At 71.1% G+C, this 57,671-nt stretch carries 40 protein-coding genes and 2 pseudogenes (1 of these 42 running past the window's edge); 18 read left to right on the top strand and 24 right to left on the bottom strand.

The window, feature by feature from the left end:
* A protein-coding gene (gene lanKC, locus AB0H37_RS14415; RefSeq protein ID WP_360612951.1) for a class III lanthionine synthetase LanKC crosses the window boundary here: on the bottom strand, window positions 1-1,713 show its 5' portion. The gene continues 861 nt to the left of window position 1, outside the view; 1,713 of the gene's 2,574 nt are visible here — the first part of the coding sequence; it begins with the start codon at window positions 1,711-1,713; its stop codon lies off the left edge, out of view.
* A 225-nt stretch (window positions 1,714-1,938) separates the two neighbouring features.
* Here lanKC and AB0H37_RS14410 point away from each other — a divergent pair, with 225 nt between their 5' ends.
* Window positions 1,939-2,727, top strand: coding sequence for an SDR family oxidoreductase (locus AB0H37_RS14410; RefSeq protein WP_179836005.1), 789 nt, complete (start codon window positions 1,939-1,941; stop codon window positions 2,725-2,727).
* Complete coding sequence (locus AB0H37_RS14405) at window positions 2,724-3,788, top strand: dihydrodipicolinate reductase (protein WP_360612949.1); 1,065 nt, start codon at window positions 2,724-2,726, stop codon at window positions 3,786-3,788. Before AB0H37_RS14410 ends, AB0H37_RS14405 begins: the two co-directional genes overlap by 4 nt.
* A gap of 10 nt (window positions 3,789-3,798) precedes the next feature.
* Here the strand turns inward: AB0H37_RS14405 and AB0H37_RS14400 are convergent, their stop codons facing one another.
* The 3 genes from AB0H37_RS14400 to AB0H37_RS14390 form a co-directional block, all read right to left on the bottom strand.
* Window positions 3,799-4,626 (bottom strand): nitroreductase/quinone reductase family protein, encoded by an 828-nt coding sequence (locus AB0H37_RS14400; protein ID WP_360612947.1) that lies wholly within the window; start codon window positions 4,624-4,626, stop codon window positions 3,799-3,801.
* 298 nt (window positions 4,627-4,924) lie between these two features.
* Window positions 4,925-7,885 carry an AAA family ATPase gene (locus tag AB0H37_RS14395; protein WP_360612945.1) on the bottom strand — a complete coding sequence of 987 codons (2,961 nt, stop codon included), beginning with the start codon at window positions 7,883-7,885 and terminating at the stop codon, window positions 4,925-4,927.
* 99 nt (window positions 7,886-7,984) lie between these two features.
* A complete protein-coding gene (locus AB0H37_RS14390; RefSeq protein WP_360612943.1) occupies window positions 7,985-9,238 on the bottom strand; it encodes a glycosyltransferase in 1,254 nt (417 codons plus the stop codon).
* Between the two features lie 287 nt (window positions 9,239-9,525).
* Between AB0H37_RS14390 and AB0H37_RS14385 the strand changes: the two genes are divergently transcribed.
* Window positions 9,526-9,981: a peroxiredoxin gene (locus AB0H37_RS14385; RefSeq protein ID WP_360612941.1), complete on the top strand. Its 456-nt coding sequence runs from the start codon at window positions 9,526-9,528 to the stop codon at window positions 9,979-9,981.
* A gap of 17 nt (window positions 9,982-9,998) precedes the next feature.
* Here AB0H37_RS14385 and AB0H37_RS14380 read toward each other — a convergent pair whose 3' ends face one another.
* On the bottom strand, window positions 9,999-11,639 hold the full coding sequence (locus tag AB0H37_RS14380; protein WP_360612939.1) for a CocE/NonD family hydrolase: 1,641 nt from the start codon (window positions 11,637-11,639) through the stop codon (window positions 9,999-10,001).
* Window positions 11,640-11,806: 167 nt separating this feature from the next.
* Between AB0H37_RS14380 and AB0H37_RS14375 the strand changes: the two genes are divergently transcribed.
* A complete protein-coding gene (locus AB0H37_RS14375; protein ID WP_329088632.1) occupies window positions 11,807-12,868 on the top strand; it encodes a mechanosensitive ion channel family protein in 1,062 nt (353 codons plus the stop codon).
* Here AB0H37_RS14375 and AB0H37_RS14370 read toward each other — a convergent pair.
* Window positions 12,858-14,099, bottom strand: a complete 1,242-nt coding sequence (locus AB0H37_RS14370; RefSeq protein ID WP_360612937.1) for a lipase — start codon at window positions 14,097-14,099, stop codon at window positions 12,858-12,860. The genes AB0H37_RS14375 and AB0H37_RS14370 overlap by 11 nt on opposite strands.
* Window positions 14,100-14,168: 69 nt before the next feature.
* The gene (locus tag AB0H37_RS14365; protein ID WP_218935265.1) at window positions 14,169-14,801 is read right to left on the bottom strand and encodes a TetR/AcrR family transcriptional regulator; all 633 of its coding nucleotides are present in this window, start codon (window positions 14,799-14,801) and stop codon (window positions 14,169-14,171) included.
* 107 nt (window positions 14,802-14,908) lie between these two features.
* Between AB0H37_RS14365 and AB0H37_RS14360 the strand changes: the two genes are divergently transcribed.
* The gene (locus AB0H37_RS14360) at window positions 14,909-16,339 is read left to right on the top strand and encodes an MFS transporter (RefSeq protein ID WP_360612935.1); all 1,431 of its coding nucleotides are present in this window, start codon (window positions 14,909-14,911) and stop codon (window positions 16,337-16,339) included.
* Between the two features lie 4 nt (window positions 16,340-16,343).
* Here AB0H37_RS14360 and AB0H37_RS14355 read toward each other — a convergent pair whose 3' ends face one another.
* The 11 genes from AB0H37_RS14355 to AB0H37_RS14305 all read right to left on the bottom strand — a co-directional run bounded on the left by AB0H37_RS14355 (window position 16,344) and on the right by AB0H37_RS14305 (window position 29,479).
* The gene (locus AB0H37_RS14355; RefSeq protein WP_308427275.1) at window positions 16,344-17,192 is read right to left on the bottom strand and encodes an ATP-binding protein; all 849 of its coding nucleotides are present in this window, start codon (window positions 17,190-17,192) and stop codon (window positions 16,344-16,346) included.
* Between the two features lie 62 nt (window positions 17,193-17,254).
* Window positions 17,255-17,944 (bottom strand): lysophospholipid acyltransferase family protein, encoded by a 690-nt coding sequence (locus AB0H37_RS14350; RefSeq protein WP_179835997.1) that lies wholly within the window; start codon window positions 17,942-17,944, stop codon window positions 17,255-17,257.
* A gap of 106 nt (window positions 17,945-18,050) precedes the next feature.
* Window positions 18,051-18,677 (bottom strand): GPP34 family phosphoprotein, encoded by a 627-nt coding sequence (locus tag AB0H37_RS14345; protein WP_329088640.1) that lies wholly within the window; start codon window positions 18,675-18,677, stop codon window positions 18,051-18,053.
* A 2-nt stretch (window positions 18,678-18,679) separates the two neighbouring features.
* On the bottom strand, window positions 18,680-18,922 hold the full coding sequence (locus tag AB0H37_RS14340; RefSeq protein ID WP_329088642.1) for a hypothetical protein: 243 nt from the start codon (window positions 18,920-18,922) through the stop codon (window positions 18,680-18,682).
* A gap of 12 nt (window positions 18,923-18,934) precedes the next feature.
* Window positions 18,935-19,849, bottom strand: coding sequence for an SPFH domain-containing protein (locus AB0H37_RS14335; RefSeq protein ID WP_360612932.1), 915 nt, complete (start codon window positions 19,847-19,849; stop codon window positions 18,935-18,937).
* Between the two features lie 74 nt (window positions 19,850-19,923).
* The gene (locus AB0H37_RS14330; RefSeq protein ID WP_329088646.1) at window positions 19,924-20,697 is read right to left on the bottom strand and encodes a hypothetical protein; all 774 of its coding nucleotides are present in this window, start codon (window positions 20,695-20,697) and stop codon (window positions 19,924-19,926) included.
* A gap of 12 nt (window positions 20,698-20,709) precedes the next feature.
* On the bottom strand, window positions 20,710-22,551 hold the full coding sequence (locus AB0H37_RS14325) for a hypothetical protein (RefSeq protein ID WP_360612930.1): 1,842 nt from the start codon (window positions 22,549-22,551) through the stop codon (window positions 20,710-20,712).
* Window positions 22,552-22,937: 386 nt separating this feature from the next.
* On the bottom strand, window positions 22,938-23,774 hold the full coding sequence (locus tag AB0H37_RS14320) for a hypothetical protein (protein WP_329088650.1): 837 nt from the start codon (window positions 23,772-23,774) through the stop codon (window positions 22,938-22,940).
* A gap of 73 nt (window positions 23,775-23,847) precedes the next feature.
* Complete coding sequence (locus AB0H37_RS14315) at window positions 23,848-24,510, bottom strand: Crp/Fnr family transcriptional regulator (RefSeq protein WP_360612928.1); 663 nt, start codon at window positions 24,508-24,510, stop codon at window positions 23,848-23,850.
* A gap of 275 nt (window positions 24,511-24,785) precedes the next feature.
* A complete protein-coding gene (locus AB0H37_RS14310; protein ID WP_329088654.1) occupies window positions 24,786-26,324 on the bottom strand; it encodes an MFS transporter in 1,539 nt (512 codons plus the stop codon).
* A gap of 68 nt (window positions 26,325-26,392) precedes the next feature.
* Window positions 26,393-29,479 carry a BTAD domain-containing putative transcriptional regulator gene (locus tag AB0H37_RS14305; protein WP_360612925.1) on the bottom strand — a complete coding sequence of 1,029 codons (3,087 nt, stop codon included), beginning with the start codon at window positions 29,477-29,479 and terminating at the stop codon, window positions 26,393-26,395.
* A gap of 51 nt (window positions 29,480-29,530) precedes the next feature.
* On the opposite strand from AB0H37_RS14305, the gene AB0H37_RS14300 reads away from it, so the two are divergent.
* Complete coding sequence (locus AB0H37_RS14300) at window positions 29,531-29,938, top strand: limonene-1,2-epoxide hydrolase family protein (protein WP_179835992.1); 408 nt, start codon at window positions 29,531-29,533, stop codon at window positions 29,936-29,938.
* Between the two features lie 50 nt (window positions 29,939-29,988).
* On the opposite strand, the gene AB0H37_RS14295 is transcribed toward AB0H37_RS14300, so the two are convergent.
* Window positions 29,989-30,510: a hypothetical protein gene (locus AB0H37_RS14295; RefSeq protein WP_329088662.1), complete on the bottom strand. Its 522-nt coding sequence runs from the start codon at window positions 30,508-30,510 to the stop codon at window positions 29,989-29,991.
* A 239-nt stretch (window positions 30,511-30,749) separates the two neighbouring features.
* On the opposite strand from AB0H37_RS14295, the gene AB0H37_RS14290 reads away from it, so the two are divergent.
* The 4 genes and pseudogenes from AB0H37_RS14290 (at window position 30,750) to AB0H37_RS14275 (ending at window position 32,527) form a co-directional block, all read left to right on the top strand.
* A complete protein-coding gene (locus AB0H37_RS14290) occupies window positions 30,750-31,190 on the top strand; it encodes a hypothetical protein (RefSeq protein WP_360612923.1) in 441 nt (146 codons plus the stop codon).
* Window positions 31,191-31,325: 135 nt separating this feature from the next.
* Window positions 31,326-31,439: pseudogene (locus AB0H37_RS14285) on the top strand (FAD-dependent monooxygenase); the annotation flags it as partial.
* A gap of 103 nt (window positions 31,440-31,542) precedes the next feature.
* Window positions 31,543-31,917, top strand: a pseudogene (locus tag AB0H37_RS14280) (NAD(P)-binding domain-containing protein); the annotation flags it as partial.
* A gap of 91 nt (window positions 31,918-32,008) precedes the next feature.
* Window positions 32,009-32,527 (top strand): hypothetical protein, encoded by a 519-nt coding sequence (locus AB0H37_RS14275; protein WP_360612968.1) that lies wholly within the window; start codon window positions 32,009-32,011, stop codon window positions 32,525-32,527.
* A 251-nt stretch (window positions 32,528-32,778) separates the two neighbouring features.
* Here AB0H37_RS14275 and AB0H37_RS14270 read toward each other — a convergent pair whose 3' ends face one another.
* The gene (locus tag AB0H37_RS14270; protein ID WP_360612921.1) at window positions 32,779-38,229 is read right to left on the bottom strand and encodes a DUF3320 domain-containing protein; all 5,451 of its coding nucleotides are present in this window, start codon (window positions 38,227-38,229) and stop codon (window positions 32,779-32,781) included.
* A 587-nt stretch (window positions 38,230-38,816) separates the two neighbouring features.
* On the opposite strand from AB0H37_RS14270, the gene AB0H37_RS14265 reads away from it, so the two are divergent.
* The 3 genes from AB0H37_RS14265 to AB0H37_RS14255 are packed head-to-tail and all read left to right on the top strand — an operon-like array spanning window position 38,817 to window position 47,782.
* The gene (locus AB0H37_RS14265) at window positions 38,817-39,878 is read left to right on the top strand and encodes a serine/threonine-protein kinase (protein ID WP_360612919.1); all 1,062 of its coding nucleotides are present in this window, start codon (window positions 38,817-38,819) and stop codon (window positions 39,876-39,878) included.
* Between the two features lie 48 nt (window positions 39,879-39,926).
* Window positions 39,927-42,704, top strand: a complete 2,778-nt coding sequence (locus AB0H37_RS14260) for a DEAD/DEAH box helicase (RefSeq protein WP_360612917.1) — start codon at window positions 39,927-39,929, stop codon at window positions 42,702-42,704.
* Window positions 42,701-47,782 carry a class I SAM-dependent DNA methyltransferase gene (locus tag AB0H37_RS14255; RefSeq protein WP_360612915.1) on the top strand — a complete coding sequence of 1,694 codons (5,082 nt, stop codon included), beginning with the start codon at window positions 42,701-42,703 and terminating at the stop codon, window positions 47,780-47,782. Before AB0H37_RS14260 ends, AB0H37_RS14255 begins: the two co-directional genes overlap by 4 nt.
* A 128-nt stretch (window positions 47,783-47,910) precedes the next feature.
* Here the strand turns inward: AB0H37_RS14255 and AB0H37_RS14250 are convergent, their stop codons facing one another.
* Entirely contained in the window at window positions 47,911-48,336 is a 426-nt protein-coding gene (locus tag AB0H37_RS14250) for an ATP-binding protein (protein ID WP_360612913.1), read from the bottom strand.
* Window positions 48,337-48,443: 107 nt separating this feature from the next.
* On the opposite strand from AB0H37_RS14250, the gene AB0H37_RS14245 reads away from it, so the two are divergent.
* From AB0H37_RS14245 to AB0H37_RS14235, 3 genes are all read left to right on the top strand, one after another.
* Window positions 48,444-49,298 (top strand): helix-turn-helix transcriptional regulator, encoded by an 855-nt coding sequence (locus AB0H37_RS14245; RefSeq protein ID WP_360612911.1) that lies wholly within the window; start codon window positions 48,444-48,446, stop codon window positions 49,296-49,298.
* Window positions 49,225-49,446: a DUF397 domain-containing protein gene (locus tag AB0H37_RS14240; protein WP_360612909.1), complete on the top strand. Its 222-nt coding sequence runs from the start codon at window positions 49,225-49,227 to the stop codon at window positions 49,444-49,446. Before AB0H37_RS14245 ends, AB0H37_RS14240 begins: the two co-directional genes overlap by 74 nt.
* 386 nt (window positions 49,447-49,832) lie before the next feature.
* Window positions 49,833-50,594 carry a methyltransferase domain-containing protein gene (locus AB0H37_RS14235; protein ID WP_360612907.1) on the top strand — a complete coding sequence of 254 codons (762 nt, stop codon included), beginning with the start codon at window positions 49,833-49,835 and terminating at the stop codon, window positions 50,592-50,594.
* Window positions 50,595-51,121: 527 nt separating this feature from the next.
* Here AB0H37_RS14235 and AB0H37_RS14230 read toward each other — a convergent pair.
* Window positions 51,122-51,922, bottom strand: coding sequence for a hypothetical protein (locus AB0H37_RS14230; protein ID WP_360612905.1), 801 nt, complete (start codon window positions 51,920-51,922; stop codon window positions 51,122-51,124).
* Window positions 51,923-52,036: 114 nt separating this feature from the next.
* Entirely contained in the window at window positions 52,037-52,684 is a 648-nt protein-coding gene (locus AB0H37_RS14225; RefSeq protein ID WP_360612903.1) for a hypothetical protein, read from the bottom strand.
* Window positions 52,685-52,922: 238 nt separating this feature from the next.
* Between AB0H37_RS14225 and AB0H37_RS14220 the strand changes: the two genes are divergently transcribed.
* Window positions 52,923-55,361: a hypothetical protein gene (locus AB0H37_RS14220; RefSeq protein WP_360612901.1), complete on the top strand. Its 2,439-nt coding sequence runs from the start codon at window positions 52,923-52,925 to the stop codon at window positions 55,359-55,361.
* Complete coding sequence (locus AB0H37_RS14215) at window positions 55,358-56,335, top strand: aminoglycoside phosphotransferase family protein (RefSeq protein ID WP_360612899.1); 978 nt, start codon at window positions 55,358-55,360, stop codon at window positions 56,333-56,335. The genes AB0H37_RS14220 and AB0H37_RS14215 overlap by 4 nt, the downstream gene beginning before the upstream one ends.
* A gap of 248 nt (window positions 56,336-56,583) precedes the next feature.
* Here the strand turns inward: AB0H37_RS14215 and AB0H37_RS14210 are convergent, their stop codons facing one another.
* On the bottom strand, window positions 56,584-57,501 hold the full coding sequence (locus AB0H37_RS14210) for a hypothetical protein (RefSeq protein ID WP_360612897.1): 918 nt from the start codon (window positions 57,499-57,501) through the stop codon (window positions 56,584-56,586).
* Between the last annotated feature and the right edge of the window lie 170 nt (window positions 57,502-57,671).

Genomic DNA, 57,671 nt, shown 5'->3' with positions numbered 1-57,671 from the left:
GTACGCGGCGCCCATCAGGCCGTCGTACAGCCCGATCCCGGTTCCGCGGCGCGGGTTCGCCGCCCGCTCCGCCAGCCACTCCTCGTGGGCCGGGACCCGGCCGGCGCCCGTCGCGTCCAGCGCGTACAGGACGCCGGCGGCGCCGTGCGCGAGCCCGAGCGACGCGCCGGAGAACTGCTCCACGTCGCCGGGGAAGAGCCGGTCGGCGCGCTCGGGGGTGGCGCTCTCGAGGATCGCCCGCGCGAGGGCGTCCCTGGCGCGCTCCCAGCCGGGGGCGTCCGGGGTGAACGCCGGCGCGGGGGCGGGCACGACGTCCCGGGCGATCTGCGCGACCGCCTCGTCCAGGAACGCCCGGGGGACGGGGAAGTTCTCGGCGATCAGGTCGGCGAGCTGCCGCGCCTTGCCCCGGTCGATCACGAACAGCGTGGTCAGCGGGACGAACAGGGCGAGCCGCAGGCAGGCGAGGCTGTAGCGGTCCACCTCGGCGCCGCGCCGGTCGGGCGGGGCGAGGAACGCGGGGTTGGCGAGGGTCTGCCGGCCGCCGTCGGCCGCGGGCGCCGCCGTCTCGAAGTCGATCAGCGCGACCGAGTCGTCCGGGCGCACCATCACGTTGAACATGTGCAGGTCGTTGAAGACCACGCCGCGCTCGTGGATGGCGGCGATGACGCGTTCCACCCCTGCGTGGACGTGCAGCGCCCATGTGGTGTACTCGGCGGTCTTCGCGGGATCCGGCTCGGGATCGAGCATCGGGTGCCGTTCGGCGAAGAAGGTGTTGAGCGTGCGCCCCTCGATGAACTCCTGGACCAGGAAATGGTGCTCGCCGAGCGTGAACCAGTCGAGAACGGCGGGCACGCCGTCGATGCCGTCGAGCTTTTCCAGAATGTCCCGCTCACGCCGGAGCCGGGTCACCGCGTCCGCGCCGTCGGCGGCGAGGCCCGCATAGGGGCGCCCTTCTTTCAGTACCACCTTCGTGCCGCTCCGGGTGTCGGTCGCCGCGTAGACACCGCCCCCGTTGGAAAAGTGGAGGGCCGTGTCGATCCGGTAGGGCAGATCGGTCGTCGTCGTGGCGCCGCGTGCCTTGAAATGCGCTTCCAGGCAGTCGGGAAGGCTCACCCAGCCGGGGACGGAGAAGACGGGATCGCGCCGGTCCGGCACCAGTTCCCCGGAGCCGTCGCGCAGCGCCGGCACGAGCCGCCCCTGCTCGTCCAGGCACCGGCGCTCCGCGAAGCCGCCGTACCGCACGTGCAGCGGGCCCTCACCGATGCGCAGGTCGCTGAGGATGTACGGGCCGGGGAGGCCGTCCAGCCGCGCGCCGAGCCCGGCGAGCACCTCCGCCAGTTCGCGCTCGTCCTCAGGGTAGATCGTGACGAGCTTCCCGCTCGCCCCGCGCGGCGCGTACTTGGCGTTGCGCCTCCGGAGCGTCCCCGGGCCGCGCAGGTGCTTGAACTCGATTCCCTGGGCGACGCAGTATTCCCACGTGCCGGCGAGCGACTCCTCCGCGCTTTCCGGGCACCCCGAGACGTGCACTTTCCAGCCCTGCTCGGGGGCGCGCTGCACCGGCGGAACATAGACGACCCACTCGTCGCCGAAGACCTTTTCCCAGCCCTCGGGGAGTTCCCGCCGAGTGATGTCGAAGTCGGTGCTACGGGCCACCGGCGGAGCATCGTAAAAGAGCTCGTCTGCGAGGCAGTAAAGCTCGTACCCCTTGTCCACGGCCGGTTTCCCCTTTCCCGTGCGCCGGTTGCCGGAACGCACAGGGGAAAGAATTGCAGGCATGTCGGAAATGGACTAGTAGCGGACATCACGAATGACCCGTGAAGATGTACCGTCCGCCGGCGTGCGCCCGTCACGCGCCGCCCGTCACACTGGTATTGAAACAGGTTCTAGTTCCTGCGTAGGCTGTGCGGGCGGCGAGGCGACGGACCGGAGGTGACACCGGTGATCTCGGAGCGGTTCCGAATCGACGGCAGGGTGGCGGTGGTGACCGGCGCGGGCCGGGGGATCGGAGCGGCCACCGCGGTCGCGCTCGCCCAGGCGGGCGCCGACGTGGTGATCTCCTCCCGGACGCGCGAGCAGCTCGACGAGGTCGCCGCCGGGATCGAGGCGGCCGGGCGGCGGGCCCTGGTCGTCCCCTCCGACCTGGCCGACCCCGAGACCGCCGCCGAGCTGGCGGACCTCGCCGCCGGCGAGTTCGGCCGCCTGGACATCGTGGTGAACAACATGGGCGGCGCCATGCCCGCCGCCTTCCTGGACACCTCGCCCCGGCACATGGAGAAGGCGTTCCGCTTCAACGTGGGCACCGCGCACGCGCTGACCCGCGCGGCCGTCCCGCACCTGCTGAAGGCGGACGGCGGCAGCGTCGTCAACATCTCCTCGGCCATGGGGCGCATCGCGGGCCGCGGTTACCTCGCCTACGGCAGCGCCAAGGCGGCCCTCGCCCACTACACCCGGCTCGCCGCGTTCGACCTGGCCCCGCGCGTGCGCGTCAACGCCGTGGCCGTCGGCTCCGTCGCGACGTCCGCGCTCGACGTCGTCATGACCAGCGACGAACTGCGCACCGAGATGGAGCGCAGGACGCCGCTGCGCCGCGTCGGCGAGCCCGAGGACGTCGCCGCCGCCGTCCTCTACCTCGCCGCGCCCGCCTCCGCCTACGTCACCGGCAGCGTGCTGCGCGTGGACGGCGGCATCGAGGCCCCCAACCTCGACCTCGGCCTGGAGGATCTGTGACCTACCGCGTCGTCCAGTGGAGCACCGGCAACGTCGGGCGGCACGCGATCGCCGGCATCGACGCCCGCCCCGACCTCGAACTCGCCGGGGTGTGGGTCTCCAACCCGGCCAAGGTCGGCCGGGACGCCGGCGACCTGGCGGGCCTCGGCCGCGACCTCGGCGTCACCGCCACCGGCGACGCCGAGGCGCTGCTGGCCCTGCGGCCCGACTGCGTCGTCTACACCTCGATGGCCGACGTCCGGCTGATGGAGGCGATCGACGACCTGTGCCGCATCCTGCGCGCCGGGGTGAACGTCGTCTCCAGCAGCCCGGTGTTCCTGCAGTTCCCGGACGGCGTCGTCCCGGCCGGGATGTCGGACCCGGTGCGGGAGGCGGCCGCGGCCGGCGGGGCGTCCGTCTTCGTCAACGGCATCGACCCCGGCTTCGCCAACGACGTGCTCCCGCTCGCCGTCACCGGCATCAGCGAGCGCATCGAGCAGGTCCGCTGCATGGAGATCCTGAACTACAACACCTACGACCAGGCCACGGTCCTGTTCGACATCATGGGCTTCGGGCGCCCGCTGGACGACGCGCCGATGCTGCTGCAGCCCGGCGTCCTCACCATGGCGTGGGGGAGCGTCGTCCGGCAGATCGCCGCCGGCCTCGGCGTGGAACTGGACGGGATCACCGAGGGGCACACCCGCCTCCCCGCGCCCGAGACCTTCGCCGTCTCCGCCGGGACCATCGAGAAGGGCACGGCCGCGGCGCTGCGGTTCGAGGTGCGGGGCATGCGCGGCGGCGAGGCCGTCGTCGTCCTGGAGCACGTCACCCGGCTCCGCGACGACCTCGCCCCCGACTGGCCGCAGCCCGCGGGCGCGGGCAGCTACCGGGTCGAGGTCCGCGGCGAGCCGAACTACACGGTGGACCTGCGGCTCCTCGGCACCGACGGCGACCACAGCACCGCGGGCCTGAAGGCCACCGCGATGCGCCTCGTCAACGCCGTCCCCGCCGTCGTCGAGGCGCCCCCCGGCCTGCTCACCGCCCTGGACCTGCCGCTGATCCCCGGCCGCGGCCTCCTCTAGGAGCCCGCTCCTAGAACTCCAGGGCGTCCAGGAGCGGGACGAGCCGCTCCTCCTCGCGGTCGAGATGCGCCCCCAGGGCGGCGGTGAGCCGGTCGACCTCGGCGAGCAGCGACGCGGAGTCGCCGGCGTCGAGGACGCGGCGCAGCTCCTCCAGCAGCGCGCTGACCGTCGCGTGCTCGTCCCTCAGCTCCGCCAGCGCCGGGGCCAGCTCGGGGTGGCGCCGCTCCAGCAAGGGGAACATCTGCTGGTCCTCACCCATGTGGTGGTGACCGAGCCCCTGGCACATCGTCAGGCAGTTGACCCTCAGCTGAGCGCCCACGGCGGCCCCGGAGGCGGCGACCTCCTTGCGGATCAGCTCCAGCTCCCCGCGGAACGCGTCGTGCACCGCGACCAGCATGGCGCTGGGCGACTCCGGCCCGGAGGGCGGCCCGGCGGCGACCTGGACCAGGGCGACGACGGGGAGCGTCCGTCCCGACTTCTCCTCGTACCCGGCCCAGCCGGGATCGGCCTCGGCGGCCCGGGCGAAGGCGCGGTCGCGCTCGTCCCCTTCCAGGACGACCGCGTCGGCCTCGTAGGTGAAGGCGCCGCTCTCGACCGTGACGCGCGGGTTCGCGACCAGGTTGTGGAACCAGGCCGGGTTCCTCGGCGCGCCACCGGCCGAGCCGATGACCAGGACGCGCCCGACGCCGTCGGGCAGGTAGCCGAGCGGCGTCGTGTGCGGGGCGCCGCTCCGCGCCCCGGTCGTGGTCAGCAGGAGCAGCCGCCCGCCCTCGAACGGGCCGCCGACCCGTCCGCCGTTCGCGCGGAACTCCTCGATGATCTGCTTGTTGAAATCCATGTGTCTCCTGTTTTCGGGCATGGCGAACAAGCCACGGAAAGAACGCGCGGCCGTGGCTTCGGAAAGGTGGTACAAGGGCATGCCGAAAGCGCGGGCATGCCCGATGACGTCGCGCTGCGCGCGCGAAGAACGGTGCGCAGCGCGCGCGGAAGATGAAGAGAAAGGGGGAGTGGAAGAGGCGGGCCTCGGGCCCGCCGCGGCCTCATTCGGAGGCCGGGAACCTCACTCGCTCGTGGCCCATGGCCGACCCGGCAGTCACGAAATGCACATTACCGGCGCCCGGTCCGGAATGGCAAGATCAGGTGCCCTCGCGGTGGGCGACGGCGGCGGCCTGGGTGCGGCTGGAGACGTTCAGCTTGCCGAGGATGTTCGACACGTGCACGCTCGCCGTCTTGGGGGAGATGAACAGCGCCGCCGCGATCTCCCGGTTGTTGCGGCCCTCGGCGACGAGCTTCAGCACCTCCCGCTCCCGTCCGGTGAGGGAGTCGAGCGGACCGGACACCGCGGTCCGGGGCGCCGCGCCCGCGCGGCCGGTCCCGAGCCGGGCGCGGACGCCGAGGTCGCGCAGCGCGGCCAGCAGCGGCCTGGCACCGAGCCGTTCGGCGGCCTGCACGGCCGCCCGCCACTGCACGGCGGCCTCGTCCCGGTCGCCGTTCTCGGCCAGCGCCTCCGCCAGCCGCCACCGCGACCGCGCCACCTCGTAGACGAACCCGCCGTCGGAGTCGCCGTAGGTGAACAGCTCGGCCGTCCTGCGCCACAACTCCACGTCGTGGACGCCGTCCAGGCGGCGGCGCTCGGCCTCGGCGCGCGCCAGCCAGCCCTGCCCCTCCCAGCCGAGCCAGGCGCGCGGCTGCCCGTCGACGTTGACCGCGACGACGCTGCGCGCGATCCGCAGGAGCATGTCGCCGGTCTCCCGCGCCGCCCGCAGCGCCTCCTCGTCCCCGGCGGCGCGGGCCCGGGCCGCCCGGTCGGCCTCCGCCCAGAGCCCGGTCGCCGCGATGCGGATGGCCCCGACCGTCTCGATGTAGACGGTGTCGAGCACGTCGCGGACGTGCTCGGCGGCCGTCTCGGGGTCGCCGTGCCACAGCGCCTGCTCGGCGGCGAGCCCCCGGGAGAGGTAGTTGACGAACCCGTCCTGCGCCCGCAGCGGAGCGATCCAGCGCAGCCGCTGCTCGACCGTCGGGGCGCCCTGCGCGACCTCCAGGAACAGGGCGTACGCCGACACCTGCGCCTCGGGCGTGCGGACGACCTGGACCGCGAACTCGTCGGCGAGCCGGCCCGCCTCCGCCCAGTCCCCCGACGTGTAGTGGACGAGGTAGCGCAGGGACCGCAGCACGATGCCGAACGTGCTCCACACGAGGCCGTTGTCCACGGCGAACTTCACGCCCGCGTCGGCCGCGCGGACCGCGCCCGCGAGATCGCCGCGGTCGAACTTCGTCCGGGCGAGGTGGAACGAGGCCCGCATCGCGATCATGGAGCTGTCGCCGGCCGCCGCGGCCAGCTCGTGGGCGCGGGCGAACACCTCCGCGACGCCGGTGTCGGCCTCCCGCGACTCGCGGTACAGGCCGAGCGTGACCAGCAGGCTGGCCTCGGCGCCGGTGGCGCCCGCCTCGCGCGCCGTCTCGATGGCGCGCTCGGCGAATTCGGGCATCTCCCCGGCCGCGTCCCGGTACATCAGCGTCCGGGCGTAGGTGGCGAGCGCGTCGGCGCGCTCGACGGTGGGCGGGTCGGCCGGCAGCATCGCCACCGCCTCCCGCGCCACCGCCTGCGACTCGGCGTCCTCGTCGATGTCGCCGAGGTAGCCGGCCAGGTGCTCGCGCAGCAGGCAGCCGAGCCGGACGTCGGCGGGGTCGGCCGCGGCCAGCACCCGGCGCAGCCGGTGCACCGCCCGCCGCAGCTCGCCGGCCCGCGCGGACGCCTGGGCGGCCGCCAGCGACAGGCGCATCCGGTCCGTGCCGGCGGCGGCCTCCGGGTCGGCGACGGCGTCCCACAGCTCCAGCGCCCGGTCGTAGTGCTCGTAGGCCTCGGCGGGCGCGGCGAGGCGGTCGGCCTCCCTGCCTGCCCGGACCGACGCGGCGAACGCGGCGGGCAGGTCGTGCGCGGCGAGGCTGTGGTGCGCCAGCTCGGCGGCCGACCCGCGCGTGCCGTCGGGGAGGCCGACCAGGAGCCGGGCGAAGTCGGCGTGCAGCCGGGTCCGCTCGCCGGGCAGCAGGTCGGCGTAGACGGCCTCGCGCAGCAGCGCGTGCCGGAACGTGTACCCGGCGCCGGACGGGACGAGCAGCTGGTGCGACACCACCTCGCGCAGCGCCTCGCCGACCGTCGCCTCGTCCAGCCCCGCCACGACGCGGACCAGTTCGTCGTCGACGCGGCGCCCCGCCACGGCCGCGACCCGCACCACCCGCTGGCCCGCGTCCGACAGCCGCTCGATCCGCGACAGCAGCAGGTCGGCGAGCGCGGACGGCAGCCCGGCCGCCCCGTCGTCCCCGGCGCCCCCGACGTCCAGGCCCGAGGAGTACAGCTCGGCGGCGTAGAAGGGGTTGCCCTCCGAGCGGCGGTGCACCCGCTCGACGGTCCGCGCCGTGACCGGGGCGGACCCGCGCGCCAGCTCGGCGAGGTACTGGGCCGTCTCGCCCCGGCCGAACGGGCGGACCTCGACGCCCGTCACGTTCGGCAGCCGCAGCAGCTCGGCGACCACGGGCCGCAGCGGGTGCCGCCGGTGCAGGTCGTCGGACCGGTACGTCCCGACGAGGCAGACCCGCTCGCGCTGCAGGACGCGGCTGAGGAACGTCAGCAGGTGCCGCGTCGACCGGTCGGCCCAGTGCAGGTCCTCCAGGACCAGCAGCACGGGCCGCTCGTCGCCCAGTTCCCCGAGCAGGCCGAGCACCGCGCCGAACAGCTGCTGCTGGCCGAGCTCGGATCCCGCGCCGGGGCCGCCCTCGCCGTCGGGCAGCAGGCGCGCGAGCGCGGGCCGGGCGTCGAGCGCGGAGCGGACCTCGTCCGACTCCGGCGTCCCGGCGTGCGCGGCGGCCCACAGGGCGTCGGTGAGCGGCAGGTAGGGCATGCTCTCGCCCAGCTCGGCGCACTGCCCGACGAGCACGGCGCAGCCGCGGTCGACGGCGGCGGCGGTGAGCGCGGACACCAGGTGCGTCTTGCCGACCCCCGCGTCCCCGCTGACCAGCACGACGCCCGCGCTGCCGGCGGCGGCGCGGTCCAGCGCGGCGGTCAGCTCCGCGAGCTCCGCCGCCCTGCCGATCAGCATGAACTGCCCTTTCTGGTCATCTCGGTCGAGTATTCCATCCGGGGGGACGTGAACGGGCCCCGGACCGGGAGGGTCCGGGGCCCGCAGGGACGGTGCGCGTCAGCCGACGAGGGCGGGGGCCTTGCCGGTCTCCTGCCCCGCCTCGTCCTCCTCCGCCGGCTCCGGCTCCGGGACGGGCAGCACCTTCAGGTACGCGCGGAGCGTCTCGGCGGCGACCCGCTCCAGGGAGTAGCGGGAGCGGGCGCGGTCGCCGGCGGCGATCGAGTAGCCGTGCAGGGTGGTGTCCTCCGACAGCAGCTGCCGGATCGCCCGCCCGATCACGACCGGCCGCCCCGCCGGGACGTGGATGCCGGTGATGTGGTCCAGGACCTCGTCGGCGTTGCCGCCGACCGGGGTCGCCACCACGGGGACGCCGCAGGCCATGGCCTCCAGCGGCATCGCCGGGGACGGCTGGTGCGGGGCCAGGCAGAGCGCGAGGCTCGCGGTCCGCAGCAGCTTCGGCAGGGTCTTGCGGGGCAGCCGCCCGAGGAAGATGACCCGGTCGGCGACGTGCAGCTCCTTGGCCAGCAGCCGCAGCCGGTGGACGGCCGAGTCGTGCTCCAGGTCCTCGCGCTCCGGGCCGCCGGCGACGGCCAGCTCGGCGTCGGGGACGTGCACCAGGGCGCGCAGCGCGGTCTCGGCGTCGGCGCCGAGGTCCTCGCTGACGATCACCAGGCGGGGCCGGTCGCCGTGCGGCATCGCCGGGCCGACCTGCGAGAAGTGCTCGGAGTCCACGCCGTAGGGGACGACCGAGACCGACGGCCGCGGGACGCCCGTCCGCACGACCGCGGTGGCCTCCTCGGCGTGCCCGGCCAGGACCAGGTCGGCGTCCCGCCCGATGGCCTTCTCCAGGCGGTCGCGGTGCGGGTGGACCTGGCGTCCGGCCTGCCGCTCGACGGCGGCCACGCCGTGGTAGCTCTGCACGAAGGGGATGCCGAGCTCGCGGGCGACGGCGCAGGCGGCCAGGCCGCCGATCCAGCCGTGCGCGTGCACGATGTCGGGGCGCGCCGAGCCGGACCAGCGGCGACGCAGCCCGTCGGCGAAGTCGCGCAGGTGCTGGAGCAGTTCGTCGTCCGACAGCGGGCGGGCGGGGCCGGCGTCCAGGTTCACCTGGGAGGCGCCCGGCGCGAGCCGGACGCGACCGCGGGCGGCCCTGTCCTGGCGGCGCGTGTAGACCGTGACCTGGTTCGGCTCACCGTCGGCGACCAGCGGACGGGTGAGGGAACGAGCGAGATCCCGGACGTGGACTGACTGCAGGTGCTCGCCGTCAAGGTCGGAGGCGGACACCAGAGCGATGTGAAGCGGGCGATGCATGACGGATCCTCCGGGACTACGCAGGGGAAGCTCGGAGGTATCTGCGTCGTAGACACCTGCTCGGTCAGTTTCCTATCCCTCCCCCCTCTCCGTCAAACCTGACGAAACGGAATACCTGCCCCCGGCGCCGGCGGGAGGCCGCTCACCCTGCGGCGATACTTTTTCCGACGGACGACGAACCGGTCCGGTTCATGGCGTACGGCGCGAACCCGTCCCGCGACGGGTTCCGCGCCCGCGGCCCCAGGGCCGCCGGGGAGGTCGCGGCCCTGCTCGGCTAGGTTCGACCCATGAAACCCGGTGATGTCGTCGACGACTTCGAACTCCCGGACGAGACGGGCGAACCGCGCACCCTGACCGGCCTGCTGGCCGGGGGCCCGGTGGTCCTGTTCTTCTACCCGGCGGCCATGACCCCCGGCTGCACCGCCGAGGCCTGCCACTTCCGCGACGTGGTCGCCGAGCTCGCCGAGGCGGGCGCCCACCCGGTGGGCATCAGCGCGGACCCGGTCGGCAAGCAGAAGGAGTTCGCCGACAAGCACTCGCTCGGCTACCCGCTGCTGTCCGACCCGTCCGGCGAGGTCCGCGCGCGCTTCGGCGTCAAGCGCTCCGTGGCCCTCATGCCGACCAAGCGCCAGACCTTCGTCATCGACACCGACCGCAGCGTCCTGGCGGTCGTCAAGAGCGAGGTCCGCATGAACACCCACGCCGACAAGGCGCTGGAGGCCCTCAGGGCCCGCCGCGGCTGACCCCGCCGCCCCGCCGTTCAGCGGACGATCGGCAGCATGATCGCGGACGGGTGGCCGGGGGCGTGGAAGATCTCCTGGTCGGCGGTGAGCATCTCGGTGGCGCTGCCGATGGGGGCGCCGGTGCCGGAGTTGCGGGCCACGCGGGGATAGGCGCCGCTGGCGACCTGCACGCGGACGCGGTGCCCCTGGCGGAAGCGGTGCCCGACCGGCCAGAGTTCGACGGCGACGCGGCGGACGCCGTCGGGTCCGGGCTCCGGGGTGCCGGGGACGAGGCGGCGCATGCCCTCGCACAGGTTGAGGGACTCGCCCTCGGGGGTGACGTCGCAGAGCCGCACGACGAAGTCGGTGTGGTCGCGGTTCGAGCGGACGTGCAGGTCGGCGGTGACCGGGCCGATGACCTCCAGGTCCTCGTCCAGGACGCCCGAGGTGAAGGTCAGCACGTCCCGGCGGCGCTCCAGGCGCTTCTGGTCGGTGGACGGGTGCGTCTCGCCGAGCAGGGTGGGGCCGCCGAGGAACGGCGTGGGGTGGTTCGGGTCGTAGCGGTAGACGTCGGGGTCGGACTCCGGCGGCTCGTCGGGGGACAGGGCGCCCGCCGGGTGCAGGTGCCAGCGCTCCTCGCGCATGCCGGGGACGGGCCAGTCGGGGAACTCGCGCCACTCGTCCGCGCCGGTGACGAAGATCCGGACGGGCTGCGCGCGCAGGCCGGACGGGTCGTCCAGCAGGTGGGCGCGGAACCACGCGATGGCGTCGGCGACCGAGCCGCGCATCATGCGCTGGTCGGCGTGGAACCAGGGGCCGATCGTCAGGTAGGGGCGCCGGCCGGCGGCGCGCAGGGCCGCGTAGTCCTTCATCTGCCAGGGCAGGAAGATGTCGTACCAGCCGCCCGTCATGTTCACCGGCGCGGTGACCTGTGACACGGTGGTGCTGAAGTCGCGCTTGTCCCAGAACGGGGTGTCGGGGCCGTTGACGAGCAGGTCCTGGAAGAAGCGCTGCTGCCCGCCGGTCGCGAGCCGGTCCAGCTCGGCCAGCGGGCGTCCCGACAGGGTGGCGCGGCGGGCGCGGCGCGGCGACATGATGCCGGTCGTGATGCCCGACAGGGAGCTCTTCATCCGCGCGGTCAGGTCGACCCAGATGAGCGCCGACTCCAGCGCGAAGGTGCCGCCGACGTTGACGGCCTCCCGGAAGGTGGACGCCGTGACCTGCATCGACAGCGCCTTCAGCTCGGGTCCGGCCTCGGCGGCGACGGCCCACTGGACGTAGCCGAGGTAGCTCGGCCCGTGCATGGCGAACGTGCCGCCGAACCACGGCTGTGACGTCAGCCACTCGATGGTGGCGAGCCCGTCCTCCCGCTCGTCCAGCGCCTCGAAGACGCCGCCGGACCCGAAGCCGCCGCGCACGCTCTGCACGACGGCCTGGAACCCGTGCGAGGCGAACCCCTGCCCGCACATGAGGCCGAACGGCCCGCGCCGCCCGTAGGGCGAGCGGACCAGGACCGTCGGCGCCCTCTCGACGTCGGCGGGCGAGTACCGGTCGGCCAGCAGCGTCACGCCGTCGGCGGCCGGCACCTCCAGGTCCCGCTCGACCGTCACCCGATGGGGGCCGTTCCGCAATCCCAGCGCCGTGACCCCGAGCCGGCGCATCATTCCCACGCCTACCACTTGATCGATCGTAACGGGCAGGTCCCCGGGCCCTGGAGCCAGATGTGCCGTGATGTGCCTCGCAGTGCCTCGGGTCTTCACTACGATCAGGGACTCGTAACACGCAAAACGGAAATTTCAACGGGGCGGCACCGTGCTCCCCGGACAGAGGGGGAATCTTCCACGTCATGGCTGACCTGGGCGATCTGAGCTGGCATCGGGTTGTGGGAGCCGCCGCCGTGCTGGTGGTCGCGGTCGGGATCGCGGTGATCCTGCGGCTTCTGACCGGCCGGCTGTTCCGGCGCGCGGGCGACACCCGGTGGGCGTGGGACGACCTGGCCGCCCGCCTGGTCAAGGACCTGGCGGTGCCCGTCTCGGTGCTGCTCGGCCTGTGGGGCGCGGCCCGGGTGCTGGACCTGCCGCGGGGCACGCTGGACGTGACCGCGAAGGTGCTCACGGCCGCCGCGATCCTCATCGTCTCGCTGGCGATGGCCCGGCTGATCGCGGGCTCGGTCACCTCGATCGCGCTGGCCCGGCAGGGCGTCGCGGCCAATGTGACGATCTTCGCGAACATCACCCGGGTCGTGGTGCTGTGCGTCGGCGTCCTGGTGATGCTGCAGAGCCTCGGGATCTCGATCTCGCCGCTGCTCGGCGCCCTGGGCGTGGGCGGTCTCGCGGTGGCGCTCGCCTTGCAGGACACGCTGGCCAACCTGTTCGCGGGCGTGCACGTCCTGGCGTCCAAGACGATCGAGCCCGGCGACTACATCAAGCTGAGCAGCGGCCAGGAGGGGTACGTCGTCGACATCAACTGGCGCAACACCTCCATCCGGACGCTGTCGGACAACATCGAGGTCATCCCGAACCAGCGGTTCTCCGACACGATCCTCACCAACTACCACCGCCCCGCCGAGGACATGTCGCTGCTGATCCAGGCCCGCGTGGCCTACGAGAGCGACCTGGAGCGCGTGGAGAGCGTGGTCGTCGAGGTCGGCCAGGAGGTCATGAACGAGGTGCAGGGCGGGGTGAAGGACAGCGAGACCCTGGTGCGCTTCCACACCTTCGGCGACTCGTCGATCGGCTTCACCGTGATCCTGCGGACCGACGAGTTCGGCGACCAGTTCCGCCTGAAGCACGAGTTCGTCAAGCGGCTGCACCGCCGCTTCGTCAAGGAGGGCATCGAGATGCCCTACCCCCGCCGCCAGCTCATCCTGCCCGACGGCGAGGGCGCGCACGGTCTGGTCAGCGGATGAACCGGACGTCGGGGTGGCGGGGCGACGGACGGTCGAGGATCGGGCGGTGCCGTCCGAGCAGCGCCCGGTCGAAGAACGCGGTGACGTAGGCCCGCACCGACGCGGTCATCCGTCCCGGGTCGACCGTCCCGATGAGGGCGGCGCGGTCCTCGGCGGGGATGTCGAGCTCGCCGTCCAGCGCCGGAAGGACGGACTGGACGTCGGTGTAGGAGTAGTGGCTCGCGGCGGGGACGTTCAGATCGCGCTTCCAGCCGGTCGAGCGGCTCCAGAACGATCCCCAGGACGGGGTCGTCCGGTGCGTCTGCGGAGAGCCGCCCGTGGCGGCCCCCATCAGCATGAACGCGCGGTCGAGCCCCGTCTCGGCGACCCGCACGAAGTCGTCGTCGGCGTACTGCATGGTGCCGTCCATGTCGATGCCCGCGTCCACCCGCCGGTCGGTGCGCATGGCCTCGGCCGCCTCGATGCCGCCCGCGGAGTGCCCGACCATGCCGACCCGGGACAGGTCGAGGGCCCGCCCGAGACCGCCGGGCAGGGCCCGTCCCTCGGCGTCGGGGTTGCGGCCGGCCCGCAGGGCGGCGAGCCGGTCGAGGACGAGGCGGGTGTCCTTCACGCGCGCGTCCAGCGCGGTCTTCAGCCGCTGCGGCCCCTGCGGGGGGAGGCGCTGCCCCTCGACCCGCCCGCCGGGGAACTCGACCGGGGCGGTCTCGTAGGTGTGGTCAACGGTCACCACGACGTAGCCGCGGGCGGCCAGCTCCTCGGCGATCGTGGTGCCGAGCGCGCGCGGGACGCCGAACCCGGGGGAGTACAGGACGACGGGCCGCGCGCGCCGCGCGTCCGCGGGGGCGCCCTCGGCGGCATGGGTCCGGGCGCCCGCCCAGTCGACCGTCCCGGCCTTGAACACGCCGAGCGCGTCGACCTCCGAGAGCGCCTTCGCGACTCCGGGGCGCAGGTACGGCGCGGTCGGCCCGGAGCCCCGGGCGGCCGGGTACCAGACGCTGACCATCAGCTCGCGTGTCCGGTCGGGCACCCACGGGTCGGCGCGGCCGGCGTCCACGAGGTGCAGCTCGGTCGTCCCGATGGCCTGGTGCGGGCCCGTGGGGCGGGGCAGCTCGAACCCGGCGGGCGCGGTGGCGGCGGTCTTGGTGGCGTGGGCGGAGGTGCCGCACGCGGACAGGGCGAGGGGCAGGACGGCCGCGGCCGCGAGCAGGCGGCGGGGTGCAGGTGATCGCATCGCCCCAGCCTTCCGGCCGCGGGCCGCTTCCGATCATGGTCGAACGTCCGCCGCGCACCCCGACCTTCGTCAGGGGCGCACGATCGGCATGAGGACCTCGTCGACGAGCGACGCCAGGTCGTCGTCGGTGATCGGGCCGCCCTCGGTGAGGTTGCGGTACACCATCACGGCCGGGCCCACGTTCGCGATCTGCCGGGTCGCGGCGGCCGGCCGGATCTCCCCGCGCGCGGCGGCCTCGCGGAGCGCCTCGTAGAGCAGGTCGCGGACGGGCTTGGACAGCCGGTCGCGCACGACCTCGTGGACGAGGCCGACGCCTTCCTCGCTGTCCTCCTTCAGCACCCGGAACGCCGCGCCGCGGCAGGCGTGCAGCGTGTCGCGCATGCACCGCAGGATCCGCAGCATGTCCTCGCGCACCGAACCGGTCGCGGGCGGGGTCGGCGGCTCGGGCAGGACGTGCTTGAGCGCGTCGGTGATCAGCTCGTTCTTGGACCGCCAGCGCCGGTAGAGGGCGGCCTTGCCGGTGCGGGCGCCGGCGGCGACGCCCTCCATGGTCAGCCCGCGGTAGCCGACGGCCTCCAGCTGGGCGAACACCGCGTCGAAGATCGCGGCCTCCAGGTCGCCGCCGCGGCGGCGGGTCGCCGGAGGACCCGCGTCGGCGGAGGTCTCCGTGTCGGGGGGAGGCCCGGAGTTCGCACGGGTCACGGCACGATCCCGAAAATAGTGAACGCTAGCGTTCTCTTTCGCGCGCATCGATGGTACGTTCCCCACATAGTGTACTTCGCCGTTCCTTATTTTTGGAAAGGTTCGCCTTGACCGCAGCCAGCGGGCGGACGGCCGAGCCCCGGGAGTCGACACCTCCCGGTTCGGCCGCGCCGCCCCTCCATCATCGTGCAGGAACCGTCCTCGCCGTCATCGTCGGCTGCCAGCTCATGATCGGCCTGGACACCTCCGTCGTCACCATCGCGCTCCCGGACGTCCGGGCGGGCCTCGGCCTGACCACCGGGGACCTCGCCTGGATCCAGAACTCCTACATGCTCGCATTCGGCGGCCTGCTCCTGCTCGGCGGGCGCGCCGGGGACGTGTTCGGGCGCCGCCGCGCCTTCACCGCCGGCATCGTGCTGTTCACCGCCGCGTCCCTGGCGGGCGGGTTCGCGGACGCGGGCTGGTGGCTGCTGGCCGCCCGCGCCGTCCAGGGCGTCGCCGCCGCCGTCGCGGCGCCGAGCGCGATGGCCCTGATCGCCACGAACTTCGCGGGCGCCGCCCGGGTCCGCGCGCTGAGCGTCTTCTCCGCCGTGACCGGCGCGGGCGCCGCCGTCGGCATGATCGTCGGCGGGGTGCTGACCGAGGCCGGGTCGTGGCGGTGGGTGTTCTTCGTCAACGTCCCGGTCGGGCTGGTCCTGGCGCTGGCCGCACCGCGCGTCCTCACCGAGACGCGGCGCCGCCCCGGCCGCTTCGACGTCCTCGGCGCCGTCGTCTCCACGGCCGGCATGACCGCCCTCGTCTACGCGCTGATCCGGGTCGGGTCGGGCGGCTGGGACGACGGCCGGGCCGTCGCGGCGTTCGGGGCGGCGGCCGCGCTGCTCGCCGCCTTCGTGGCCGTCGAGGCCCGCACCCGCCGACCGCTCATGCCGCTGTGGCTGCTGACCGGGCGCGACCGGGCCGCGTCCTACGTGACCCAGCTGTGCCTGGCGGCCGCCCTGTTCGGCGCCTTCTTCTTCCTGACCCAGTACCTGCAGCAGGTGCTCGGCTACGGGCCGCTGCGCGCCGGCGCGGCGTTCCTGCCGATGGTGGGGATGCAGTTCGTCGTCGTGCGGACCGCGCCGCGGCTGCTGGCGCGGGTCGGCGCCCGTCCGCTCGTCATTGCGGGGACGATCCTCATCGGCGCCGGACTGCTGTGGCTGTCGAGGCTCTCTCCGGGGGACGGCTACGCCGGCGCGCTGCTGGCGCCGTTCGTGCTCATGGGCGCGGGCGGCGGACTGTCGATGCTGCCGCTGAACGCGACGATCCTGGGCAGCGTCGAGCCGGAGCAGTCCGGTGCGGCGGCCGGGGTCGCCCAGACCATGCTGTGGTCGGGCGGGTCGCTCGGCTCGGCCGTCATGGTGACGGCCTACGGGTCCGCGGCGCCCGGCCACGGCCTCGCGGACGCCGTCGACGGCATGGACGCCGCGTTCGCGACCGGCGCGGGGTTCGCCGCCGCGGCGCTGCTGGTGGCGCTGCTCGTGCTGCGCGTCCGGCGCTGAGCGCTCACGCGGGCGGGGGAGCGGCCTCCTCGAACCACGCGAGGAGCTCGGCGTCGCCGACCAGCCGCGCCGTGTCGGCGGCCGACGGCGACCCCGCCCGCGGGTCGGCCCCCGCGTCCAGCAGGGCCCGCACGACCTCGGTCTCCCGCTTGAACACCGCGCCGGTGAGCGGGCGGTGGCCGCGGTCGTCGGCGCGGTCCGGGTCGGCGCCGCGCATCGTGAGCGCCCGGACGGTCTCCGGATGCCCGTGGCAGGCCGCGTGCATCAGCAGGGTCTCGCCCCTGTGGTCGGACAGGTTCACCGGCACCCCGTCGTCCACGTGGGAGAGGATCCCCTGGGTGTCCCCGGCCCGTGCCATCTCGAACAGCCGGGCCGCGAGCCCGTCCGACCCGGGCCGGAAGCCGTCCCGGAGCGGGACCTCGCTGTCGGCGGTGAGGAGCCCGCCGAGGCTGTCCTCCCCGTAGGACAGGCGCTTCTCCAGCGCGACCAGCGCCCCGTCCGCGGGGAACGAGGCGAACCGGACGTCGTCGGCCAGCGCCCTCATGATCATCAGGCCGCGCCCGTTCTCCGCGGACGGGTCGGGGTGCGGGACGCGCGCCGCGTCGAAGCCCGTGCCCGAGTCGATCACCTTGATCACGCAGCGCCGGCCCTGGATCATCGCCCGCACGGTGTAGTCCGCACCGTTCTCGGCGTGCTTGATCACGTTGGTGCACGCCTCGGTCAGCATCATCTCGATGTCGTCACGGATGTGGCCCTCGACACCGAGCGCGGCCAGGGCCGCGTCCAGGAGCTTGCGCGTCGCCGGGACGCTCGCCCCGTCGCGCGGAAGCACGAGGTCCATGGTGATTTCCACATCATCTCCATCCGTCCCCATGAATCGTGCCCAATCGGACCTCTTAAAACATGGGGGGACGGTCACTGCGGCTCGGCGGGCCTCGGCGCGTAGTCGTCCACGTACTCCTGGCCCGACAGCCGCTGGATGGCCTCCATGATCTCGTCGGTGACCTGCCGGGCCGCCCGGCCGCGCGGAACGCCCCTGTCCCGGCCCCGGAAGTCCAGCGGCGCGCCGATGCGCAGCCCGATCCGTCCCGGCCGCGGGACGGCCTGCCCCCGGGGCTGCACCCGGTCGGTGCCCTCGATCGCCACCGGGACGACGGGCGCCCCGGTCTGCATCGCCAGGCGCGCCACGCCCGTCCGGCCGCGGTAGAGGCGCCCGTCCGGCGACCGCGTCCCCTCGGGGTGGATCGCGAACACCCCGCCGCCCTCCAGCACCGCCGCCGAGGTGTCGAGCGCGTCGAGCGCGGCCCGCCCCCCGGACCGGTCGACCGCGATCGCGCCGACGCTGCGGAAGAACGTCGCCGTGGCGCGGCCCCTCATCCCCGCCCCGGTGAAGTACTCGTGCTTGCCGAGGAAGTGGACCCTGCGCGGCACCATCAGCGGCAGCACGAACGAGTCGAGGAACGCCAGGTGGTTCGCCGCGAGGATCACCGGCCCGATCCGCGGGAGGTGCCGCAGGCCGCTCACGCGCGGCAGGAAGGCCAGGCGCATCGCGGGTCCCATGACCACGTGCTTCATGAGGGGATAGATCAGGCGTTCGGGGTCCATGTCCGAGCAGGTTATGGGGCGGGCCGTCCCGCCGCCGTTGGCGCCCGATACAAGTTCGGTGCCCCGGATCTTGTAGGAACCCGCACTTGCCCTTCCGTCCCGCCCCTCAACCGCTCGCCGCGGCCGCCCTCTTCTGGCGGATCACCTTCTTGACCGCCGGCGCCGCCGGCCCCGTCCGCGCCGTCAGCTCCTCGATCCGCCGCCGGTGCCGCCGCCGGTCCCGCCCCGGCAGGACGGTCTTCAGCTCGCCCGCCGCCGCCAGCGCCACCGCCGCGGCGTCGTAGCTGTTCACATGGGCCACCGGACGCCCCCGCAGCGCCGACGACGCACCGCCCCACAGCGACTTCACCACCCGCGGGTCCTTCACGGCGACCTCCCTGCGGGGGACCAGCCCGAGCACCCGGCGCGAGCGGACCCGGATCCAGCCGCCGCGCACCAGCTCCTCGCGGACCGCCGCCACGATCGGCCGGGCGTCCTTGCGCACCCAGTGCCGCCACGACCGCGGCCGCGACTCCGCGATCTGCGCCAGCACCCCGTACGGGTCGTCGCCCGGCGTCCCCGGGACGGGCCCGCGCCGCTCCTCGCCGAGCCGCCCGTCCAGGTACAGCTCGGTCAGGGCCGCGGCGCGCAGCACGTAGCCGAGCCGCGCGCCGCCGCTGGTCATCCGCTGCTTGCGCAGGTCGTACGCCAGCAGGTACATCCGTGCCGGCAGCGACTCCGGAACCTCGACCATCGCTAGTCCTCGCCCCCGCCGCCCGGCGGGCTTTCCTCGTCCTCGTCGTCCCGGACCTTGCGCGGCCGCCCGGGTCCTCGCATCCGTCCCGCCGACCCCGGCATCCGCCCCGCGTCCGCGAGCGCCTTGCGCAGCAGGAACTCGATCTGCGCGTTGGTGCTGCGCAGCTCGTCCGCGGCCCACCGCGCCAGCGCGTCGTGCACGGCCGGGTCCAGCCGCAACAGGATCTTCTTGCGTTCCGCCACTGGTCGCGGCGGTCACTGGTAGAGCGAGCCGGTGTTGAGCACCGGCTGGGCGTCGCGGTCGGCGCACAGCACCACCAGCAGGTTGCTGACCATCGCCGCCTTGCGCTCCTCGTCCAGTTCGACCACGTTCTCCTCGTCCAGCCGGTCGAGCGCGAGCTGCACCATGCCGACCGCGCCCTCCACGATCCGCTGCCGCGCCGCCACCACCGCGCCCGCCTGCTGGCGGCGCAGCATCGCCTGTGCGATCTCCGGCGCGTACGCCAGCCCGGTGATCCGCGACTCGACGATCTTCACACCGGCGGACGCCACCCGCTGCGCCAGCTCGTCCGACAGCTGCCCGGTGATCTCGTCGGCGTTGTCGCGCAGCGACGTCCGGTCATGGGCGTCGTAGGGGAAACTGCCCGCGATGTGCCGGACGGCCGCCTCGGTCTGGAACGCCACGAACTCCACGAAGTCGTCCACCTCGAACACGGCCCGCGCGGTGTCGGCCACCTGCCACACCACCACCGCCGAGATCTCGATCGGGTTCCCGTCCAGGTCGTTGACCTTCGCCAGCCCGGTCTCGTGGTTGCGGATCCGCGTCGAGACCTTGCGTCGCTCCGTCAGCGGGTTCACCCACCGCAGCCCGTCGTCGCGGACGGTCCCCTTGTACCGCCCGAGAAGCTGCAGCACCCGCGCCTCGCCGGGCGCCACCGGCGTCAGCCCCGCCGAGACGACCAGCCCGGCCAGCGCCAGCAGCGACCCGACGACCACCCCCGCCGCGACGGCGGCGACCCCTCCCGCCGCCACCCCGCCGAGCGCCGCCGCCGCCCCGGCCGCGATCAGCGCCACCGCGACCCCGAGCATCCCCCACCCGCCCCGGTCCGCCGCCGCCCGCTCCGTGATCTTCGGTCGTGGCATGTCCACCTTCGCCGCCGCGTCCACCATCCCGTCCTCCCACTCCCCGTTATCACCGATATAGCAAAGTGATATCATATTGTCTGGAAAGTGGTGAATGCCCGCTAGACGGAGCTGTCGGCCGGCACGAGCGGCGAGTCGTCGTCGATCGGCGCCATCCGCACGCCCATCAGGGCGAGGGTCTTACGAAGGACGGTTTCACTGTTGACCACGAGGCCGAGGATGTCCGCCGACTCCAGCGCCTGAGCGAGCCTTGTCACGTGTTCGAGCAGTTCCTCGGCGCCCTCTCGCCGCTCCCGCTGAAGTGTGCCGAGGGTCTCCGCCGCCTGCTGCGGCTCCTCGGTGAGCCGCACGGCGTATCGGGCCGTGGGATTGCCGGCGCTCTCCTCCAGGAAGCGCTGCCATCGGAGTCGGAGGTCGTCGGTCTTCTTCAATCGCAGGGTGTCGGCCTCGGCCTTCGCCTCGATCCTGTACCTGTCGAGAGCGCTCTCGCGCATCGCGTTGCGTACTTCGTCAGGCGGCCGCAGCTCCACGCGGACCGTCCACGCCTGGATGCCATCCGGATCCAACGCCATCTCGGTGAGTCGGTCCGAGAGGTCCCGGTTCGCCGCCTCCTCAGCCCTCCCGGCCTCGAAGACCGTGAATCGGCGGGCGGCCTCGCGCACGACGATGCGGACCGTCTCGAGCAGACGCCCCACCTCTAGGGCGTTGTCCCGCCAGAGGCTCACCCGCCGCCACCCTATGGCCGTGTTGGTGCAGTAGGCGGTGACGGTGAAGTCGAACGCGCCGCCTTGCGCCGGCACGGTGAAGCGCGCGGGCTCGAACGCGGCCTCCGTCGGCGACTCGGGGTTATGGGAGGAGTACTGATGCTTGATCAACCACATTGCTTCTCAACTCCGTGTGTGACGCCGTGATGGGATGAGCCGGAGCAACCGGTGGTACTCGGTCGAGGTGATGGTCCCGCGGTAGTGCAGGAGCCGCGCGTGGAGGCGGAACGTGGCCCTCAGCCGGTCCGGCTCCGCCCCGCCGCCGGTGATGACCTGTTCGATCACCGGCCGGAGCGCGGGAGTGTTCCCGTAGGCGACCATCCAACGGGCGAACAACGCCCAGGCTTCCGGGGCCGCCGGCCGCTCGCGGCCGGACGGTTCGACAATGCGAAGCGCCAGCGCGTGCTGCCAGAGACGCGCTATGCGGCCTGCGGGATCGCCCCGTCGCGCGAGCTCGATGAACTCTGGACGTTCAGGGCGCGGTCTCAGCGCGGCGAGCCGAAGGAACACGGTCGCGGCGGTGCGGCGGCTCCCGGAATGTTCGCTCTCCGCCCAGTCCGCCAGCGCGCCGATGATCTCGAGTGCCGTTTCCGCCGAGTACAGGAATGAGAGGGAGGTCGCGACGGCATCGGCGGTGCCCCGGCTGAACCGCCGGGAAGCCGTCCCGAACACCCTCAGCGCGTCGGTGAGATCGGCTGCACCGAGATGGGAGCCGTGAGCCCGGATGGCGACCAAGACCTCACCACGAGTGCCGCGAGACAGAAGCCGCAAGTGTTCCCGAACCCGTGGTTCCAACGCGGGTTCCCGGGCGGCGGCCTCAAGGACCCAGGCTGCGAGGCGCTGATCCTGCCCTGAGTCGGACTTGCTCCAGGGACGTATGAACCGCTCGTCGACGGTGGCGAAGTCGAACGTCGCGAACAGGCCCACGGCGTGGGCGGCTCTGATCGCGGTCTCCCATCTGTGAGCGAGCCCGTCCAGCCACGCCATGAGCGGCTCGCGAATCGTAGGTTGCTCCTCCCACAGCACCTGGAGGGTCGTTCTCGCCCGCGTCCGCTGTTGGAGTTCCACGATCCGGCCGCCGCCCTCCGGCATCGAGCGGGCGACGGCCCCCGCGCGATCCAGCCAGGATTGGAGATCCTCCCAAGTGGGCAGCAGTCGCTTCTTCTCCTCCCGCTTCCAGGCGGCGTCGATACGGTCGGCGAGGTCGAGCGCCGCCCGGGAGACCGTGGTCTCCTGCATTCCGTGCAGTACGGCGACGCTCGCCACGAAGCAGCGGCTGAGAATGGGCCGTCGTTCGGACAACCGCTGTCGAACCGCCTCCCTCACCCGGTCGGGAAACTCGGCGATCACCTCATCGGCAGTCCTGCCCTCCGCCAGGCCCCGGGCCAACCGGCAGGCATGGTCGACGGCTTTACGCGGCGACGTCTCCTCCGCCAGTTGACCCTCGACGGCCTGGAGTGCCGTCCCGGTGAGCAGGTGTGGCTTCACTCCGTAGGCGGACGCCTCTTGGTCGAACCGTCGTTTGAAGACCTCGGTGGCGGCGGGCGGACGATGCTCGATGACTGTGCCGAACGGTGCCGGCCCGTGAGCGGAGACGAGTAGCACCAAACGGCAGCCCCTCTTGACGGCGAGGTCTTCCAGACCGGCGAGTTCCGCGTCCGGGCTACGGCCCTTTTCGACCTCGATCACATATCCGTGCCGCGGACGCAGGTCCGCCGAGTGGATCAACGTCAGGGAGCCTTCGGCCCGGAGGAGACCGACGGGTGATTCGTCTGCGGACCCAGCCGTGGCATCGGGCGGGCACCACTGCAGCAGCGCGGTCAGCGCGGCGGTCAGACGTCCCGTCTCTTCCGTTCCGCGCACGTGCACCACGGGGGAGTGCTGCAGGGCCCGTTGGAGTTCGGGCAGTGAGGAGATCGAGGCGATGTGGTCTGGGACGAGCCGTTCGGCCGCCTGCTTCGGCATGTACCGGATCCAGACGGAACGCTTCTCCTTCGCTGTCTCGAACACGTAGAGGTCCCTCTGAGCGTTCTGGAGTGTGCCGCCCGAGACCTCGTAGGAGATGCTGTCGATCCAGTCGCGCCCGATCGCCGTACCGAGTCCGCCTGCTTCCAGAGAACGCAGGCTCTCCCGCCGTTGCCGTTCCTCGCGCTCGTCCTCAGCGACCCGCTGGTAGAAGCGGCGGCCGTCCGACCATCCGGGATCTCGCTCGTCGCCCGCAGGACCAGGTGATGCGTCCTGCTCCTCGGACTCAGGCGCGGTCGCCGCTTCTGGTTCGATGTGGTCATCGGTGGGGCCTGGCGACGCGGGTTCTGAAGTCGTGGCCCCGGCGTTGTCCGGCCCTGGGTCGCTCATCTGTCGCGCTCCCCGCCGTTGTTCACGTCGCGGCCGGCCGATTGAAGAGTGCCTGAGCCACTGACCTCCATTCGCTGCGTGCCGATGTAGTCGCGCCTCACAATCGGGATCGGGGCGTGTGGAGCGGAAGAGCCGTGGGCCCCCTCAATAGCGGCCCCGGTCGGCTCGTCCTTATCTGGCCCGCTTTTCGCCGGGGCGTTGCTTCCTGAGCCATCCCCGTCCGGCAACGACAAGTCGTGGACGTCGAAACGCGGTACGTACAGGTACGCGTCGTACTCCTGCTTCTTCACCTGCACGTGGACGGACCGGAAGTCGGACGGGCGTGGCTCGCCAGGCCCCTGCGTGATGTAGTCGCGATAGACCTCCGTGGAGACGATCACCGCGAGATCCGCGTCGGGCAGTGCCGCCAGCGCGGTGCGCACCGGGGCGGAGTCCCGGAGGCGGGCGGGCAGGACGGCGTGCTGCCCCGGCCATCCGATCGCCCCGTCCATGTGAATCGGCCCGACATGGACGGCCAGGCGCAAGCGGATCCTCGTCCAGTGATCGTCGGCCCGTCTGCGGTTGTGGACGCCAAGAGCGGTGTCCAGTTCGCGGATGAACACGTCCATGAGCGCGGCGACGTCGGTGCCCCTGGGAAGGACGGCGAAGATGCCGTCCCCGCCCACCTGCCTCAGCCATGCCTGCCTGTTGAGTTCCGCCCTGTCGGCCGCCTCGTCGAGGGAGTCGCCGAGTGCGCTCTGCAGGACTCTCTGCTCGGCGTCGTTGCGACCGCTGTAGTCCTCGATGTCCGCGGTGACGAGCACCCGGTGCTCGGGAACGGGGCTGCCGGTCATTGTTCCTCCCTGGCTCGGTTTCGACGTCCAGGGTGAGTGCCGGCCGGGGAAACGAAGGCCGATAAATCAGGCTTCAGTGAAACTCCTCCGGCGCATCGAAGGGCCGCCACAGGGGCAGGTCCGCGAAGGCCGCGAGCCTTCGCAGGTCGTGAATGATCAGTCGGCGTCGTCCCGGGCTGGTCACCAGCCCGAGAGCCGCCAGTTCGCGCAGCGCCTTGTGAACCGTGTTCTCCTTGGCCCCGATCAAGCCCCCGATCTCGGCCTGGGTCAGCGGTATGCCCAGGTCCGTTCCGGTGGAGATGGGGAGGCCGTGGCGTTCGACGAGGGCCAGCAGAACTCGCGCCAGGCACCGGGAGGCGTCATAACTCGCGAAGTCCAGGCGTCGCTGGTTGGACCAGCGAAGACGTTCGCTGGTCATATGCGTGAGCGCGAGGGCTGCCGCGGGTCTGCGCCGCAGGAATTCCAGGAAGACCAGGCCTCGGATCTGGCTCACGGTGACCCGTCCGCAGGTGACGACCGTAGCCGAGCGCGGAGCACCGTCCAGGACGGCCATCTCCCCGATCAGGTCGCCGCTCACACGAAGCGCGAGCAAGGCCTGTCGCCCGTTCTCGGTCTGCGCCGTCACCTTGACGAGCGCGTCCAGCAGCAGCCACACCGAGCCGGTCGGATCGCCTTGGCGGACAAGGATGTGTCGCGCCGGAAAGGCGCGGATCTGCCCCATCTTCAACAGATCCACTCTGCACTCTTCCGGAAGCCGGCCGAGGAACGTGCCAGAAGGCCAGCGACGTCCGGAACTCGAAGCGTTCGGCATGATCGCCTCCCGTCTGCAAAGGCGCCAGGGTCCAATTCTGCGCCGTCCCGCGCTGATCGGCCTCCTCTGGCGGGGCAGCCGGCCTTGGATCGGCTCATGAGCCGTTGTCGTTCCCTGACCCTCAAAGGTGCGAAGCCGTTCTCGGCGGGGGAAGCACTGCGGTCCCGCCGCATTGGACGGGACCGGTCAGGCGTGGCCGATCAAGTGGCGGAGACGAGCTCCGGCTCCTCGGTTTCGGGGATGACCTTGGGGACGTTGCGGAGGGTGACCAGGGCGAAGGCCGCGACCAGGACGGCGAGGCCGGCGCTGCAGGTGAGGGCGGCGTGCATGCCGTCCACGAAGGCGTCGCGGGCGGCGGCGGCGACCTGGGCGCCGAGCGCCGCGGGCAGGTCCGCGGCGGCCTGGAGCGCACCGCCGAGGGAGTCGCGGGCGGCGGACGCGGCCGGGGCAGGGACGCCGGCGGGCAGGTCCAGGACGCCCCGGTACACCGCGTTCAGCACGCTGCCGAGGACGGCCATGCCGAGCGCGCCGCCGAGCTCGGTGGCCGTCTCGGAGATCGCGGACGCGGCGCCGGAGCGGTCCTTCGGGACCGACGCGAGGACGGTGTCGGCGGTGACCGTCATCGCCAGGCCCATGCCGATGCCGGACAGCAGCATCGCCGGGACCATCGCCCAGTAGGAGGTGTGCAGGCCGATCGTCATGAACAGGGCGAAGCCGCCGGCCGAGAGCACCATGCCCGCCGCCACGACGCGGGCGCGGCCGAGCGCGTTGATGAGCGGCGGGGCGAGCGCGGCGCCGCCGATCATGGCGCCCACGGCGCCGGGCAGGCCCGCCAGGCCCGACCGCAGCGGCGACCAGCCGAGCGCGAGCTGGAAGAACAGCGAGAAGATCAGCGACTGGGCGACCAGGGTGAACATCGCGAACATGTTGGTGCCGACCGCCCCGGAGAACGCGGCGCGGCGGAACAGCCGGATGTCGATGAGCGGCTCGGCCACCCGTCCCTGCCGGACGAGGAACGCGACCAGCGAGAGTGCGCCGACCAGGGCCGAGACGGAGACCGCGGGCTCGTCCACGCCGTGCGCGGCGGCCTCCTTGACCGCGTAGACGAGGCCGAGGACACCGGCGACCGACAGCGGCACGCTGAGCAGGTCGAGGCGGCCGGGGACGGGGCCCCGCGACTCGGGCAGCACCAGCGCGCCGGCGACGCACGCCACCGCCATCAGCGGCACGTTGATCATGAAGACGGAGCCCCACCAGAAGTGGTCGAGCAGGGCGCCGCCGACGACGGGCCCGAGCCCGACCGCGAGCCCGGCGATGCCGCTGAACGCGCCGACCGCCATCGTCCGCTCCTTCGGCTCGGTGAACGCGCGCCGCAGCAGCGACAGGCAGGACGGCATCAGCGTCGCCCCCGCGACCCCGAGCAGCGCACGCGCCGCGATCAGCAGTTCGGCGCTCGGCGCGTAGGCGGTCACGGCGGACGCGGCGGCGAACACCGCCGTCCCGATCAGCAGCAGCTTCTTGTGGCCGATGCGGTCGCCGACGCCGCCCATGGTGATCAGCAGGCCGGCGAGCGCGAAGCCGTAGGCGTCGGCGATCCACAGGATCTGCGTGCCGGAGGGGTGCAGGTCGGCGGACAGGTGCGGGACGGCCTGGTTCAGCGCGGTCAGGTCGATGTTCGGCACGAGCGCGACGAGAAGGCAGATCGCGAAGGTGCTCCATTTGCGGGCTGAGGGGTTCATGCCCAGGAGGTTCGCGCGGCGCGCTGACCGTCCGCGCACCGTCCGCTGACGGCGGCGCCGGGGGGCGGTCAGCCGCCGGTGAGCAGGGCGAAGGCCCGGTCGCGGGGGAGGTCCGCCGCCCGGGCGAAGGCCGCCTCGCGCGCGTCCTCGTCCAGCAGGGCCCGGACGTGGGCGGTGACGCGCTCGGTGTCGGGGTCGCCGGACACCGTGACGCCCCGCAGCGCCCTGCTCGCGCCGAGCAGCAGCGCCGCGCGCTCCCCGTCGCCCTCCCGGGCGGCCAGGCCCGCCAGGGCGGTCGCCGCGTCCGCCTGGTAACCGAAGATCGGGTGGTCGAACGACATGTCCACCGCTTCGCGCAGCAGTGCCCGGGCCCGCCCGGCGTCGCCCTCGTCCGCCGCGAGCCACCCCAGCCCGACCAGCGCCGCGCCCCGCACGGCGGCGGCGATGAACCGCTCGGAGCCGTAGCCGGTCAGCGCCACCTCGTACATGCCCCGCGCCTGCACGGCGTCCCCGCGCAGCCGCGCGACGGTGCCGAGTCCCTGGCAGCCCCCGGCGATCTTGTCGGGGGTGCCGGCCCGGCGCGCCAGCTCGATGCCGCGCTCGTAGTCCGCCCGCGCCGCGTCCAGGTCGCCGGCGTGGATGTGGACGAGGGCGCGCTGGTAGAGCAGGTCGGCGGTGTCCTCCAGCGCGCCGAGCCGTTCGACCAGCTCCAGCGCCTCGTCCAGCAGCGCGCGGGCCCGCTCCCGGTCGCCGCGCCAGTCGGCGAGCTGCGCGAGCGGGTCGAGCGAGTTGGCCGTGCCCCAGCGGTCCCCGCACGCCCGGAAACCGCGCACCGCCTCCTCGCACGCCTTCTCCGCCTCTGCCAGGTCGCCGCCGTACTGGGCGAGGAACCCGTCGCTCATCCGCACCAGCGCGCGCGTCCACGGGTCGTCCCCGACCTGCCGTTGGAAGACCTCCAGGTCGGTGCGTTCGGGGCCCGCCGTCAGCGCCCACAGCACGATGACCGCCGGGTGCCGCACCGGACGGTCGATGCGGCGCAGGAGCTCGGCCGCCCGGTCGAGCCACGCCACCGCGCGCTCACCCGTGGCCCCGCCCGACACCGCGTTCGTGACGCACAGGACGTACTCCTCGTGGAGCCCCTCGGGCGGGCCGGTGCCGACCACGTCCAGCAGTTCCGACGCCAGCTGCGCGCCCTCGACGCGCCCCCGCAGCCACCAGTACCACGACAGCAGCGCGATCATCCGCAGAGCGAGCGCCGGGTCGGGCCGCACGCTCCGTCGCAGGGCCGCGTGCAGGTTCCCGTGGTCGGCGGCGAGCAGGTCGAGCCACTCCAGCTGGTCGGTGCCCCGCAGATGGGGGTCGGCGCGCCCGGCCAGCCCGGCGAAGTACTGCGCGTGTGCCCGTTCGAACCGTTCCACCTCACCGGCCCCGGCGAGCCGCTCGGCGCAGAACGCCCGGACGGTGTCGAGCATCCGGTACCGGGACCCGTCGCTCTGCACCAGCGACTTGTCGGCCAGCTCCACCAGCAGCTCGTCGGCGTCGTCCAGCCCGCACACGCCCATCGCCGCCTCCAGCGTGAGCCCCCCGGCGAACACCGTCAGCCGCCGCGCGAGGGTCTGCTCCGCCTCGTCCAGCAGGTCCCAGCTCCACTCCACGACCGCCCGCAGCGTCTGGTGGCGCGGCGGCGCCGTCCGGTTGCCGCGCGACAGCAGCCGGAACCGGTCGTCCAGCCGCGTCGCGACCTCCGCCACCGGCAGCGACCTCAGGCGCGCCGCCGCCAGCTCGATCGCCAGCGGCAGCCCGTCCAGCGCCCGGCAGATCCGCAGCACCGCCCCGGCGTTGCCCTCGTCCACCGCGAACCCGGGGCGCACCGCCTCCGCCCGATCCAGGAACAACCGCACCGCCGGATACCGGGGCAGCTCCCCGAGCGCCGCGCCCGCGGGCGGGACCTCCAGGGGCGGCAACGGCCGCAACGCCTCACCCGTGATCGCGAGGGCCTCCCGGCTGGTCGCCAGCACCCGCAACTCGGGGCAGGCGCTCAGCAGCCGGTGCGTCAGCTCCGCGACGGCCGCGACCACGTGCTCGCAGTTGTCCAGGACGAGCAGGACCCGCCGCCCCTCCAGCGCCGTGACCAGCCGCTCCACCGCGTCCGGCGGCTGCTCGCCGGGCATCGGCAGCATCCCGGCCTCGCGCAGCCCGAGCGCCCCGAGCAGCGCCTTGCCCACCTCGGCCGGGACCACGGGCGCCAGGTCGACGAAGCAGACCTCGCCGCCGTCCCGTCCGGCCGCCTCGATCGCCAGCCGCGTCTTGCCCGCCCCGCCCGGCCCGAGCAGCGTGACGAGCCGCCCGTCCGCGAGCATCCTCCCGACGCGGCGCAGCTCCTCCTCCCGCCCGATGAAGCTCGTGAGCTGCGCCGGCAGGTTCGCCCGGACGGCCGCCGGCGCCTCCCCGCGCAGGATCGCCAGGTGGACGTCCGCCAGCTCCCGCGACGGATCCGCGCCGAGCTCCTCGGCCAGGACCGTCCGCCCGTCCTCGAACACCGCGAGCGCCTCGGCCTGCCGCCCGCCCCGGTGCAGCGCCCGCATGAGCAGCGCCCGCGCCCGCTCCCGCAGCGGCTGCGCGTCCACCAGGTCCCGCAGCGCCGCGACCGCGGCCCCGGGGTCCTCCGCGAGGATCGCCTCGCCGTACTCCTCGACGGCCGAGGCCCGCTCCTCCTCCAGCCGCGCCGCCTGCCCCGCCGCGAAGGGCGCGCTCACATCGGCCAGCGCCGGCCCCCGCCACAGCCCGAGCGCCTCCCTGAGCAGCCCGGCCGCCTCGTGCCGCCCGGCGGCCCTGGCGTCCGCCACGAGCCGCTGGAACCGGTGGACGTCGACGTCCTCCCGCTTCACGGTGATCCGGTACCCGGCGGGCGTCCCCTCGACCAGCCCCGGATCGCCCAGCCCCCGCCGCAGCCGCGACACCTGCGACTGCAGCGCGTTGGCCGCCCCGCTCGGCGGCTCCTCCCCGTACAGCCCGTCGATGAGCCGCTCGGCCGGGACGAGCCGCCCCGCGTCCAGCAGGAGCATCGCCAGCAACGCACGCACCAGCGGCCCGCCCACCGGGACGACCGCCCCGTCCGCCGTGACCTCGACGGGTCCCAAGATGCCGAACCGCATGGCCCGATTCTCCCGCACTACGGTGGTTCCACCGACCTCTGGAGGGACGCCATGACCGAGATCCAGATCGTCACCGACTTCCTCGCCGCCCTCGAGGACCTGGACGTCGACCGGGCCCTCACCCACGCCGCCCCCGGCATGGTCTACCAGAACGTCCCGCTTCCTCCGGCGCGCGGCCTGCCCGCCGTGGAGAAGACCCTGCGCGCCATGGCCCGTTACGGCACGGGCTTCGAGGCCCGCGTCCACAACATCGCCGCCACCGGCCCGGTCGTCCTCACCGAGCGCACCGACGTCCTAGAGAGGGGCCCCTGGCGCGCCGAGTTCTGGGTCTGCGGCACCTTCGAGGTCCACGACGACAAGATCACGCTGTGGCGCGACTACTTCGACTGGACGACCTTCCTCGCCGCCTCCGCCAAGGGCCTGCTGACCGCCGCGCTGTCCACCGCGCGAAAAAAGTGATCCCCGGGGCGGCGCGCCCCGGGGATCGGTGACTCGGACCGGCCGGCTCGTTACCGGTCGGTCGAACTCGGCGCGGTGTCCCCGCAGGACGGGTACTCCGCGAACGGCTTGCAGGAAGCGAGCACGTCGGTGGAGACGTCCACCTTCCAGGCCGACGCGATCGGCAGGGCCGTGACGTCCAGGTTCCGGAGGGCGTCCCTCTGCTGGGAGGCGTACTCCAGGTCGCTCTGGGGCTCGTCGAGCGGCGCGAGGACGAGGAACGGACCCTTGGGCCCGTCCTCGAAGACGGCGACGATCTTGCCCGGGCGAGCCGAGACGTCGGCGGACTCGGAGGCCGAGGCCTCCGGCTGGCTCGTGGACGGGGCCGCGGACGGCTCCGTGGTGGTGGTGCTGCTCGCGCCCGTGACGGAGGGCGAGGGCTGGGTGTTGGCGGACGCCGAGGACGACGGCCGTGCTTCGTTCGAGTCGTCCGAGGAACCGACGGCGCATCCGCCCGCGACGGCCGCGACGACCGCCAGCGATCCGAGAGCCTTGGCTGCGGCGGACTTCGAAACGCGGAAAGTGAAGAACATAGTTTGTATGCCAGCTGACAGGCCCGACGCTACGCCGGGCACGAGTATGTCGCTGGTCCTCCGTCATGGACTGTCCGGACTCCGGCCGCGCTGACCACCACCGGGTCGCCCCCCGATCGTTTGCCGAGCGGGCCGGGGTCCGGCACGGTAGAGCCCAACACCCGTGGTGAAGCACGGGATTCACACAAACTGGCCGGCGCCCGTGAAGCACGAGCGCCCAACACAAACCGGGAATCATCATGAACAGAACCGTCATACACGGGCTGATCGCGATCGCGATCGGCGCCCTCGCCGGCATGATCGTCGGAGGGGTCATCGAGAGCCTGGTGCACACCGTGCAGCACGCCTGGACGAGTGTCCTCCAGGGCGGCGTCCCGGCCGGGCTCACCGACTCGGACGTGATGGCCGCCATAGTCGACGCCGGTTCCTCCGGCCACCTCATCGCCGGAGCCCTCGGCGGTTTCGTCGGCTTCGTCGGTTCCACCATCCGCGACGCCTACCGCGCCGCCTACCGCGACGCCGTCGCCCGGGACGACTGGGGGCGCGTCGTCGTCGGCGGTCTCGTCCTCGCCGTCGTCATCGGCGCCGGCGTCTTCTCGGTCGGCGACCTCGCTCTCATCACCGCCATCGGCGGCTTCGCCGCTGGCACCGGTGTCGGCGCCGTCACCGCCGACATCTGACCCACCCGCGGGGCCTGGCGAAGTCAGGTCCCGTCCCGTTCCACCCACGGGGGCCTGGCGACGCCAGGCCCCCGTCTCGTTCCACCCGACGTGCCTGACCTGTCCGTAAGTTGTCGGTCTCGGGGAGGAGCAGGCATGGAACAGATCGACACTCTCGTCATCGGGGCCGGGCAGGCGGGCCTTGCCACCAGCCACCGGCTGGCGAAGGCCGGCGTCGAGCACCTGGTCGTCGACCGGCGCGACCGCCTCGGCGGCGGCTCGAACGACCGCTGGGACAGCCTCCACTCGTCGCGCCGAACAACACCGTCATGCTCCCCGGCATCCCTACGCGGGCCCCGACCCGGACGGGTTCATGCCGCGCGCCGAGGTCGTCGCCCACCTGACCGAGTACGCCACGGTGATCGGCGCCCCCGTACGCCTGGGCGTCGAGGTCACCCGCCTGGCGCCTTCGGACGGCGGTTTCGTGGCACGCACACGCTCCTGCCCGCCCTCGGTCCGCAACGTCGTCCTCGCGACCGGTCCCTACCAGCGTCCGAAGACCCCGGCCGTCTCCCGCCGAATTCCCGCCCACGTCCGGCAACTGCACTCCGCCGACTACCGCCGTCCGCGGCCACTGGCGGACGGCGCCGTCCTCGTGGTCGGGACGGGCCAGTCCGGCGCCCAGATCGCGGAGGAACTGCACGACGCCGGTCGCGAAGTCCACCTGGCGGTCTCGGGGTGCTCCGCCGTCCCCCGCCGCTATCGGGGGACGCGACTCCCACTGGTGGCTGACACAAGCGTTCCTGCACGGCGCGGAGGTCGGGGCAGCGTGCCCGACCGTGGCCGACCTGCCCTCTCCCGCGGCCCGTTTCACCTGCAACGCGCACGTCTCGGGCAAGGACGGCGGCCACGACATCGACCTGCGGGACTTCGCGCGCCGCGGGATGCGCCTGTACGGCCGCCTGGAATCTGCCGACGGCGCGACCGTGCGGTTCAGCGACGACCTCGACCAGCGGCTGGCCCGCGCTGAGACGGGCTTCGAGAAGAAGGGCCGCCCGCTCATCGGCCCCTACATCGCCGCCGGGATCGACGCACCGCCGGACGATCGTCCGCTCGCAAGCACCTTCGTCCCGGACACCGCCACCGAACTCGACCTCAACGCCGCCGGGATCAGCACCGTCCTGTGGGCCACCGGCTTCCGCCTCGGCTTCGCTTGGGTGGACGTCCCCGTCCTGGACGAGTGGGGCTACCCGCGACACACCAGAGGTGTCACCGACCACCCCGGCCTGTACGCCGGGGGCCTGCCGAGGTGCACTCCGAACCATCCGCCGTCTTCGCAGGAACCGCCGCCGACATAGCCCACATAGTCGACCACCTCACCACCCCACTGATGAGCCCACAAGGCCACACGGTCCTGGGGCGGCCTCGCCAGCCGCCAGCGCAGGCCGTCCAAGAAGGCGCGAACGCGTGAGCAGGTCGGGCCGCTCCATCGCGGCGAAGTGGCCGCCTGCGGCGAAGCCGGCGACGCCGTGGGGTGATCGAGGGCCCGGGCATCCAACGCTCAGCCAGGTGGCCGCTCACCCCACGACGCGAGCGCGCCCGACCGGTGTCAGTCGCCGATCAACGTGATCCGGTCGGGAAGGCCCTGGATGCGTTGTTGTTCCTGAAGCTGTCGCAGGTCGTGCGAGAGGGTCTTCGCGATGTCGGGGCCACGGCGGTTCCAGCCGAAGAAGCGGGCCGTGTGGGTGGTCAATTCATTCTCGTTCATGCCAGGCGACTCAGCGATGATTTCTAGCAGGGCGAACCGCCGTTCTGCGGGAGGCACCTCGGCGACCTTGCGAAGAACGTCGTCTCCGGGCTCACGGGGGGTGATCGGACGTCCTCGCAGGGAGATGGTGTCACCGTCCTGCTCGACGTCGGGATCGGCCCTGACCAGGTCGCGGACTGCCCCGTCGAGATTGGCGCGGATCCGCGTGCCGATCCGTTCGACACGCCAGACCGTCGCCACTCTCCGGTAGAGGAAATCGCGTTGAATCGGTGCCTCGATCTCCAGTGCTTCCCGGAAAAGCCGCTGGAGCAGGCTGCGTGATTCGGGCTCGTGCATCTCGTAGTAATAGAGGTGCCCTTCGAGGCGCGCCCGCCGATAGCGGGTGGCCCAGCCGCGCTCCTGCTCGTCCTCGGCGGATTCCATCGTCACCCGGGGCGGCTCCATCCGAGGCGGTTCGAGGACGGCCTCAACCGCGTCCCGACCCTCGTCGGGCTCGGGTTCCGCCGCCGTCGGGGTGATGGCCGATTCAACGGCTCCGCGTAGCCGGGCTTCCGCTTCGGGACGGTTGCGGTACCAATCGGTGCCCCAGATGCGGTGCAGCTTCCAGCCGAGGCCGCGCAGCACGCCTTCCCGCAGGCGGTCGCGGTCTCTCGCGGCCTTGGACGAGTGGTACATCGCGCCATCGCATTCGATGCCCAGCGCGAACCGCCCCGGGAGGGAAGGGTGGCGTACCGCCACGTCGATCCGGTAACCGCCCACGCCGACCTGCGGCTGGACGTCGTAGCCCCAGCCGGTGAGGACGTCCAGCACGGACTCCTCGAAAGGGCTCTCGGGCGCGGCGTCATCGGCGAGTGCCCGGTGCTCCAGGACGGCGGGACCGTGTTCGGCGTAGTCGAGGTACTTCTTGAAGTGGTCGCGGCTTCCGCCCCCGCCTTCCCGGATCTCGGAGCCGGAGATGGACGAGACCACCTCGACACGGTGCCGGGCGCGGGTCACGGCGACATTCAGGCGCCGCCAGCCGTTCTCCCGGTTGAGAGGGCCGAACGCCATGGTGAGCCGCCCGTCCGGGCCGGGCCCGTAGCCGACCGAGATGATGACGACGTCCCGCTCGTCGCCCTGCACGGTCTCCAGATTCTTGACGAAGAAGCCGTTGAGCCGGTCTTCGGAGAAGAAAGGTTCAAGCTCTGGGGCACCGAGACGGGCTCGTTCCACCGCGTCCTCGATGGCCTGCGCCTGTGCTTCCGACATCGCCACGACACCGAGGCTCAGGTTCGGCCGCGTCTGGAAGTGGTGCAGGACGCGTTCGGCGACGGCGTCCGCCTCGATCGGGTTCCGGCGGCTTCGTCCCCGCTCGTAGATGCCGGGCACCTTGGTGAAGGTGACGCCGACGTCGTCTCCGGACTCGGAGGCCCCCGGGAAGGTCACCAGGCTGTCGCGGTAGAACCGGCGGTTGCTGAATGCGATGAGGCCCTCGTGCCGGCTCCGGTAGTGCCAGGAGAGCGGCAGGCTGCGTATGAGTCCGCTGCCCTTGCACATGTCGAGGAGGGAGTCGAAGGAGTCGGGGACCTCCTCGTCGTACTCGTCATCGTCGGAGTCGTCGGCCTGGGCGAAGAAGTCGGTCGGCGGCAGTTGCTTCTGGTCGCCCGCGACGATGAGAGAGTCGCCCCGGTAGACGCAGTTGACGGCGTCCTGGGGGAGTACTTGCGATGCCTCGTCGAAGATGACGACGTCGAAGCGGTATCCGGGCGGCAGGAACTGGCTGACTGTCAGCGGGCTCATCATGAAGCAGGGCTTCACCAGCGGGACGACGTCGGAGGCCTTGTCGAGCAGTGTCCGCACGGGCATGTGCCTGCTCCGCTTCTCGGCCTCCCGCTGGATCACGGCGGCCTGTCCGACGTTGGACCGCGGGCGGCGCGCGTTGCACGCATCGATCACCTGGGCGTGGGCATCGGTGACCAGGGCCGCGTCGAGGTCGCGGAACAGTTCGACCAGTTTGTCCCGCTCGACCGCCCGGACGGGTGCGAGCCGCGAGTCGCCGGCCATGGCCTCCTCCGCCCACGCTTCGAGGACGGCCCGCTCGGTGGCCCGCGGGAAGCTCGTGCCGTCCAGGCCCTTCTCGGCGGCCCGATCGATCAGCCCGTCGAGGCCGTACCGGCGCAGGGTCGCCCGCGCCTCGCGGAAGGAGCGCCACTCGTCGGGTCCGGACCGGTCCGTGGCGAGCCGGTCGGTGAGGTCGCCGAACGCGGTGGCGGTTCCGGTGAGCCGGACGTGCAGGTCGTGCCGTCTTTCGGTGTCGAAAAGCTGCACGAAGTCGGTGACGGCGGCACGGAACGCGGTCCACGCCCTGCGCAGTTCCTCGTCGGGGCGGGACGCGAGGAGCGCGCGGGCGGCCCGCTCGGGCATGGGCGCGTCCGGTGCCCGTACGCGGGCGACCCAGTCGAGCGCTCCGGTCACCTCGGTCATGTCGGTGTCCAAGCCCGCGTAGAGATCGCCGAGCAACCGCTCATCACGCGCCTCACCGGACAGGAATGCCTCGCGTTCGACGCGTACCGCCTCCACCTGGGCCGCCGTGCGGCGGGCCTTTCGGAGGGTGAGCGGCGCAGGGCTTGCGAGCACCGGTTGCACTCTTGCGATGAGGGCGGCGGCGTCGGCCAGCGGCCGCAGATGGGCTGCGTACCAGGCGGCGGCCTCGGCGAAGGTCCCGTTCGCGAGCCTCGGACGTCCGCCTTGCCGCGGCGCCGGGACGAGCGTCCGCCGCCACTGGTCGATCAGCCCGCGAACGTGGTCTGCGGCGTCGCACGCGTTGAGGTCGGGGCGGCCGTCGGCGCCGACCTGCCCGGCGAGAGCGGAGGGGACGCGCAGTGCCGCGGTGAGCCGTCCGATCTCGTCGGCGCTCTCCAGCAGATCCCGGACGAGGTGGAAGTCGGTGTGTTCGTCCTGCCAGTAGCGTCCGAGGAGCCGGCTTTCGGAGGCGGCCGCCTGGGTCAGCGCCGTCGCGGCGTCGTACCAGGCCAGTGCCTGGGGCAGCCGTCCGGCGGCCTCCTTGCTCCACCCGCCCGACACGGTCAGCCCTGCCAGCAGCCGCTTGTCGTCCCTGTGGGTGCCGGAGAGCTTCCCGAGGCCGTGGGTCTCGCCGAACCGCCGGACGAGGGCCGGGAAGTCCGGCACGGTGAGGATGTCCTCAGTGAAGACCTGGCCGGCCATGGCCCTGGCCTGGGCGAGCGCGTGCACGAGACCTTCGAGCGCGGCGGCGGCGCGGGCGGCGGCGACCCGGCCGTCGCTCGTCAGCCAGGCCGCTTCGGGACGCTGGCGTGAGCGCGCGAACTCGGTCAGCCTGCACAGGGCGAGAGCCTGCTCGAAGGTATCTGGGGAGGGCATCCCGTAGATGGCGGCGATGTCGGCGAGGGATGCTTGGGCGGTCTTCAGCATCTCTCCGGCGTCCCGGAAGTCGGTGTCGAGCCTGCGGAGCGACTCCTCGGTGAGCGCCGGGAGGTCGAGTCCCTCCGTGGCAAGCCAGGCAAGCGAGGTCTCCTCGGGGGGTGGCTCGGTGCTGATCCTGGCGGGCAGCGCGTCCCAGTTCGGCCCGACCTCACCGGCGACGGTGCCGACCACGGCCCGCAGCGAGCCCAGCCGCGCGCCGAAGCCGGTGACCTCGGCCCGTAGCGCCGGCAGGCCGGGGGCGGTGAGCCACGCCTCCGGAAAGTCGGGACGGTCAGCCGCGGCGTCGAGCAGGGCGACGAGTTCTTCGGTGGCGTGGTGTTCGGCGAGTTCCAGGGGTTCGGTCAGGTCGGCGTGCGCGGCGAGGCGGCGTTGCAGCACCTCGGCGCGTTCTCGCAGGATCTGGAGGCACATCTGCGGCCGCCCCTGGCCCGTGAGGTTTCGCCACACGAAGTCGGGACCTTCGGCGATCGGCCGCCACGCGTCGCCCAGCCTTTCCGCGGCGGCGCGGATCTCCTGGAGTCCTTCGGCGTTCAAACCGTCCGGCAAGGCCGTCGGCAGCGGCGGGAGGTCGGCCAGCGCGCTCAGCCGCCCGATCACGTCGTGGAGGGTGAGGCCGAGCGGTGGCCGGGTCTCGTTCATGGCCGCCGCGTACGCCGACAGTTCTCGGCGGGTGCGCAGGAGGCGCTGCCGGTCGTCGTCGGTCCCGGTGCGGACGGCCTTGGGGCGCTGAGAGAGGGCGGCTCCGAGTGCCTTCGCGACCTCCTTGCGGCTCGCATGATGACTGTGCAACGCGAGGATGAAGGCTCCGAGTCCCACAGCGTCCAGACGGTCGCGGACGACGTCGAGCGCGGCGGCCTTCTCGCTGACGAACAGGACGCTGCGGCCGTCGTGCATCAGTGCCGCGATCATGTTGGCGATGGTCTGGCTCTTGCCGGTGCCGGGCGGGCCGTCCATGATGAACGACCGGCCGTCGAGCGCCGCCGCCACACACTGGCGTTGCGACGAATCGGCGTCCAGGACGAGGGGTGTCAGCTCGGGCGGCTGGAGCTCGTCGAGCCTCTCGGAGTCGAGAGGCTCGAAGTACAGCTCGTCCGCCGGCAGGTGCGCGGCCTCGCCGAGTCCGATGGCCCGCACCAGGGGATGGGCCAGGATCTGGTCTTCCTGGTCCAGCAGGTCCCGGTACATGGCCTCCTTGTGAGAACGGAACGTGGCGAGCACCACGTCCTCGGTGACCTCCCAACCCGGACGTCCTGTGATCGCCGCTCGCACCGCGGTGAGCGTGCTGAGCAGATCCTTCATGTCGTCGGGGTCGGGCCAGCCGAGCCCGAGGTGGGCCATCTTCACCGCCAGGGCGGGGTTGGGCGCGCTCTCCTCGCTCTCCTCACTGATCAACCGGTAGGCGCCGGGACCGAGGCGGTCGAGCCGGACGGGCAGGAGAAGAAGCGGCGCCGTGTTGAAGTCCTCCGCGCCCGGTTCCCTCCACTTGAGGAGACCCACCCCGAGCTGGAGCGTCCACAGCCCCGTGTCGTTGAAGACCTGGTTGGAGTCCCGGTACAGCTTGCGCAGCGCGGCGTCCAGCGCTCGCCGGGTCTTCTTCTGGGTGACGATGCCGTCAGCGGTGCCGACCGCGGCCAGGCTCTCGTCCTCGGCATCGTCTTCCAGCGGTCCGTCAGGTTCGTCCTCCGGAAGCTCGGCGAACCTCAGACCGGTGTCGAGGTCGACGATCAACGGCCCGGCGGCGGGCGATCGGATGGCGAGCGTGGCGGTCCGGGTGTGCCGGAAGTTGAGCAGCCGGTTCCGGCCGCCGAGATCGATCAGTCGGTTCCGCCACGCACCGAGAACATCGCGCATGCGTGCCCGCTGCATCTGATCCGCCACTGGATCTCCCATCGCACTACCCCTTTCCACCGGGCGCCTCCGCCGGGTCCTGGCCGGGTCACACTGGAAACCCGCTTTCGGCTCTTGCGCGGATGGCGCCGAATGAGGACACCGGTGCAGGCACGAAGATTGGGACGCGGGGCGCCGAGGGGCGGTTGCCCTGAAAGGGAGGAGTGTGGGCTCGGGCCGGACCGAGGACGCACGGGCAGCGCCTCCGCCGCTCTGCCTGGCGCTCCTATCCCCCTAGCAGGAGCGACGCCACGGCGAAGAGCCCTCCGGACGCAGAACCCCGGCATGGAGCGCCCCGCGGCGCCCGGGTTTTACCGGGGACTCTGTCCGAATACGGTCAGCCGCTTCCCGATGCCACGGGAGGTAGGGCCACGCGAATCCGTCCCACCGCTCCGACCTGGGGCGATGGTTCGTGCGCGGACATGTCCGACCGGCCGTCTCAGGCGAGGGCTCCGTCGTGGCCCACGGTCACCGCGCCGCGACCGGTGGGGAACGGTGTGGCGGCCACCTGCGCGGACCTATCCTGGCTGCCCGGCCCTACGCTCGGCCGGGTGTCCTCGGTCCGCTCCGTCCGGAGAAGGCAGGTGGCGATGAAGCCGCTCGAACCGTCCGATCCACGGGAGATCGGCGGCATCGAGCTGCACGGCAGGCTCGGCCAGGGCGGGATGGGCGTCGTCTACTTCGGCGTCACCCCGGACGCGGACCAGGTCGCCGTCAAGGTGATCCGGGACGAAATGGCCGGCCAGGAGGGCATCCGCGAGCGGTTCGACCGCGAGGTCCTCGCGCTGGGGATGGTCCAGGGTCCGCGCGTCGCGGGACTCGTGGCCGCCGCCGAGCCGGGCGCCGAGACGGCGTGGCTGGCGATGGAGTACGTGCGGGGCGAGACGCTCAAGGACTACCTGGAGACCCGTCCGGCGTTCGGCGCCGAGATGGGCGCGGTGCTGGGCGTCCTGCTGGCGGAGGCGCTCACCGAGATCCACGGCGCCCGCATCCTGCACCGCGACATGAAGCCGGCCAACATCCTGCTCGGCCCGGACGGCCCGAAGGTCATCGACTTCGGCCTGGTCGACCTGACCGAGGCCGACGAGAGCCTCACCCAGACCGGCCTGCGGCTCGGCACGCCGGTGTTCATGTCGCCCGAGCAGGTCGAGTCGGCGAAGGACCTGACGCCCGCGACCGACGTGTACTCGACGGGCGCCACCCTGCTCTACGCGCTGACCAAGCACCTCCCGTACAAGGCGATGAACGGCCACGCCCTGTTCTTCGCGATCGCGAACCCCGACAGGGAACCGGATCTGTCGGGCCTGCCCGCGTCCCTGGCGCCGGTGGTCGGGGCGATGATCGCCCATGACCCGCTGGCGAGGCCGACGCTCGCCGAGGCCTCCAGGGAGTTCCGCCAGGTGCTCGCCGGCGCCGGGCTGTCCCTGCGCGACGCCCGTGTCCATTTCGCGGAGCTCACCTACGTCGAGCGGCCCGACGACCCGCCGTCCGAGATCGAGCCTCCCCGCCGGCCCGCCCGGCCGCGACATCGGGATCGGTCGGTGCCCCCTCCGGTCGTGGCGTCGCTCGCGGACCGGCTCGCCCTCGCCTACGGGCCGGGCTCCCGGCTCTGACCAGCGCCCCGCCCTCAGCCCAGTGAACGACCGTAAGGAGCCCGCCGAGTGACCTTCGCCGACGACACCGCGACCCCGTACGCGCCGGGCGCGCGCATCGAGGTCCGCGACGCGGAGTGGATGGTGCGCACCTGCACGCCGACCCGCCGCGACGGCTACAAGATCACCGCGGTGGGGGTCTCGGAGTTCGTCCGGGACGAGGACGCGGTCTTCTTCACCCGCATCGACGACGTCGTCCAGCTCCGCCCCGAGGACACCCGGCTCGTAGCCGACGCGTCCTCGGCGTTCGCGCGCAGCCGCCTCTACCTGGAGTCGGTGCTGCGCCGCACGCCGCTGCCGCAGTCCGAGCGGGGCCTGGCGCTGGCCGACCGGTTCCTGCTCGACCCGCTCACCTACCAGCAGCGCCCGGCGGAACTGGCGCTCAAGGGACTGCGGCCCCGCATCCTCCTCGCGGACGTGGTGGGGCTCGGCAAGACCCTGGAGATCGGCCTGATCCTGGCGGAGCTGATCCGGCGGGGACGCGGCGAGCGCATCCTCGTGGTGACGCCGCAGCAGGTCCTCGAACAGTTCCAGCACGAACTGTGGACGCGGTTCGCGATCCCGCTCGTCCGGCTCGACTCGGTCGGCATCGAGCGGATCCAGCGCGACATCCCCGCCGGTCGCAACCCGTTCCTGTACTACAAGCGCGCCATCATCTCCGTCGACACCCTCAAGAACCAGGGACGGTACGGGCAGCACCTGGAGAACATGCACTGGGACGCCGTCGTCATCGACGAGTCCCACAACCTCATCAACGAGGGCAACCTTCGCAACAAGCTCGCGCGCCTCCTGGCCAAGCACACCGACGCTCTGTTGCTGGCGAGCGCAACCCCCCACAACGGCGACGCCAGGTCGTTCGCGGAACTGATCAACCTGCTCGACCCCGCCGCCATCGCCGACCCGAAGAAGTACTCGGCCTCCGACATCGACCACCTCTACATTCGTAGGACGAAGATCAGCGACGAGGTGCGCGACCACATCAGCGCCAAGTGGCCCGACCGGGGGCCGTCGGTCGCGCTGCGCAGCCCCGCCACGCCCAAGGAGGAGGCGGTCTTCGCCGAGCTGGCCGACGTCTGGCTGCCCGGCCCGGATGGCAGGGGCGGCTCGGTGGTCGACAGCGACCGCCGCCTCTTCCCCTACACGCTCGCCAAGGCGTTCCTGTCCTCGCACGTCGCGCTCGGCGCGACCGTCGCCAAGCGCCTCAAGAACGCCACGGAACCGCGCGAGATCGAGGCCCTCAACGACCTGGCGTTCCTCGTCCAGCAGATGGACGACGCCGACTCCGCCAAGCGCAGGGCCCTCGTGGACGAGTTGAAGGGCATCGGCGTGAAGGCCAAGGGCCCGATGCGCGCCGTCGTGTTCTCCGAGAGCATCCCGACCCTGGAATGGCTCGCCGAGACCGTTCCGGCCGAACTCGGACTCGCCGCCGACCAGGTGCGGATCATGCACGGCGGCTTCTCCGACCAGCGCCAGCAGGAGATCGTGGAGGAGTTCTCCCTCGCCGACAGCAAGGTCCGCCTGCTGTTCACCGGCGACGTGGCGTCCGAGGGCGTGAACCTGCACCGCCAGTGCCACCACCTCGTCCACTACGACCTGCCGTGGAGCCTCATCCGGATCGAGCAGCGCAACGGCCGCATCGACCGCTACGGGCAGGAGCACCAGCCGCAGTTCCGGGCGCTCATCCTGACCTCGCAGACCGAAGGCGCACTGGACGACACCACGGTCGCGGAGAAGCTTCTGAGGCGCGAGGAGGAGGCGCACCGCAGCATCGGGACGGCCGAGGCCGTGACCCGCGAGTTCACGGCGAAGAAGGAGGAGGACCGTCTCATCAAGGACCTCCTCCACGGCAAATCGGTCGAGGAGTCCCTCGCGGAGACCCCGCCCAGCGATTTCATGGCCGAGCTGTTCGGCGCCGTGGAACAGGGGGAGGCCCAGGCCGAGGTGAGGCAGGCCCGCGTCCCGAAGCTGTTCGGGTCGACCGAGGAGTTCGTCCGCGAGGCCCTGCGGACCGTCTGCCCGGACCTGCGCGTCGATGATGACGGCGAGCTGCTCGCGTTCGAGCCGCCCGACGATCTGGTCCACCGGCTGTCCGCGCTTCCCACGTCCTACCTGCGCACCCACAAGATCAAGGAACGGATGAAGGTCACCTTCGACCAGGGCCTCGCGCAGCGCAAGCTGGACGAGGCCCGCCGCACCAAGACCATGTGGCCTGACATCGCCTACCTGTCGGACCTGCACCCGATGGTGGAATGGCTGGTGGACAAGGTGCAGGTGCAGCTCGTCCGCCGGCAGGCACCCGTCATCGCCGCGAAGGTGGACGAGCCGACGTTCCTCGTCCAGGGCATCTACTCCAACGCGCTCGGGCAGCCCACCGTGGTCGAGTGGATGGCGATCAGCGGCCTTCCCGGCGCCCCGGCCGTCCGCGACATGACCGAGGTCCTCACCGAAGTCGGGGTCGGCCCTAAAATGATCAATACGAATCGCACGCCCGGCTTCGACCGCCTCACGCCGCTCATCGAGCCCGCGATCGCGGCCGCCCGCCGCCACCTGGACGAGCAGCGCGACCGCCACGACGACGCGGTGGCGCGCCCGCTCCGCGAGTACGACGGGCAGCTCGAAATGTGGGAGCGGCAGAGCCTGGAGAGCCTCGCCGGGTCGTCGCACGGGGCGAGGAGGCGGGGGCAGGTGAACGACACCGTCGCCGACCAGAAACGGCTGCTCCGGAGTTTGGAGACGACGGGGGAGCCGCTGCTGCGCATCCTCGCCGTGCTTGAGGGGGACGCATGACCTACGACTCGATCGTCAACCGCGGCGACTACTTCTCGGCCCACTACCTGGCCGAAGTCCTCCCCAAGGACCTGAAGAAGAAGGACGGGCTCCTCGCCCGCTGGGCCGAGGCCGAGAAGGACGGCGAGCCGACCCCGCGCACCGGCCTGCGCGCCCTCAAGCGCCACTACTTCAAGCAGCGGCCCTTCTTCGCCGACGCCCTGGAGACCGTCCGCGAAGGCGGCGACATCCGCAACGTCGAGGAGTGGGAGAAGAACCTCCACGAGCTGCACGGCGACATCCTCCGCGCCCTCGGGTTCCAGGCCGAGCCGCGCGTCCTGACCGTCGAACGCTCGGACAGGCAGTACGAGGTCACCGTCGCGCACGCCGAGCCGGCCGACCGTCCCAGCGTCATCGCGATCGAATGCGGATGGGCGCCGGACGTCGACGCCGCCCTCGACATCTCCGAGGCCGGACGGCTCCTCGCCCCGGTCGAGCTCGACCACCCCCACATGCTCCGAACCGGCGACAAGCTCGCGTCCTGGCTGTTCGCCGCCGACGAGCCGCCCCGCTACGCCCTGATCCTCGCGGGCGGCGTCGTGATCCTGGCTGACCGCATGACCTGGGGCGAGGGCCGCTACCTCGCCGTCAGCCTGGACGTCGCCCTCGGCCGCAGCACCGCCGCGTCCGCCGAGATCGACACCATCGCCGCCCTCTTCGGCGCCGACTCGCTGCTGCCCCCCGAAGAAGGCGGCGCCGAACCCCTCGCCGAACTCCTCTCCGGCTCCCGCCAGCACGCCGTCGGCGTCTCGAAGGAGTTGCGAGAAGGACTCCGCGAATCCGTCGAGATCATCGCGAACGAGGTCCTCGACCGGATGCGCGAGCAGGGCATCCGCCCCGAAGAGGTCATGGAACCGGTCGCCTTCGCCAAGGCACTCGGCCGCGAATCCCTCCGCTACCTCTACCGGATTCTCTTCCTCCTGTACGCCGAGGCCCGCCCGGAACTCGGCATCCTCCCCACCGACGACGAGGCGTACGTCAAGGGCTACAGCATGGCCCGCCTCGGCGACCTCATCATCCGGGACCTGGTATCGGAGGAGTCGCGCCGCAGCGTTCACCTGTACGAGTCGCTCGACCTGCTGTTCCACATGGTCAACGAGGGACACAACCCGCGCGGCGCGGGCCTGCCCCTCGGCTCCGAAGGCGACGGGCTCCGCTTCGAGCCCCTCAAGTCGGACCTGTTCGACCCGGCCCGCATCAGCCTCATCGGCAAAGCCGCGATCGACCTGGACGAGGACGACCCCGACTCGCAGCCGATCGACACGCGCCTCCGCAACGACGCGCTCTACAAGGTCCTGCGCCTCCTCATGCTCTCCAAGGGCAAGCGCAGGGAACGCGGCGGCTTCATCTCGTATGCGCAGCTCGGTATCAACCAGCTCGGCGCGGTGTACGAGGGGCTGATGTCGTATACCGGGTTCATCGCCAAGGAGGAGCTGTACGAGGTCGCCAAGAACGGCGACCCCAAGGACGGCTCCTGGATGATCCCCGCCTCCAAGGTCGACGACTACGAGGACGCCGTCTTCGTCCGCCGCATCGACGAAAATGGCATCAAGACGGACGAGCGCGTCCGCTACAGGCCCGGCGCGTTCGTCTACCGGCTCGCCGGCCGCGACCGCCAGACCAGCGCCTCGTACTACACGCCCGAGTCACTGACGCAGGTCACGGTGCAGCTGGCGCTCCGCGAACGACTGGACCAGGACGGGATGACCACCAAGGCCCGCGAGATCCTCGACTGGACGATCTGCGAACCCGCCCTCGGCTCCGGCGCCTTCCTCAACGAGGCGATCAACCAGGTCGCCGCCGAGTACCTCAAGCGCCGCCAGGCCGAGAAAAACCAGAGCCTCGAACCCGAGCTCTACGCGCACGAGCTGCAGAAGGTCAAGGCGTACATCGCCCTGCACAATTCCTACGGGGTGGACCTCAACGAGACGGCCGTCGAGCTGGCCGAGGTCTCGATCTGGCTGAACGTCATGCACGAGGGCTTGCAGGCCCCGTGGTTCGGCCTGCACCTGCGCCGTGGCAACTCCCTCATCGGCGCCGGCCGCCGCCTGTACGAGACGGACCACTTGAAGAAGAAGACGTGGCTCACCACCGCGCCGAACGACCACCCCTTCCGGGACGGCCCGATCCCCGACGGGCACATTCACCACTTCTTGCTGCCCGCCCAGGGCTGGGGAGCGGTCGCGGGAGAGAAGGAAGCCAAGAACCTGGCCCCCGAGGACGCCAAGCGCCTTGGCGACTGGCGCAAGGGGATGCTCAAGGACCCGTCCACCAAGAAGAAGCAGGGGCAGAAACTCACCCAGGTCCAGCGCCTCCAGGGCCTTGCTGGCCGCGCTGAAGATCTGTGGGACCTGGTCATCAAGCGCTTGGAGCTGTCGGAGAAGGACATCAGGCGCCACATCCGCGTCTGGGGCGCCGACGATCTACCTGAGCCGAAGAAGGAGCTTGTCGCTCGCGAGCAGATTCTCAAGGACCTGACCTCTCCGGGCACGCCTTACTGGCGTCTCAAGACATTGATGGACGCGTGGTGCGCGCTCTGGTTCTGGCCGCTCGACAAGGCCGGTCTGCTGGACGGCAGCGACGGCATCTACGAGCGGTTGAAGGACAACGTCCTCGACAGCATCCCGCCCACGCCCGCTGATATTGGGGTACCGGATCCCGCCCCGGCCGGATTCCCGCAGTCGTGGGAGCCCGCAGCGCTCTTCGGCGACGACCCGGTCCAGACGTCCATCAACCAGCAGAAGCCACGAAGCAAGTCACCGCGCAAGCCTGCCCGCGTCGAGCGCCGTCAGGTGATCCCGCTCGCCGACCTGGACGACTGGCTCGACTTCGCCGAAGCCCTCCTCGGCACTACGGACATTCCAGAGGACTCCCTCGGCGCTCACTTCGCGTCGCTGAGCGAGCTGGGCGAGCACGAAGACCAGCTCGGAGCTTGGATGGGCATGGACAACGAGTTCAAGCTCAACGAGCGCTTCCCGTGGCTCAACGCGGTCGAGGAGATCGCAAGGCAGCAAGGCTTCTTCCACTGGGAACTTCAGTTCGCCCAAATCTCCCAAAGAGGCGGCTTCGATCTCCAGGTGGGAAATCCGCCCTGGGTTCGCCCTCGCTGGGAGGAGCGAATCGTTCTTGCGGAGTTGGACCCTTGGTTTGCACTTGCTGAAAAGCCAAGTGCCAGCGCGTGGCAAAAACATAAAAATCAAGCTCTGGAAGCAGCGCCGCAAAGTGAATTTGTCTTGAAGGAAATCTCTGTCAATGTGGGGTTGGTGGAGTTTCTTGGCAGCATTTCTACTTATCAGCTGATATCTGGAACTCAGCCGGATCTGTATCGGGCGTTCATGTGCCGAGTCTGGAATGATCTAAAGCAAGTAGGGGTGGCAGGTCTAATACATCCGGATACGCATTTTAGTGGAACCAAGGAAGGTCCCCTTCGTTCTGTGGCGTACAGTCGGTTGCGATTCCATGCTCATTTTCAGAATCGACGACTTCTGTTCGCGGAAGTCGGCTGGAACAAGCAGTATGGTATACACGTTTACGGAAAAGGTGGCGAGGTCAATTTCACTCACGTAAGTTGGCTGTTTGATCCGGTGCCGCTCGAAAGATCATTGGCTGGCGAGATCGATGAGGGTATTCCCGGTATCAAGCATAAGGGAACATGGGATTTGCGTTCCCATCCACAGCGCCTTGTTGATGTGAATCATGAGGTGCTCGGCATATGGAGACTGGTATCCGGTGAGTCGGATACGCCTTTGACGCACACAAAGCTGCTTTATCCCGTAACTGTTGCTGAACAGCGGGCAATTGCAGCGCTTGCTCAGGTGCGGCAGCGCCTGGGAACTGCTAATCCATGGATCAGTTCCGGCTTTCATGAGGCGGCCACTAAAAAGGCAGGACTAATAAAATGGGCTACTCAGGAATGTGACGAATGGTCGCAGGTTATATTGCAAGGCCCTCACATCGGGGTAGCGACGCCCTTCTCCAAGCAACCGAGAATCCCTTGTAGATTGAATACCGACTATGTTGGATGGGATTTGCGTTCGATACCAGACAATCTAATACCACGCACCAACTACGTGGCTGCGGATAAGGAGGAGTTCCTTAATGGGAGGGATGTCTGGGGATGTAGAACGGACGCCAAAATAATCGCCAGGAAGACATGTGGGGAAGTTCGCTGCAGTGAAGCTGGGCGGTGCCGCAACCCACGTCCCAGCACGGACTATTATCGTCTTGCATGGAGGCGAATGATTCCCTTCGACACTGAACGAAGCCTATTCGCCTCTATCATTCCCCCTGGCCCTGCTCATATCGATGCAGTGCACACTCTCGCTCTCAGGGATCCACGAGAAATGGCGTTGGTCGCCGGATTTTGGGCGGCTCTGCCGCTAGACTACCTCTTGCGTGTAACCGGGAAAGCAGATCTAAGGAACGAAGAAGCCCTTGCCATGCCAGCGCCTGGCCATGGGCACCCTCTGGCTAGCGCACTATTGTTGCGTACACTGCGACTCAACTGCCTAACTTCGGTCTATGGCGACCTTTGGAGGCAAAGCTATGAGCCCCGCTGGGCAAAGGAAGAGTGGGCGGTCAAATGGCCGGGAGTGAAGACGCTTACCCAGCAAACGAACGTTTGGACTCGTGAAACTCCTGTTCGTGGTGACTTGGAGCGTCGCGCTGCCCAAGTTGAAATAGACGCGCTGGTGGCAGTCTGGCTTGGAATCAGTGCAGAGGAATTGATTGCGATTTATCGGTCGCGATATCCTGTAATGCTGGACTATGATGCCGAAATGTTCTTTTCTGTAGACGGTCAGCGCATAGCTAAGAGTTATCGGGTTTATGGCCACAATCAGACGAAAGATACTTTCAATCATTTGACTGAGCATCTTGGAGATCCTGCTTCGGTGTCGGCGCCTGAAGGATATGAAGGACCCTTCTATAAGGCGAACCGCGAAGCTGAATATCGGGAAGCGCATGCTGTGTTCTCGGAGCGGTTGGAGCGGGCGAAGGCTGAGGGGTGGACGCCTGATGGTGGAGGCTCGTCTGCGTGATGTTGGGTCGGCGTGCTTCTGGCTTACTGCGAGGTGCGGGTGCGGGGTGGCATCGGGTGTTGACTTGCGACGTGTTGCCTCTGTGGCGGGTCCATCGGGGCAACACGCCGCAAGTCGATGCGGTCGTCTCATGGTTTGAGGCGGGCCCAGACCCATTTGCCTCCTGTCGGGTCGGGGGAGTAGCCGCACTCGGTGGCTAGGGCTGTGACGATCGGGAGGCCCCGGCCGCCGTTGTCGTCCCAGTGCTCTTCGGAGATGTTCAGGGTGTCGAGCGTCAGCTCCACCACTGGACGAGGTTGCGGGCTGGCCGTGCTGGCGTCCCATACCGCGATGAGGACGCCGGCGACGTCCCGGCTGCACTGGTAGCGGATCTCCTCGCCGGGCGTGGCCGCCACGGCGTTGGTGATCAATTCCGAGGCGATCAAGAATGCATCGTCCGAAATATGTGCGCAGTCCCATTTGTGGAGTCGCGCCATCGTCAGTGTGCGCGCCAGTCCCGGTGCGGCCTTCGACGCCAGCATGGAGAGCAGCAGGCAGTCCGGCGTAGTGATCACGTCCGCCCGTCCTTCCTGGAGATGATTACGATTCGTCTCTCCAGGGTCACGCTTCGTGGCTAGGATGCGATGTATGCGTAAACTCCGTAAACAATGGGAGGCCCTCAGTGACCGCTGCTGACGAGCTTGATCCGATGTCTTCGCTGTATGCGTGGCTGGCTTATGACCTGCGAGTTTACAGAAAAAGGCATGGTATGACCGGCACGCAGGTTGGGAAGATCATCGGCTACGTCCGCTCGCATGTTTCGAACCTGGAGGCGGGCAGGGTCCAACTCGACATTAAGCAGGCCAAGCTGCTCGACGAGGCTTGGGAGACGGGCGGTCACTTCGAGCGGCTTCTGAGCTTCGCGCGCAAAGGGCATGATCCAAATTGGTTCTTGCAGCACGGGCAGTACGAGGCGGCAGCACAGGTGATCAGGATCTACCAGGGCCAGATCATTCCACCTCCCCTCCAGACCGAGGACTACATGCGGGCCCTCCTTGTGGAGAGCGATGCGGAGGACGTTGACCAGGCCGTCCGGTCGCGGATGGCGCGGCAGGACGCCATCCTGTCCCGACTGTCCCCGCCCTATGTTTGGGTGTTGATGGACGAGGATGCGGTGACCTCCGAAATCGGAGGGGGCGAGGTGATGTATGCCCAGCTCAGGTACCTGCTTGAACTCGGAGAACTCTCTCATGTGTCGGTCCGTCTACTCCCCAAGTCGGCCGGTGCGCATATGGGGCTCGATGGCCCGTTCAGGCTCATCACTGTGAAGAACCGTCAGGTCGCCTACGTCGGTGCTCGCAGAGGCGGTCGGTTGATCGAGGACGCGGCGGAGGTACAGGAACTCGCCGTAGATTACGAGCGAATCGGGTTCAAGGCCCTATCTGAGGAGGCTTCCCGAGCCCGTGTCGCTGGATTGTTGGAGGTGGCGAGTGAAGACCGACTGGCGAAAGAGCTCACGCAGCGGGGCGATCAATGATGAGGCATGTGTCGAGGTGGCCGAGTTGATCAATGGCGTTGGCATCCGGGATTCGAAGGACCCCGAAGGGGGACGGTTGACCGTGAGTGGCGATGCGTTCGGGAGTCTGCTTCGGCGGATCAAGGACGGGGCTCTCGACCGGGCCTGACGGGCGTTCCGGCCGGTCCTGGGGTGGGGGCGCTCTGGGACCGGTCGCGGGCTCGGCGGGGACGGACGGCAAGGGGCGCGTGGACGCGCTCAGTGTTGTGGCGGTGGATCGCCCATAGCGGATGTCCGTCCAGAGTCGTTGAACTGCGCAGGACGAACCCGTCCACGAGAGCGGCCCCAGCAGCCGCGCGGCGTGTGCTCACGTCGGCTCGGTGACGGTGGACGCGGCTCGCGGTCGGGTGTCGGCGCGTCCGGGCTGATCTCAAGAACGAGGAGCGGCTCCGTCCACGAATGACCTCGTGACCCCGGCCAACAGCGCTGTGACCGGAAACGATCAACGGGTTCGTGGTGGGCGAGAGTCTGGTGAACAGCGGCGATGATGAGGGCGTGACCGCCGGCTCTCGCGCCCAGTCGTTCGAGGCGGCCGCCGTTCAGTACGCGGCGAGTCGGCCTTCGTATCCCGCCGCGCTCTTCGACCGCATCGAGGAGTTCGCATGCTGCCGTCTGGCGGGCGCCCGAGTCGCAGATGTCGGCGCGGGTACCGGCATCGCCAGCGTGCTGCTGCGGGAGCGAGGCGCCGAGGTGATCGCTGTCGAGCCGGGTGAGGCCATGGCCGGTGAGTTCCACCAGGCGCTCCCCGGGGTCCCGATCGTGCGGGGTGACGGTAATGCACTACCGCTGGCCAGGGGCTCCTGCGACCTCATCACGTATGCCCAGTCCTGGCAGTGGACCGATCCCGGCCGGTCCGTCCCAGAGGCGCTGCGTGTCCTGCGAGCGGGCGGCGCGCTGGCGATCTGGTGGAACACCACGGCCTTCGACGTGCCGTGGATCCGTCGGCAGCACGAGCGCATCGCGCACCACTGCGGGTTGAAGCCGAGGCCCGCTGCGCGCCCTTCGGACCACGACGCCATCCGGCTCGCGGGGCTGACGGGGCTGCGGGTCGCGCGGCGTCAGATGCGCTGGAGCCGCACCGTCCCTCTGGACGTGCATCTCGCCAACATCGGCAGCCGCTCGGCGTTCCTCGTCCTCGAAGAGGTGAACCGCCAGGCGTTCCTCGCCGATGAGCGTGAACGGCTGCGCAGGATCTTCACCGGCGAGGAGGTGGAGGAGACCTACGTGGTCGATCTCCTGGTCGCACTCCGCCCTTGACGTGCGCGACCGCGGACGGAGCGGCGCGCTCCTCCAGCCGAGGCGAGTGGTCGGCCGCCGGGCCTGACCGGACGCAGGCGGGCCGGTCCTTGAGCGAGGGCGCTCCAGGACCGGTCGGCCTGGCGGGGGTGGGCGGTGACGGCTCCCCGCGGACGCTCCCGGCGGCCATGGCGGCCGCGCCGCGCATCGCGTGCGGACGTCCGGAGAACTCTTGACCTCGCTGGAGGCACTGATCTGTGGCGCTCGCAACCCGGCGCCGGTCGGGCGGGTCGCCGGGCCAGGACGGTTCCGTCCGGGGCCCGGCGGTTCTGCGGGACTCAGCGGGCGCAGACCTCCAGCGTCCACTTCCCGGCCGGTTCCACGCCCTTCATCAGCATCGCCAGCGCGGCGGCGCCGGTTCAGTGCACTTGGCCCGCCTCCGCAGGCAGCACGGCGATCTCGCTCCGGTCCGTCCCTCTCTTGTGTTGTCCGGGTGGGGCAGGGTGCTTTGGGTGATGGGCAGTGGTAGCAAGTCGATCAACGGGTGGTCAGGCGAAGTCCCTTCGCTTGATCTTGGCGCGGCGGCCGTCGGGATGGTGGAAGACGATCCCTTCGGCGAGGTGGCCTGGAGCGAACCTGCTGTCCAGCGTGGCGAGGTACTCCCGCAGGCCGTCATAGCTGCGGGGCACGTCCTCGTAGGTCGGCACCTGAACGTTGAAGGGGACGCACCGGTGCTCTTCGAGCCCCAGCGGGTTGCCCTGGATGCGGGGGCCGAGCGCCTCGCAGGGATGCTCGCCGTCCGGCCACTCGGAGACGTCGGTGTTGCGGGCCGCCGCCTGGATCCACTTGTCCTCGGCCCCCTCCGCGGCGTCGACGTACCAGCCGTCCACGATCCCCTGCTGCTTCTGCGCCTTGCTCGGGTTGCGCCGCTTCTCGACCCGGACCAGCAGGCCTGACCGCACGGTGAGGCGGACGTTGGTGCCGTCGAGTTTCTCGGTGCCGGTCCCGGCCCCTTCGAACACCCAGGCGCACTCGGCCTTGGGGCGGTCGACGACCCGGAACCGGTCATCGCGCTCGAAGAGCGTGGGGATCTTTTCCATGACGTCCCTTCCCCTTTCGACGTGCCCGAGCAGTTCGTCGTGGGTGATCGCGCCCCCGGCCAGCCCGCCGGCCAGGGCTCGGACGAGGTCGGCAACGGAGACCCCGGCGTCGACGGCGACGTGCTTGAGCGCCTTCTTCTCCTCGGGAGAGACCCAGGCGACCAGTCGCGACCAGCCCTCCGGGGGCGTCCATCGCGCCAGGCGGTCCGGGTCCTTGCGCGGCCGTCCACGCCCCTTGCCGGTACTCACGCGGAGGACGTTAGAACCGATCATGGGGTTGTGTCAATTGGCATAACAGAAAATATCCCGGGCTCGGGCGGCGGTGGCGGCGTGGATGCGCGCTGCCCGGCGGTTCTGCGGGACTCAACGGGCGTAGACCTCCAGCGTCCACTTCCCGGCCGGTTTCACGCCCTTCCTCAACTTCGCCAGCGCGGCGTCGCCGGTGCCGTGCACCTTGCCCGCCTCCGCCGGGAGCACGGCGATCTCGATCCCGTGCGTCCCGCGCCCGGCGTCCAAGTCCCAGACGATGCCCGTGGACTCGGCGCTCTCACAGTCGAAGAGGTTGGCACGCCCGCCGAGCCGGACGACCGCCACCGCCGCGTCGTCGACACACGTCAACCGCATCCGCGTCGACTTCCCCGGCCCCTTGAGCAGGACCGTCCCGGAGCGGCCGTCGGCAGTCCCGGACAGACGCGCCAGCCGCTTCAACCCCGCCACCGGAAGCCGCTTCGACTGCTCAGGCGGACGCGTCAACATGGTGCAGCTCTTGGCGTTGCCCGGCCGCTGTACACCCGGACGCTCCAATCGCCCGGCATGGCCGTCTGTGGTGTGGAAGGCGAGCATCCAGTTGGTTTCCGAGGAAGAGGCGCCGGGGTGGACGAGCCATACGAGCCGCATCTGTTGACTCAGCATGCACCCCGACTGCACTCCGCCTGCGGCTAGTGAACACGTCTGCGAACCGTTCCCGACTTGCTTGACCAGGTGGAGCTGCAATCCCGTGACCTTGTCCACGCCCGGCGGGGTGGTGCGGGTCGGTCCGGGTGGCGGGTCGGGTGCGCGGTCGCACGTGCGGAAGAGCGATGTCGTCCCGGCGCGGCGGCGGGCGGGCAGGCGTGTAACCGGCTGGAGAGGGACCGGCGGACCCAGTTAGGGTCGGGGCGGTACTCGTTGCCGTCCATGGCTCGGTCGGCGGGAACAACCACCCGGACCCCAGGAGACCCCCATGCCCCTCGAACCACGATTTCGGCGGGTGGCTGCTCTGCACCGTCCGTTCGTGGACAGGGAGTCGGTGATCGCCGGATTCACCGAGGCCTTACGCATCCCGCGCGAGGCGCCGTGCGTCTTCAACCTGGTCGGGGTGGGCGGCATCGGCAAGTCGCGCCTCCTCCAGGAGTTCAAGCAGCGCAGCGCCGGGACGCACCGGTCCGCCACGATCGACCTTCAGGTGCCCGCGATGCGCCAGCAGGAGGACGCCCTCGCCGTCCTGCGCGTCGAACTCGGCCGCCAGGGCGTGCGGTTCGACCGCTTCGACATCGCCTACGCCGTCCTCTGGCAGCGGCTCCATCCGCACCTGCGGCTCTCGGCTAAGGAACTCCCGTTCGCGGGCGAGAGCGAAGCCCTCTCCCAGATCATCGACGGCGCGGCCGGCGTCCCCGTGTTCGGGACCGGCGTGGGCCTGCTGCGTCTGCTCGGCAAGGCCACGAGCGGGATGCGGCAGCGGCACCGAGTCAGGTCCGACGCCACCCTCCGTCAGTTGGACGACCTCACCAACGCCGAACTCGCCGACGCCGTCACCTACCTGTTCGCCGAAGACCTGCGAGACGGCTCAGACCGGCCCTACCTCCTCTTCGTGGACGCCTACGAGGCACTCGTCCCGGCCCCGGCGCGGTCGGGCCGCGCCATGGCCCAGGACGTCTGGCTCCGCGACCTCATCGTCCAGCTCGATGGGGGAGTGGTCGTGGTGGCCAGCCGCGAGCCCCTCGCCTGGGCGGAGCACGACCCCGCCTGGACCGAGGTGATCCGCCACCAGCGCGTGGACGGCCTTCCGATGGCGGCCCGGCTGGAACTCCTCGCGGACGGCGGCATCGCCGACCCCGCCGCGCGCCAGGCGATCGCGATCGCCAGCCAGGGACTCCCCTTTTACCTCCACCTGGCCGTCGACACCCGCACGACGGCGAGGCAGGCGGCGGCGGTCTCCTCCGAGGAGATCCTTCGGCGCTTCCTCGCCCACGTCGCGCCCGACGAGATCCGCACGCTGGAGCTGCTGAGCGTCGCCCGGATCTTCGACTACGAGATCTTCCAGGCCGTGGCGGACGCGTTCGACCTGCCCCGGCACCGGATGGCCTGGGAATCGCTGACCGCCTACTCGTTCGTCTACCCGGCCGGCGCCCACGGCCGCCGCCTCCACCAGCTCATGCGCGCCGCGCTGGGCGACCGGCTGTCCGCGGGCACCCTCCGCGACGTCCACACCCTGCTCCGCGGCCTCTGGGACGCACGCGCCGGCGGCGACCACGCGGCCGAGGACGGCGTCGCCACCCGCGCCCGCGCCATCCGCGAGGCCGCGTACTGCGGCCTGCGCGCGGGCGTCCTCGACGGCGCGGACATCCTCGCCTACGCCGACCGGGCCATGACGCACGGCGCGAAGCAGGGCCTCGACGGCGTCGCCCAAGACCTGCGCGCCCACCTCGACACCTCCTCGGCCGATCCCGACCTCGTCCAGACGGCCCTGTGCCTGGAGGCCGAGTCGGCCGTCCTGCTCGGGGACGCCGAGACCGCGACGCGGCTCACCCCGGCCATCGACTGGCCGCTCGACGGCGCGCCGGGAGCGCGCCTCGCCCTGGCGGGCGCCCACGGCCGCCGCATCGCCGGAGCGACCGGCGAGGCGCAGAGCCTCTTCCGCCAGGTGTGGGACCACCACTCCGGTCCCGTCCGGTTGCGGGCGGGGTTCTGCATGGCGGACCTGGACATGTGCCAGGGCCGGTTCGGGGACGCACTGTCCATCACGCAGCAGATCCTCGCCGACGCCCCCGACGACGACCTCGTGCTGCGCGGCGACGTGTCGCGGCTCCAGCACCTGGGCTTCCGCTTCGGGTTCGACCTCGACTCGTCCGCCCGCTCCCTGGAGACCGCCGCCGCCCTCTACGAGCAGGCGGGCGCCATCATCGGCCAGGCCGACATCAAGACCAACCGGGCCGAACTGCTCGCCTGGACCGACCCGCCCCGCGCCGTCGCGACCGCGGCCGACGCCATCGAGACCCAGCGGGGACTCGGCGCCCACCACGAGATGGGCAAGGCGTTCACCGCCCTCGCCATCGCCCAGTTCCGGCTCGGCCAGCACATCCCGGCGGCGGCGTCGTTCCAGGCGGCCACCGAGGCCCTGGAACGGGCGCGCTACCGCTCCGGCCGGGCCCGCGCTGAACTGTTCCGGGCCTTCCTGCACGCCCGGACGGGCGACACCGCCGCCGCCGAGGCGTCCGCCCGCTGGGCCATCGCCGAACTGGTCGCCGCGGACGTGTACCCCACCCTCCTCATGGTCGCCGGCCACCTCCTGGACGCCCTCGGCGCCTCCGATGAGCGCACCGCGGCGGTGGCGGACCGCGCCCGCGACCAGATCAGCCCCCCGGACCTGCTGCCATTCTTGGACGAACGGGCGCGCGGGCTGGTGACGGCGATGCTGGAGGACGCGTGAACTGGCACGACCTGTACGAGCGGGCACGGGCGCACGGCGACGCGGCGGCCGGGTACTACAACGACAACATCCGGGTCGACACCTCGGACGGGCCCGTCATCATCCGGATCCCGATCCACGGCGCCGACATGATGGACCTGCGTCCCTGGCGCGAGGACCGCGTCCTCACCGCCATCGCCCCCCACGTCCGCGACGCGCCCCGAGTCCTCCATGTCTCTGCCGACCCGCCGTTCCAGGTGCACGAGTTCATCGCGGGCGACGTCCTCAACGACGTGGCGCCGCGCGGCGTCCCCGTCCCGCCCCACGTCCTGGGCGACGTCGCGCGGCTGTTCGCGCAGCTCGCCCGCGTCCCCAAGCTTCCCGACGTTCCCGCCTCCTGGCCGGCGGACAAGGACACGACCGCGTTCGCGTGCCTGCTGTCCGACCTGACCCAGCGCGTGTACGACACCTTCAGCGCCGAGTACGCCGACCTCTTCACCGCCCTGGCGATCCCCGCCGACCCCCTGGCGCCCGTGGGAGACCTGTGGCGCAACCTCACCCCGCGCGCCTTCGTCTGCGTCCACGCCGACGTCCACCGCCGCAACATCATCGTCGCGGGTGGCGCGACCACGTTCCTGGACTGGGAACTCGCGCTGTGGGGCGACCCCGTCTACGACCTGGCCGTCCACATCCACAAGATGGGCTACCTGCCGGAGGAGCGGGACGCACTCGTCACTCGCTGGCAAGCCGCCATGCCGTCCGGCCACACCACCGGCTGGCGGCAGGACCTGGACGCCTACCTGGCGCACGAGCGCATCAAGTCGGCGATCGTCGACTCCGTCCGCTACTCCCAGCAGTTCGCGAGCAGTGGCCCCTACCCGGAACACCAACTGGTCACCTCCCTGACGACCAAACTCAACGCCGCCCGCCCCTACTGGCGCACCCCCACTTCCCTCACCCCGCGCACAGTAGAAACCGCCCTCCGCTCCCGCTGACCCGCCCAATCCTGCCGGCGGCCGTCTCTTGTAAGGAGCGCCCGGTATGCCGCGCCCCAGCGCGATCAAGGAGGCCGCCAGAGCCGGTGTGCCGGACCGCTGACGCTGCATGACGAACTGTCCTTGCTCGACCTCCTGAGAACGTTCCCGCATCGCCTCGCTCACTTCGCCTGGCCAGATCGTTGCCGCTTCGCGCGGACATGTGTCAGGCAGCGCCGACACCGCCCAGGTTCCGCCGTGAACTGGAGCTAGGGGGACAGCCCGATCCGGTAGAGCGCCAGGGCGGCGAATCCGAGAAGTGATCGGTTCCAGGGGATCGGGAACGCGGTTCCGCTGATCTCATGGGCATGGTCGTGGGCTTCGGCGATTACCTGCAGTCCGGCATCGGGTATCTGCTCGCCGAGCCGGATCGCGAGAGCGACGGCTGCAGTGAGCTGGACACCGAAAGTCCCGGCGGCGAGCAAGGCCGTCAATCGGTCATCGATCGCCGGTTCGTCCGGGGCGAGATAGCCGAGGCTGAGGTTGGCGCTCGCGCGCGCCATCCGGTGTTCCTCGGTCTCGGAAACCTCAGTCAGATGCGAGATCGCGCGTTGGGTGGCGGGAAACCAGGCCAGTAGCTCAGCCGCTATCGCGGCGACCACAGGGTCGGGATCATTCGTCCAGGCGACGAACCGGTCGCTGATCGCAGCTGCCGCGAGGTAGGCGTCGCGGTCCCAGGACACCGCGACGGCATCGCATTCCTCGGGCTCGTCGTCTTCGTCGTCTTCGCTATAAAGCCAATCCACGACCGTTGCCACGTCGGTGCTGGTCACGTTGTCGGCCTTGGCGAACTCACGGTCGGGCTCGAAGGGGAGGCAAGTGTCGTCGCGGTCTCCGAGCGCGACGGCGCGGAGCAGATCGACTACCGCCGGACGATCCGGCGTTGCCGGATCGTCCGCCAGTTCGGTCAGGAACGGAACGACATGACGACTCGCCTGCCAGCGGGTTCCTTGGTGATAGACGTTCCCTCTTAGCTGGGCATGAGCTTGGTGACGTTCCTCGGCGTCTGCTGACAGTAGTGCTGTGAGCCGACCGGGGACATCTTCAGCCGAACCGTACGCGTGGTGGAGTTCAGCCCAGTTGACCGCCTCCAGGCCTTCCAGCGGGCTTCTCACCGTGCTGCTCACGTTGGCTTCTCGTTGGCGAGTTGCAGGCGTGGTGCGCGGGGCAGGGGCGCGGGCGCTCCCGTCTCCGGAACGGTGTGGAAGGCCTCGATCATGTAGGCGGCGAAACGGCGGGACGCCTGGAGCCGGGCGTCGTGCGGTGCGTCCTGGATGCCCCGGTGGGCCATGAGCAT

Source organism: Actinomadura sp. NPDC023710 (assembly GCF_040639875.1).
GTDB classification, from domain to species: Bacteria; Actinomycetota; Actinomycetes; order Streptosporangiales; family Streptosporangiaceae; genus Spirillospora; species Spirillospora citrea.
Note: the sequence above shows the minus strand (reverse complement) of the source record. Positions and strands in the feature narration are given on the sequence as shown.

What these genes read in the sequence shown, in the direction of transcription:
- AB0H37_RS14400 (WP_360612947.1), bottom strand. Translation starts at nt 4,626, where the DNA reads ATGGATTTCAACAAGCAGATCATCGAGGAGTTCCGCGCGAACGGCGGA.
- AB0H37_RS14395 (WP_360612945.1), bottom strand. Translation starts at nt 7,885, where the DNA reads ATGCTGATCGGCAGGGCGGCGGAGCTCGCGGAGCTGACCGCCGCGCTG.
- AB0H37_RS14390 (WP_360612943.1), bottom strand. Translation starts at nt 9,238, where the DNA reads ATGCATCGCCCGCTTCACATCGCTCTGGTGTCCGCCTCCGACCTTGAC.
- AB0H37_RS14385 (WP_360612941.1), top strand. Translation starts at nt 9,526, where the DNA reads ATGAAACCCGGTGATGTCGTCGACGACTTCGAACTCCCGGACGAGACG.
- AB0H37_RS14375 (WP_329088632.1), top strand. Translation starts at nt 11,807, where the DNA reads ATGGCTGACCTGGGCGATCTGAGCTGGCATCGGGTTGTGGGAGCCGCC.
- AB0H37_RS14370 (WP_360612937.1), bottom strand. Translation starts at nt 14,099, where the DNA reads ATGCGATCACCTGCACCCCGCCGCCTGCTCGCGGCCGCGGCCGTCCTG.
- AB0H37_RS14350 (WP_179835997.1), bottom strand. Translation starts at nt 17,944, where the DNA reads ATGGACCCCGAACGCCTGATCTATCCCCTCATGAAGCACGTGGTCATG.
- AB0H37_RS14345 (WP_329088640.1), bottom strand. Translation starts at nt 18,677, where the DNA reads ATGGTCGAGGTTCCGGAGTCGCTGCCGGCACGGATGTACCTGCTGGCG.
- AB0H37_RS14335 (WP_360612932.1), bottom strand. Translation starts at nt 19,849, where the DNA reads ATGGTGGACGCGGCGGCGAAGGTGGACATGCCACGACCGAAGATCACG.
- AB0H37_RS14325 (WP_360612930.1), bottom strand. Translation starts at nt 22,551, where the DNA reads ATGCCGAAGCAGGCGGCCGAACGGCTCGTCCCAGACCACATCGCCTCG.
- AB0H37_RS14320 (WP_329088650.1), bottom strand. Translation starts at nt 23,774, where the DNA reads ATGACCGGCAGCCCCGTTCCCGAGCACCGGGTGCTCGTCACCGCGGAC.
- AB0H37_RS14310 (WP_329088654.1), bottom strand. Translation starts at nt 26,324, where the DNA reads ATGAACCCCTCAGCCCGCAAATGGAGCACCTTCGCGATCTGCCTTCTC.
- AB0H37_RS14305 (WP_360612925.1), bottom strand. Translation starts at nt 29,479, where the DNA reads ATGCGGTTCGGCATCTTGGGACCCGTCGAGGTCACGGCGGACGGGGCG.
- AB0H37_RS14300 (WP_179835992.1), top strand. Translation starts at nt 29,531, where the DNA reads ATGACCGAGATCCAGATCGTCACCGACTTCCTCGCCGCCCTCGAGGAC.
- AB0H37_RS14295 (WP_329088662.1), bottom strand. Translation starts at nt 30,510, where the DNA reads ATGTTCTTCACTTTCCGCGTTTCGAAGTCCGCCGCAGCCAAGGCTCTC.
- AB0H37_RS14290 (WP_360612923.1), top strand. Translation starts at nt 30,750, where the DNA reads ATGAACAGAACCGTCATACACGGGCTGATCGCGATCGCGATCGGCGCC.
- AB0H37_RS14270 (WP_360612921.1), bottom strand. Translation starts at nt 38,229, where the DNA reads ATGCGCGATGTTCTCGGTGCGTGGCGGAACCGACTGATCGATCTCGGC.
- AB0H37_RS14255 (WP_360612915.1), top strand. Translation starts at nt 42,701, where the DNA reads ATGACCTACGACTCGATCGTCAACCGCGGCGACTACTTCTCGGCCCAC.